44 protein-coding genes (1 of these 44 running past the window's edge) are annotated in these 57,671 nt (G+C 40.9%); 26 read left to right on the forward strand and 18 right to left on the reverse strand.

Annotated elements, in window-relative coordinates; genetic code table 11:
• Positions 1 to 405: 405 nt before the first annotated feature.
• From J8M01_RS15440 to J8M01_RS15455, 4 genes are all read left to right on the forward strand, one after another.
• On the forward strand, positions 406 to 660 hold the full coding sequence (locus J8M01_RS15440) for a helix-turn-helix transcriptional regulator (protein ID WP_211058597.1): 255 nt from the start codon (positions 406 to 408) through the stop codon (positions 658 to 660).
• Positions 660 to 893, forward strand: a complete 234-nt coding sequence (locus J8M01_RS15445) for a hypothetical protein (RefSeq protein ID WP_211058598.1) — start codon at positions 660 to 662, stop codon at positions 891 to 893. The genes J8M01_RS15440 and J8M01_RS15445 overlap by 1 nt, the downstream gene beginning before the upstream one ends.
• A gap of 5 nt (positions 894 to 898) precedes the next feature.
• A complete protein-coding gene (locus tag J8M01_RS15450) occupies positions 899 to 1,498 on the forward strand; it encodes a hypothetical protein (RefSeq protein ID WP_211058599.1) in 600 nt (199 codons plus the stop codon).
• 354 nt (positions 1,499 to 1,852) lie between these two features.
• Positions 1,853 to 2,974, forward strand: a complete 1,122-nt coding sequence (locus tag J8M01_RS15455) for a heme-binding protein (protein WP_211058600.1) — start codon at positions 1,853 to 1,855, stop codon at positions 2,972 to 2,974.
• A 506-nt stretch (positions 2,975 to 3,480) separates the two neighbouring features.
• On the opposite strand, the gene J8M01_RS15460 is transcribed toward J8M01_RS15455, so the two are convergent.
• Both J8M01_RS15460 and J8M01_RS15465 read right to left on the reverse strand, forming a co-directional pair.
• Entirely contained in the window at positions 3,481 to 3,690 is a 210-nt protein-coding gene (locus J8M01_RS15460) for a hypothetical protein (protein WP_192507921.1), read from the reverse strand.
• 3 nt (positions 3,691 to 3,693) lie between these two features.
• Positions 3,694 to 4,068, reverse strand: a complete 375-nt coding sequence (locus J8M01_RS15465; RefSeq protein WP_211058601.1) for a hypothetical protein — start codon at positions 4,066 to 4,068, stop codon at positions 3,694 to 3,696.
• A gap of 49 nt (positions 4,069 to 4,117) precedes the next feature.
• Here J8M01_RS15465 and J8M01_RS15470 point away from each other — a divergent pair, with 49 nt between their 5' ends.
• Entirely contained in the window at positions 4,118 to 6,550 is a 2,433-nt protein-coding gene (locus tag J8M01_RS15470; protein ID WP_211058602.1) for a TOMM precursor leader peptide-binding protein, read from the forward strand.
• A gap of 15 nt (positions 6,551 to 6,565) precedes the next feature.
• A complete protein-coding gene (locus J8M01_RS15475; RefSeq protein ID WP_211058603.1) occupies positions 6,566 to 7,537 on the forward strand; it encodes a Gfo/Idh/MocA family oxidoreductase in 972 nt (323 codons plus the stop codon).
• 412 nt (positions 7,538 to 7,949) lie between these two features.
• On the opposite strand, the gene J8M01_RS15480 is transcribed toward J8M01_RS15475, so the two are convergent.
• The 5 genes from J8M01_RS15480 to J8M01_RS15500 form a co-directional block, all read right to left on the reverse strand.
• Complete coding sequence (locus tag J8M01_RS15480; protein ID WP_211058604.1) at positions 7,950 to 8,243, reverse strand: hypothetical protein; 294 nt, start codon at positions 8,241 to 8,243, stop codon at positions 7,950 to 7,952.
• Positions 8,244 to 8,319: 76 nt separating this feature from the next.
• Complete coding sequence (locus tag J8M01_RS15485) at positions 8,320 to 8,511, reverse strand: hypothetical protein (RefSeq protein WP_211058605.1); 192 nt, start codon at positions 8,509 to 8,511, stop codon at positions 8,320 to 8,322.
• Positions 8,512 to 8,519: 8 nt separating this feature from the next.
• A complete protein-coding gene (locus J8M01_RS15490; protein WP_211058606.1) occupies positions 8,520 to 9,947 on the reverse strand; it encodes a hypothetical protein in 1,428 nt (475 codons plus the stop codon).
• A gap of 45 nt (positions 9,948 to 9,992) precedes the next feature.
• Positions 9,993 to 10,568 (reverse strand): hypothetical protein, encoded by a 576-nt coding sequence (locus J8M01_RS15495; protein WP_211058607.1) that lies wholly within the window; start codon positions 10,566 to 10,568, stop codon positions 9,993 to 9,995.
• A gap of 117 nt (positions 10,569 to 10,685) precedes the next feature.
• Positions 10,686 to 11,798 (reverse strand): Fic family protein, encoded by a 1,113-nt coding sequence (locus J8M01_RS15500; protein WP_211058608.1) that lies wholly within the window; start codon positions 11,796 to 11,798, stop codon positions 10,686 to 10,688.
• A 1,027-nt stretch (positions 11,799 to 12,825) separates the two neighbouring features.
• On the opposite strand from J8M01_RS15500, the gene htpG reads away from it, so the two are divergent.
• Positions 12,826 to 14,739, forward strand: a complete 1,914-nt coding sequence (gene htpG / locus J8M01_RS15505) for a molecular chaperone HtpG (RefSeq protein WP_211058609.1) — start codon at positions 12,826 to 12,828, stop codon at positions 14,737 to 14,739.
• Positions 14,740 to 14,893: 154 nt separating this feature from the next.
• Positions 14,894 to 15,538 carry an adenylate kinase gene (adk, locus tag J8M01_RS15510; protein WP_211058610.1) on the forward strand — a complete coding sequence of 215 codons (645 nt, stop codon included), beginning with the start codon at positions 14,894 to 14,896 and terminating at the stop codon, positions 15,536 to 15,538.
• Between the two features lie 50 nt (positions 15,539 to 15,588).
• Here adk and tpx read toward each other — a convergent pair whose 3' ends face one another.
• Complete coding sequence (gene tpx / locus J8M01_RS15515) at positions 15,589 to 16,170, reverse strand: thiol peroxidase (RefSeq protein ID WP_211058611.1); 582 nt, start codon at positions 16,168 to 16,170, stop codon at positions 15,589 to 15,591.
• Between the two features lie 205 nt (positions 16,171 to 16,375).
• Between tpx and J8M01_RS15520 the strand changes: the two genes are divergently transcribed.
• Both J8M01_RS15520 and J8M01_RS15525 read left to right on the forward strand, forming a co-directional pair.
• Entirely contained in the window at positions 16,376 to 17,380 is a 1,005-nt protein-coding gene (locus J8M01_RS15520; protein ID WP_192507913.1) for a response regulator, read from the forward strand.
• A gap of 4 nt (positions 17,381 to 17,384) precedes the next feature.
• Positions 17,385 to 18,356, forward strand: a complete 972-nt coding sequence (locus J8M01_RS15525; protein WP_211058612.1) for a diguanylate cyclase — start codon at positions 17,385 to 17,387, stop codon at positions 18,354 to 18,356.
• Positions 18,357 to 18,461: 105 nt separating this feature from the next.
• Here the strand turns inward: J8M01_RS15525 and J8M01_RS15530 are convergent, their stop codons facing one another.
• The 4 genes from J8M01_RS15530 to J8M01_RS15545 all read right to left on the reverse strand — a co-directional run bounded on the left by J8M01_RS15530 (position 18,462) and on the right by J8M01_RS15545 (position 24,011).
• The gene (locus J8M01_RS15530) at positions 18,462 to 19,973 is read right to left on the reverse strand and encodes a SpoVR family protein (protein ID WP_192507911.1); all 1,512 of its coding nucleotides are present in this window, start codon (positions 19,971 to 19,973) and stop codon (positions 18,462 to 18,464) included.
• Between the two features lie 20 nt (positions 19,974 to 19,993).
• Positions 19,994 to 21,277, reverse strand: coding sequence for a YeaH/YhbH family protein (locus J8M01_RS15535; RefSeq protein WP_192507910.1), 1,284 nt, complete (start codon positions 21,275 to 21,277; stop codon positions 19,994 to 19,996).
• A 26-nt stretch (positions 21,278 to 21,303) separates the two neighbouring features.
• Positions 21,304 to 23,226, reverse strand: a complete 1,923-nt coding sequence (locus tag J8M01_RS15540; protein WP_192507909.1) for a PrkA family serine protein kinase — start codon at positions 23,224 to 23,226, stop codon at positions 21,304 to 21,306.
• A 203-nt stretch (positions 23,227 to 23,429) separates the two neighbouring features.
• Entirely contained in the window at positions 23,430 to 24,011 is a 582-nt protein-coding gene (locus J8M01_RS15545; protein ID WP_192507908.1) for a Fe-Mn family superoxide dismutase, read from the reverse strand.
• A 237-nt stretch (positions 24,012 to 24,248) separates the two neighbouring features.
• Between J8M01_RS15545 and J8M01_RS15550 the strand changes: the two genes are divergently transcribed.
• From J8M01_RS15550 to J8M01_RS15560, 3 genes are all read left to right on the forward strand, one after another.
• Positions 24,249 to 24,596: a Grx4 family monothiol glutaredoxin gene (locus J8M01_RS15550; protein ID WP_192507907.1), complete on the forward strand. Its 348-nt coding sequence runs from the start codon at positions 24,249 to 24,251 to the stop codon at positions 24,594 to 24,596.
• Between the two features lie 475 nt (positions 24,597 to 25,071).
• A complete protein-coding gene (gene gltB / locus J8M01_RS15555; protein ID WP_211058613.1) occupies positions 25,072 to 29,532 on the forward strand; it encodes a glutamate synthase large subunit in 4,461 nt (1,486 codons plus the stop codon).
• An 8-nt stretch (positions 29,533 to 29,540) separates the two neighbouring features.
• The gene (locus tag J8M01_RS15560; RefSeq protein WP_192507905.1) at positions 29,541 to 30,956 is read left to right on the forward strand and encodes an FAD-dependent oxidoreductase; all 1,416 of its coding nucleotides are present in this window, start codon (positions 29,541 to 29,543) and stop codon (positions 30,954 to 30,956) included.
• A gap of 85 nt (positions 30,957 to 31,041) precedes the next feature.
• On the opposite strand, the gene recN is transcribed toward J8M01_RS15560, so the two are convergent.
• The 3 genes from recN to nadK all read right to left on the reverse strand — a co-directional run bounded on the left by recN (position 31,042) and on the right by nadK (position 34,344).
• A complete protein-coding gene (gene recN, locus J8M01_RS15565) occupies positions 31,042 to 32,718 on the reverse strand; it encodes a DNA repair protein RecN (RefSeq protein ID WP_211058614.1) in 1,677 nt (558 codons plus the stop codon).
• A 93-nt stretch (positions 32,719 to 32,811) separates the two neighbouring features.
• Positions 32,812 to 33,396 (reverse strand): hypothetical protein, encoded by a 585-nt coding sequence (locus J8M01_RS15570; RefSeq protein ID WP_211058615.1) that lies wholly within the window; start codon positions 33,394 to 33,396, stop codon positions 32,812 to 32,814.
• Between the two features lie 63 nt (positions 33,397 to 33,459).
• Positions 33,460 to 34,344, reverse strand: a complete 885-nt coding sequence (gene nadK / locus J8M01_RS15575; RefSeq protein WP_192507902.1) for an NAD(+) kinase — start codon at positions 34,342 to 34,344, stop codon at positions 33,460 to 33,462.
• A gap of 88 nt (positions 34,345 to 34,432) precedes the next feature.
• Between nadK and J8M01_RS15580 the strand changes: the two genes are divergently transcribed.
• Positions 34,433 to 35,377 carry an HrcA family transcriptional regulator gene (locus tag J8M01_RS15580; RefSeq protein ID WP_211058616.1) on the forward strand — a complete coding sequence of 315 codons (945 nt, stop codon included), beginning with the start codon at positions 34,433 to 34,435 and terminating at the stop codon, positions 35,375 to 35,377.
• 58 nt (positions 35,378 to 35,435) lie between these two features.
• Positions 35,436 to 36,035 carry a nucleotide exchange factor GrpE gene (gene grpE / locus J8M01_RS15585; protein WP_210996926.1) on the forward strand — a complete coding sequence of 200 codons (600 nt, stop codon included), beginning with the start codon at positions 35,436 to 35,438 and terminating at the stop codon, positions 36,033 to 36,035.
• A 20-nt stretch (positions 36,036 to 36,055) separates the two neighbouring features.
• On the opposite strand, the gene J8M01_RS15590 is transcribed toward grpE, so the two are convergent.
• Positions 36,056 to 37,264: a Bcr/CflA family multidrug efflux MFS transporter gene (locus tag J8M01_RS15590; RefSeq protein ID WP_211058617.1), complete on the reverse strand. Its 1,209-nt coding sequence runs from the start codon at positions 37,262 to 37,264 to the stop codon at positions 36,056 to 36,058.
• A 218-nt stretch (positions 37,265 to 37,482) separates the two neighbouring features.
• On the opposite strand from J8M01_RS15590, the gene J8M01_RS15595 reads away from it, so the two are divergent.
• A complete protein-coding gene (locus J8M01_RS15595) occupies positions 37,483 to 38,280 on the forward strand; it encodes a M48 family metallopeptidase (protein WP_211058618.1) in 798 nt (265 codons plus the stop codon).
• On the opposite strand, the gene J8M01_RS15600 is transcribed toward J8M01_RS15595, so the two are convergent.
• Positions 38,268 to 42,230 carry a response regulator gene (locus J8M01_RS15600; RefSeq protein ID WP_211058619.1) on the reverse strand — a complete coding sequence of 1,321 codons (3,963 nt, stop codon included), beginning with the start codon at positions 42,228 to 42,230 and terminating at the stop codon, positions 38,268 to 38,270. The genes J8M01_RS15595 and J8M01_RS15600 overlap by 13 nt on opposite strands.
• A gap of 143 nt (positions 42,231 to 42,373) precedes the next feature.
• Between J8M01_RS15600 and J8M01_RS15605 the strand changes: the two genes are divergently transcribed.
• The 8 genes from J8M01_RS15605 to J8M01_RS15640 all read left to right on the forward strand — a co-directional run bounded on the left by J8M01_RS15605 (position 42,374) and on the right by J8M01_RS15640 (position 51,370).
• Positions 42,374 to 43,498 carry a response regulator gene (locus J8M01_RS15605; protein WP_211058620.1) on the forward strand — a complete coding sequence of 375 codons (1,125 nt, stop codon included), beginning with the start codon at positions 42,374 to 42,376 and terminating at the stop codon, positions 43,496 to 43,498.
• A gap of 163 nt (positions 43,499 to 43,661) precedes the next feature.
• Complete coding sequence (locus tag J8M01_RS15610) at positions 43,662 to 44,504, forward strand: isopenicillin N synthase family oxygenase (protein ID WP_192507896.1); 843 nt, start codon at positions 43,662 to 43,664, stop codon at positions 44,502 to 44,504.
• 316 nt (positions 44,505 to 44,820) lie between these two features.
• Positions 44,821 to 45,732, forward strand: coding sequence for a BadF/BadG/BcrA/BcrD ATPase family protein (locus J8M01_RS15615; RefSeq protein ID WP_211058621.1), 912 nt, complete (start codon positions 44,821 to 44,823; stop codon positions 45,730 to 45,732).
• Positions 45,733 to 46,857: an N-acetylglucosamine-6-phosphate deacetylase gene (gene nagA / locus J8M01_RS15620; protein WP_210996921.1), complete on the forward strand. Its 1,125-nt coding sequence runs from the start codon at positions 45,733 to 45,735 to the stop codon at positions 46,855 to 46,857.
• A 66-nt stretch (positions 46,858 to 46,923) separates the two neighbouring features.
• On the forward strand, positions 46,924 to 48,051 hold the full coding sequence (locus tag J8M01_RS15625) for a DUF5009 domain-containing protein (RefSeq protein ID WP_210996920.1): 1,128 nt from the start codon (positions 46,924 to 46,926) through the stop codon (positions 48,049 to 48,051).
• A 239-nt stretch (positions 48,052 to 48,290) separates the two neighbouring features.
• The gene (gene nagB, locus J8M01_RS15630; RefSeq protein WP_210996919.1) at positions 48,291 to 49,085 is read left to right on the forward strand and encodes a glucosamine-6-phosphate deaminase; all 795 of its coding nucleotides are present in this window, start codon (positions 48,291 to 48,293) and stop codon (positions 49,083 to 49,085) included.
• A gap of 189 nt (positions 49,086 to 49,274) precedes the next feature.
• A complete protein-coding gene (gene nudC, locus J8M01_RS15635) occupies positions 49,275 to 50,189 on the forward strand; it encodes an NAD(+) diphosphatase (RefSeq protein ID WP_211058622.1) in 915 nt (304 codons plus the stop codon).
• A gap of 11 nt (positions 50,190 to 50,200) precedes the next feature.
• Positions 50,201 to 51,370 (forward strand): cystathionine beta-lyase, encoded by a 1,170-nt coding sequence (locus J8M01_RS15640; RefSeq protein WP_211058623.1) that lies wholly within the window; start codon positions 50,201 to 50,203, stop codon positions 51,368 to 51,370.
• 74 nt (positions 51,371 to 51,444) lie between these two features.
• Here the strand turns inward: J8M01_RS15640 and J8M01_RS15645 are convergent, their stop codons facing one another.
• Positions 51,445 to 52,770: a dicarboxylate/amino acid:cation symporter gene (locus J8M01_RS15645; protein WP_211058624.1), complete on the reverse strand. Its 1,326-nt coding sequence runs from the start codon at positions 52,768 to 52,770 to the stop codon at positions 51,445 to 51,447.
• Positions 52,771 to 52,936: 166 nt separating this feature from the next.
• On the opposite strand from J8M01_RS15645, the gene J8M01_RS15650 reads away from it, so the two are divergent.
• Both J8M01_RS15650 and topA read left to right on the forward strand, forming a co-directional pair.
• Positions 52,937 to 56,254: a hypothetical protein gene (locus tag J8M01_RS15650; RefSeq protein ID WP_211058625.1), complete on the forward strand. Its 3,318-nt coding sequence runs from the start codon at positions 52,937 to 52,939 to the stop codon at positions 56,252 to 56,254.
• 248 nt (positions 56,255 to 56,502) lie between these two features.
• Positions 56,503 to 57,671, forward strand: partial view of a type I DNA topoisomerase gene (gene topA / locus J8M01_RS15655; protein ID WP_211058626.1) — the 5' end (the start) only. The gene runs 1,474 nt beyond the window's last position; the window shows 1,169 of its 2,643 coding nt (coding positions 1–1,169); it begins with the start codon at positions 56,503 to 56,505; the stop codon falls past the right edge of the window.

Genomic DNA, 57,671 nt, shown 5'->3' on the forward strand with positions numbered 1-57,671 from the left:
ACACCATGGTTTGGCGGGTTAGGCGTGCCTTGTTGCTGGGCATGAGTTCAATTATCCCTATCTTTGAGCTTATAGCACATGTAGTTAATTCAATGTTACTAACTAGGCGATATCTCAGGTAGAACATTGCCTGCTGATTGGTTTTAATTTTTTAAGTGGGTGTCACTGTTTCTTCTTCAGCAATCGCGATTAAATATGCAAATAACTCTGTTATGTAAATAAAACGTTGACCTTTTCACTGTTTCGAAATATCTTCTATGACGCAGCTCTGCATGGCTGTAGCACTATTTTTATAACGCTAGAAAGTTTAATACACCTGGTTTTTTAACATAACCTCACCATTGTTAATATTATGTGTGTATAGATGGGGAAAAATCTCCCCATCATAATAAAAAGGGAAAGGACGTGATTAATGGTGATGATTTAAGGGCTATGAGACTAAAAGCTGGTATTTCTCAAGAAACTATGTCGAAGAAACTAGAGTGTGATCGAAAAACGATCAGCAACTACGAGTTGGGTGTCAGCGATATTCGCTCTAAAGAGCTATTCAAATGGCTTTTATACTGTAAAATTGATGCCGACTCATTACTCAACCAAATTAGAGGGCTTAACTGCGATGTTAGTTCTTCTAGTAAATCTAAATTACAGGACGATGAATAATGCTAAGAGCCTACTTTCTAAATATTTTAAATATGTGTCTAACCACTTTGAACATTACTCAAGCCAAGCCGGTGGGTAATGCAGGTTATAGGTTGGGAAATGAACGATTAAATAACCAATTAAGTCATGAACTATGCAATGTCATAGCATGTGCTGGTGCTTGGCAACCAGATGAGCCAAGTCAGGCAGCATATTCCCCACCGTTACCAAAAGATGAAACGCGAGGTGGATAAGTAATATGAAGTTTTCACAACTAATTATCCTCACGATTATCTCAATAGCTACATTTTATATTATGGTGGATAATCCAAAAATTACACTTGAGATCTATATTTCGACTATTGCTTTAACTGCTTGCTATGGTGCAATCAAAAAAGCCCCTAATGTTCTGCATATTGCACTGATACTACTTTTTGTTAACTTAGTAGACTATATAATCTTCGCTTTTGGAATTATTGATTTAAGTACGGCTGGTAAGAATAGAGTATTGCATGGTAGTTTGATCTATGGTGTTCAGCTTATTATTAGTGTCACTTCAGTCATTATATTAATTTTTAGGGTACAACTATCAAGAATTTTATCTCACTCTAAAAAAATTGAGCTTACCTATTTCGATGGACTGTTCCATTGGATATTTATATATCTATCAATGATTTATATACTAGCTATTATCGAGCTTTTTGCTCGACATACTTTTGGATTACACAGTATTACTATTATTCATTATAATTTTACATCTTTGGTGTATATTGGCTGGGCTATGTCTTGTGCCTTATTATTAACAATGATAATTAGTACGGAACAAAAAAGTAATCTGCAAGAATCAGATTCACACTAAAACAGAAGTAACAGAGTGGCTAAAGGGGTTTGTAATAATAAGATTAACTTCGACTTTGAAATGCCACTCAAAACCAATGGGTTCAAAAAACTAATGAGGCCGGAGACGTTGAAGATATTACCTAAGACGACCCTCATCTAAAATTGCTTGTTTTTCATGGCGAAGTCAAATCGTAATTACTAATAGAAGTAACATCTATCTCAGGCAGTAATAGCGATGTACATATGTGCCAGTGAAAAACGCTTATTTTTTGTGTAATGGGGTGTAATACCCTAAAAAAACCTTGCTGATATACTCAAAATTGGGTGAAAAATTAATCAATCGTTAATTTATACACAGCAAGGAAAGTAAACTATGAGCAAGCCAGATCCTATTGCGCAATTACAAGTTGAAGTCGCGCAACTTCAATCTGCATTTGAAGATCTCAATAAACAATGTTCTCCAGCAAGTGAGCACAACGCCATTTTACGTTGCGCCACCTGTATTCCACAACCGCTTAATAACTGCACCGATAAAGCCACCAATCCACAACAACCTCATTTTATCCCTGATTTTAATATACCGCTGATTGCAGCCGGTGGCGGCGATCAAAAATGTGACATTCTTGAAAAACTCGGACCATTAGCGGGTTTAATCGGTACTTGGGTCAGTACCCGATACGGGGGGTTTAATGTCATGCCTATCCCGCAAGACAACGCTCCTAATGGGTTTATCTTAAAAAATATCTCTTATTATGAAGTCATGACGTTCAGTGCCATTCAGGGAAAAGTCGCTAATCGTGCAGGTAATTATGAACAAGATGCATACACTATTTTTTACTCACAGCGGGTGTTTTTTGCCGATGGCCCTCAAAAAGATGAGCTTGTGCATGCTGAAAATGGGAGCTGGCTACATCAGGTGACGGCGCCGCAAGGACAAGGAACTCTGAATATAGCGCCATGGGTCCCAGATACCCCCGACCCATTACCTCAGCAAGAGCAGAACCGAACTATCGTAAAACAGGTTTCAGTTCCTCATGGTAATTCTATTTTGGCTATTGGTCATCACGACAGCTTTGGAGGTGCACCGAGTATTCCTGTTGCTAATGCCTTGCCAACGGCTGGCGGTAACAGCTTTAAAATCCCATATGGTGTTGATATTCCTGAAAACCCCAATGTTAACCCCAATATTGTGCTGCAAGTTGCTTTAGATAGCCTTTATCAACAAGGCATAGGTGTGGTCGAGACCACGGTGCTAGATGTTGATACAGAAACAGATGGCAATATTGCCAATACACCATTTATGAAAGCACATGCAGACGTACCTCGGTTCAAAACTACTTTGTGGTTAGAAAGACTGTCTAATGGCCTAGATATGCTGCAGTACACCCAAGATATTACTTTGGACTTCAGTTTGATTAATGGCAAAGACCCCGGCAAACGCACCCGTTATAAGTTTCCACACATTACTGCTAATACCCTATTTAAAGTGCAATAAACACGTTATTGCATTGTGCTGAATATGTCTGTTCAAGACATTTTGTTTGCCACTTGTGACATACATTCGGCAAGCAGCAAACCAAGTTGTTTTTGGTATGCGATACCAAACAAGACAATTAAATAAACTTTAAGGAAAGTAACATGAGCGAACAAGCAATTAAAGAACTCCAATTACAAGTGACAGAGCTCACTTCTAAAGTCAAAGCATTAGAAACACGCTGCAACCCTCCAGGAATTGCAGATTGTGCGGTATGTTATTACTGTACACCTTGTACTCCTTGTATCACACCAACAATTTTATGTGCACCATGTACCACTACATTGTGTGCTATATGCGCACCGGTTGGTACTAGCTATCAACCTTTAGGCCCACCAACACCTTGTGTTGCCTGCGTGCAATGCGATGCAAATTACAAGTGTGTAACATGTGAGCCTGTCGCTAAGTGTGTCACCTGTTACCCTTGTATTGTTAATTTCTGTGCTCTTTGTCAGCCAGGTCAAAACTTACAATGTCAGCAATGTGCACCAGTCACTAAATGCGACACTTGCTACCCGTGTGTTGTTACCCTCTGTCAGCAATGTGCGCCTATTACTCAGTGCGACACTTGCTACCCATGTGTCGTTAATTTCTGTCAACAATGCCAGCCGATCACTCAGTGTGACACTTGTTATCCATGTGTGGTGACGTTCTGTGTGACATGCCAGCCAGGTCAAAATTTACAATGTCAGCAGTGTGCATCCATCACTAAGTGTGAGACTTGCTATCCATGTATCGTGAATTTCTGCCAACAATGCGAGCCTGTTACTCAATGTGATACCTGCTCTCCTTGTGCTGTGAACTGCTGTGCGCAGTGTTATCAATGCGCCCCGCAGTGTGCGCAGTGTTTCCAATGCGTCTCGCAATGTGCGCAGTGTTATCAATGCGCCCCGCAATGTGCGCAGTGTTTCCAATGCGCCTCGCAATGCGCGCAGTGTTTCCAATGCGCCCCGCAGTGTGTGCAATGTTATCAATGTGCCCCGCAGTGTTTGCAATGTTTGCAGTGTGTAACTTGCACACCGTGTAGTACCGGCGGTTAGCGCAGTTATTGACATTCCCTGAGCTGAACTCAGGGAATGTCCTTAGAAATTGGATGTTCAATTTATGAAAAAACTAAGATTAACCCCAGCTGCGAGCATTATTCCCAATAGCAGCGGTGTGTTATTAAGTTCAGATTTGGGAGATTTTCAAGTTCACGGTAGAGATACTTCAGACTTTGTTGAAAAAGTCTTGCCGCTATTGGACGGGGCGCTGACTCAAGTTGAAATCTGCACGCACTTACCTGAATATGCAGATGCGAGTATTCAGGCTGTCCTACAAATGCTTAACCAATATGGTTTACTAGAAGAAGCCTCTGAGCAACGAGAGTTTAGACCACCAGGTTTAGTACAAACACGCTTTTTACGCCCTTGGCATCAAGCAGGCCAAATGCCACATAGCCAAGATCAAATCTATTCTCTCACTCCTTGTCGAGTATTAGTCGTAGGCCTTGAACCTTGGGCTGTTACATTGTTAGAGGAGCTAGGTACAGCAGGTGTAGGCCATATTCATTTATTAGATAAAGAAAATATCACCTGTGATGACTTAACGTGTCATCGCTTTCTTACGGGTGAAGATATTGGCAAACCAAGAGCACAGGTGTTTAAAGCCGTACTACAACAGCGTAATCCTTGGATGCAGATCAGCCATTCTGAGCTGAGTTGTGACAATAATAACTTAGGTTGTCCTTCAAATGACTGGGATTTAGCCATTATCACTTTAGGTAAAGATGCTAACTTTTGGTCACATAAAGTATCTGAATATGTACATCAATACACGATTAAAGCGATTTATGGTCACTTGAATGGCTTAGAAAGCTGGGTAGGTCCCGTTGTTAATTTAAGTGATACCACCTCGAGCTCATGCTGGAATTGCTTAAGACTCAGAAAACTAGGTACTGAGCAGCATGGAGAATTGGCACACGAAATAGAAAAAAGCCATAATAAAAATCGTGATGGCCGTGCCCGCAGTATGTTGACACCTATGTCTGCGATCACCGGCCAGCAACTAGCGATGGAGGCATTAAAAATCCTTTGGGGTTATACTGAAAGTGCGTTATCGTCCCATGTTATTGTACAAAACCTAGTCACACACCAATCAGAAAAACATGCCATTATTCCTATTCCTTGGTGTGAAGTGTGTGGCTTTGACCACAGCAATACCACGACTCATGCATTATCAATGCATCGTGATAAAAAATCAGCTGCCAACCCTCTTAATCAACTACAAGATGTTGAGCAATTTAAATCTTTATTTGAAGGCTGGGTAGACTCGGTAACAGGTATCGTACGTCAGCTCACAGGACATGCACCACATTTACCCGATTATCCTATTACTGCTTCAGCTGGGGTATCGTCGTTTACTGAAGGCGAGTTTGACCCAAGAGCTTCAGGTCAAGTCGGTTCTGGTAAGGGGCTAGATCATATTTCTGCACATATCAGTGCGGTAGGAGAGGCGCTGGAGCGTTACTCTGCGGCGCGATACCAATTAAGTGATTTTAAATATGCCTCAATTGGCCAGTTACACGGTGATTATGTCGATCCAGATACCTTAGTTTTATATTCTAATAAGCAATATAGTACCCCTAATTTTCCATTTCACAAATGGCATAGAAAGCAAAAAATACACTGGTGTCGTGGTAGCTGGTTAGCAACCGATAAACCTGTTTGGGTACCTGCATTAGTCAGCTATTTTAATTTTGCTTGCCCCTATAAAGAACAGTTTAGTCAGGTCTCTTCAAATGGGCTAGCAGCGGGCCAAGACAATGATGATGCCGCGCTCAGAGCTTGTTATGAATTAATTGAGCGTGATGCCATGATGCTCACTTGGTATGCACAATTACCTTGCGAACGTCTCTGCTACGAGTCGCTCAACCAAGGTAAAATGCGGGTAATGATAGATGACTTAACTCAGCTCGGCGTAGAACTTGAATGCTACTTATTGGATGTGGGGTTACATGTACCAACTGTGGTATGCCTAGCCCTTGGTGATGGTTATCGCACCCCTGCGGCATCTGTTGCGCTCGCCACCCATGGGGATATCAAGGTTGCCATGCGCAAGGCGTTATTGGAACAAGGGCATGTGATGCCTTACCTGTGCCAACTTATGCGTTCGGGGCATAACATTCCGCGTCATGTTAGTGACGTAACAAGTTTAGAAGATCACGCGGCTTATTATTTTAGCAAGCGCCAGCTCGCTTCATTTGAGTTTATGCGTCGCCCTATAAGCGAAGCAAAAACACTGGACGATTGGCCTTATGAAGCGATCACGCAAGTTACCCAACTCAAGCAGCGCCTAGATGAAGCGGGAGTAGAGGTTGCTATTGTGGATGTCACGTCTCCAGATATGGCGTTAAGTCCTTTTAGAGTTGCGCGGGCCATCGGTGTCAATATGCAGCCCATTCACTTTGGTGAGCAATTTAAACGGGTAGATAACCCAAGGCTACGCAAGCTATTACAAGGGCGGCCTGTTAATAAAGAACCACATCCCATTGCTTAGAAAAAGGATTATATTATGAAAGTACTCGTGTGTGGCACCCACTATGGTTCCACTTACATTCGCGCATTAAGTCAATTTCCGCAAGATAGTTTCTCATGTGTAGGCGTACTATCAAAAGGAAGTGAATACTCTCAGCAAATTGCCAAGCAAATTGGGGTACCATATTACACTGATGTTACCACTGTGCCGACTGACAATATTGATATTGCTTGCGTTGCTGTATCGGGCGATGCAGGAAAAGCAATTGTATTGTATTTATTAAAAAAAGGCGTCTCAGTATTATGTGAGCATCCCGTTGACCAAGCGTTTGTGCAAGAAGCGCTGGCACTTGCCAAGCAGCAGCAAGTTTATTTTCACGTCAATGGCCACTTTGCTGATTTATATGCCCCACAAGCCTTTTTACAATCCATACTTGCCGCATATCAACAGGGTTTTGGCTGTATGCATTATGCTATGGGGGCTAACTTAAGAACCTTATATTCGGCGCTGGATCTACTAGGGCGTGCACTCGGTGGGTTTGAAGGGCTAGAAATCATCAAATATAGCGGCGAACCAATGGCATTTCAGCCCGTCATGCTCAAAAATAACAATCTCACTGTCTCTGTTTTATGCCAAAACTTTTCGTCAGTTGAAGATGATGGTAGCGCCACGTTTTTAAATCATCAGTGCTCTGCGCTATTTCCTCATGGTACTTTGACGCTCAGTGAAACCACCGGCCCATTAAGCTGGTTTCCTGCCAGTCACTCCTTGCCTGTTGAGTCGTGGAAAACCTACATGCCTATTGAGCTTGCACCTATGAGTCAGCAGCAGTTAATGGGCCACAGAGATCAGTGTAATCTGGCGGCGATTGCAACATTAGCTACCACTGTCCAAGGCGAAACACAGCCGGTATACCAGCAGCCAGATTACTTATTGGGATTGAGTGGACTATGGCAAAGTGTATTGATGGCGTTGCAACCACCAGCTAAAGACAATTGTGCAGCGTAATGATGATGTGTTTTTACACCTAGCGCATTTCATTGCGCTAGGTGTAAGAAGTCTCAGCTCAAATAGAGGGGAAGCGGTATTTAAGACACCGGCATTAAACTATTTGCTACACGTTTCGCTTTATCACTTAGTATTTAGAAGCAAGTGTCTTGACCCTTTTTGTTGATTTTTCTACCCCGTGAGGATTATTTTATTTACATACAGTGGGCGTCATATATATCTTTCTAAGTCTCTCGGGGCTTGAACAGCTAACAATAACTTTAAATGGATGCCAGTACTAGGTTTGGTAAATCAGGGTTAGATTGACTGGTAAACCAACTTATTCTTGCTGAATATAAATATTTTTTCATTCTAAGTCTATGGTACTCGCTGTGGTAATCTATGCAGGAAGCGAAGAAACCAATTGGCTGTATTATTTGTTGTTGCCATCGAGTAACTTCGTGATAAATAATGCCGCTTGCTCTTCTGTGCAGCCTGTTTTTTTCACTACGTACACTTCTGGATTAGATATCAGCCCATTCTTCACTCTTTCCTTAAACTGTGTGTCGAAAAGTTGCTCATTGGGAAAGTCAATGCCAGAGCCGTTCATCAGAGTTTGCAATTGACTGCGTGTGATTTTTGATAATGCTTTGACTTCACGTCTTAGTTTTAAGATATAAAACAAAAAAACGCCTAGCATAAAACTGTTTAGTAATTCATAAAACATGAAGCCACCTATTTATTTTTTAAAGTTTATTTAGAGCGAGTGCTTAAGATGAAATTATTGCAGTATTATACTCCAGCTATGCTTCACCTTGATCAGAGAGTACTATGATAAATGAATCAATAGCTCCAAATAAAGTGATGGCTGGTGTAATAGAGTCAACGACTAAGCCTTGGTTTTGTAGCTTTTCTAATTGCTGATTTAGCAAATTTAAGTCTGGTTGAGTGGAAAACCAGCTTTTTTTCTTACTGAATATAAATACTTTTTTCATTCTGATGCCTAATAAGTTGAGCTAAATTGTTGGATTTTATCTTGATATTCCTTATACTGCGGCGAGTTCAATGCTTCAAGTGATTTTTGATTTATTTTCATATCTGGTTTTTCTTTCAATAAGAACTCAACTATTTCTAGGTTGCACCTACTTTTTATGCAGTAATCAATAGCACTCAGGCCATCCTCACTGATGTACCCGAAGTCAAATGAAGGAGCGTGTTTTTCTAATATACCTAGTTGATTTTGCATAGCTAGTAAAAAAACATCAGAGTTTTCTGGTTGTATGCCCATGTCGTATAACGATTGAATGACATGTTCTGGAGCACCACCTTGTAGCGATTGAATGTAAAAAATAGTAAGTAGGTCCTGTTCTTGCTGTGAATAAAAAGCAGCTTTTTTGATATACTCTTCCCATTGTTCATGCTTTAGAAGTCTGGCTATATCTTGTATTAGTTCTTGTGATTCGAATAATGCAAATGTTCTCTTATAAGAGAAATTCATATCAGCGATTTCTTCATTACTTATTGACAACGCTTGTTTTTCACAATGTGTGTTTACTAATCGAAAGAAATTTTCACGACTTACTAATAAAGATTCAACTTTCGCTTTTGCTTGATCGTATTCATAACCGAAAAAAATTAGTGTTTCAATGGCTCTTTCTGGATCATACTCAAAGGACGAAATTAATAGCGAAGCAATCGAGGTTTCTAAATTCTTTTTGTTTGAAAAGTCATAACGCACGGGTGCTTCTATAAGTAAAGTCAAGTCATTTAAGTAGGCTAAAGTGTTGGGACTTGAAGTGCTTAATAAATGACTTTTTAATACATCTATGATTTCAGATTTTAATGTAGGTTTTAGCGGGCTACTCACGACTCTTGTTAAGTCACTAACTAATGGCAGATAGCCACGCTCCATTAATAAGTATAGAAAATCAGAAGTAGTATATGATTCGAGAAAGAAGCTAAAAATGCTATCGTTTCCAAGTCTGACTTTGTTAACTTCTGTGTTTTTTATTAGTTTTTGATAGTTTTTTAAGTCTAAGGTAACTATTGCTTTTTTTAACTCAAGCGCAAATTCGAATTCTATATTTCTCCTATTTTTCACAGAGAAATAGGGATAGTTCAACACTTTTGAATTGTGAAGGCTTATATATAACGCTACCTCTTCAGGATCGTTGTACGCGGAATCACTCAATAATAAGTTGAACTGCTCAACGTTACTGCAGTACAGAGTTTTATGGGTAAAGTTTTTATTACCACTTCTCCATTTGTAAGTTGTTCCTTCATCGCCTTTCACTTTCTCTTGATTATTACTTTTCTGATGTGGTACTAGAAGAAGCATATCATTGTTGACGTTACTTCTCTCGTTGTCTTCGAAAGTGAATATTAAAATTGAAGTTAAAGCAATCAAGCTAAGAAAAATATATTTTTTCATTTTCATGGGCCTTAATATGAGAGGACAATGCCTCTCAATAACATACTACTTACACTGTCTAATTGCTTTTTGATAGTTCTCGTCGCAATCGCCTGTTGCATTTACTTTTGCAACAACTGCAATACCTTCACACGCTGCAACTACACCAAAGTGACGAAACTTCAAACACATCGCAGCTGCTGATACAAATAGGGTTTCAGCTGTTGTAAGACAATTGTTTTTAGCAACTAGCTTTTCAGTTTTACACTCTTCGATTCTTTTATTATTTGTGTTCTTACTATTGCTACTACCGCCACCGCCATTATTGTCGCGGTGACGGTCATCGTAATCAGTAGTATCTCGTGAGTCAGGTGAAAGCCTGTCTAGCCACCACTGTACATCATGTGTATCAGGGGGTTGATGCGTGGTACCATAACATTCATCCATAGACGTGCAGTTTGGATCACCTTTTGCATGTGCACTGCTTATTCCCCAGCCCCAACCTGAGGTTAGAGCTGTAGCAACCTCGTTGAAGCTGGCGTCATCTTCATAAAAAACGTCCATTGATGGAGTGCTTATATTTCCCATCAGTAATGTTATGGCAATAACTGATTGTAGGCCCGCTTTTTTCATATTTGTCAAAATAAATCTCCGTATATTTATATATTTGGTCCATTTTTCAGGGACGGTGCGGATTTTATGATTTTTTTGACGTTAAAATCAATTAAATATTGCATAAATATATATAAAATTGGTCTTTTAGATTTTTTGCTCGAAAATTATTCTATCTAAGTTGTTTAGAGCTTCAATAATAATAGGGCAGTCATAGACAATGGTATTTTCTGGATACTTTAGTCTTCTTGGTATGATTAGCTGCAAATCAGCAAGCTCTTTAATTGTTTGATGTGACTCTAAAAAGTTCCACTTGAAATAGTGCATTAGGTCCACTTCACAAACAATGGGCTGACTCCAAAGAAAGTCGATTAGAGATTTGGCATTTTTAGAAATACCAAAAAATATTAATCGCGATTGAATCTCTTTTGTAGCGGACATTAGTAATGCCTGCATTGCATTTTTTAGCCCGTCACAATACGTTAGGCTTTCATACCAGTATTTATGTGGTGGGCTGTCGAAAGCGCTTTCAGACAGGGTATCGTGAATCGCTTCTATATATGTATCGAACTTTTTATGAAGCCGATATAATGAGGGATGTAACATTTCTCCGTACTTCTTTTCTAAAATGGTGTGTAATACCAACCTAGAGGTTCTACCATTACCATCTGAAAATGGGTGAATATTGAGTAATTGATTGTGGCCGATGATTGCCCTAATTTCAGGTGTTTGTTCTTGGTCATTAACAAATAAGAGCCAATCATTGAGCAGATCAGGAACCATTTCAGGAGGTGGGCCCACATAATAAGCATTGATCGGGGTTTCACCGCCAACCCAATTCGCTTTGGTCCTTATTTTACCAGAGTTACGGTGTTCTGATTCAACAAGTTTATGTACTTCCAATAGTAAATCGAGAGTGATTTTTGATTCACTTCTCATAAGCTCTTTTGCTTTGTTATAACGACGCATTTGCTCTATAAGTTCTTGCGCCTCTGGGTCAATGTAGCCAATTTTACTAGACACCAAAGCCAGTCGTTTTCTTGATACACTTCTTGATTCTTTTAAACTTTTGCTCCCTGCAACTAAGCGACTTAAAAAAAAGTTGAGGTCAAAGTTTTGTGGCGCCTCTAGATTATTGGTGTTTAGTTCGTATTGAATATCCCAAGAGATTTTTCTTTTGTGTAATGTGGGAGGTACTGTGCATGGCACCGTTTTGTTAATAAATGGAAAGTAATAGTCAACAGTCTTTATTTCATTCATAGGTGTTTGGCTTAATTAATTCTTATTGTCAGAGTATCTAGTTTGATCTCCCTTTAATTAACAGGGTATAGATTAATAGGAAGGTTGCATTTAGATACTTAATTAAAAAATATTTTCAAATATCATATTGTACCTTTTTAGTGTAAATAGTCTAGAGTCGGGCGAGTGAAACAGTTATGGAATGAACTCAATAGCAACGACAACAGAACAGGCACATAATTGATGCTAACAATAGAAGTAGTAAAAAATAGGGGCTGGTTTCTTACTTCATAACATTTTTAGTAAGAGCTTAGCGGCGATGGTGTTTATTCTGATCTCGAGTTGAAGTTAAATAATACAATAAATAAATCGATTTGGTATTTTGCCATTATAACCCTTTTCTAAAGAATATTTGCCGCTCCCTGTATTAACGTGGTTGTAAATTGAACTGAGGTATTTGCGAGTAGGCACAATTCTGATCGAGTCTTTTGTACGACATCAACAGACAGACGAAATATTCCTCGTTTCAATGATGTTGGTAGTCAAAAATCAGCGAACGATTTTTTCATAGTAACGATTCATAATAACTAAAAGTGGCAAAGTAAAAGATGTTAAGGAAGCAGAGGCCTTGGGGCATGGTCATACGCATTAAACGATAAAACTGTGTTGTAACGGTAACAGTCATTGCTTGCTTTTACCGTTATGCATAAATTGAAGCCTGAAATTATTGACAGCCGAAGGCGCAGTCAAGTGACAACAATGGTTTTTTAGCTGATTCAACATTCAGTATGGTAAGTCATGTTTTAAATTATGCATGAGACGTTAATCGGTTGATACGGCTTAGTTTAAGCGTCGAGAGGCTAGTTGGAGGTTCTATGCGCAGCGAAGATTCATACAAATGGTTCGGTGTTTTGCGTAATCGGTGGCTACAATGGCTTTTCAACTTTGATTTATTATAAAAATATAATTTTCCCCTTGAACTTGAAAAACTCTCCCCCATATCCTTTTGCATAATATTTAGTATCAATTTGGTTAGACGGAGAGAACGATGACCACAGCTCAAAAAGAAACATTAGGCTTTCAAACAGAAGTAAAACAATTATTAAACCTAATGATCCATTCTTTGTACTCGAATAAAGAAATCTTCTTACGTGAACTTGTATCTAACGCATCAGATGCAGCGGATAAACTGCGCTTTTTAGCACTGTCTGATGGTAGCCTTTATGATGGTGATGCAGATTTACGTGTACGTGTAAGTGTTGATAAAGAAGCGAATACTGTGACCATTTCTGATAATGGTATTGGTATGACACGCGAAGAAGTGATCAGCTCGTTAGGGACGATTGCTAAGTCAGGTACGGCTGAGTTCTTTAGTAACTTAACGGGTGATCAAGCACAAGATTCACAGTTAATTGGTCAATTTGGTGTTGGTTTTTACTCTGCATTCATCGTTGCAGATGCTGTAACTGTAACTACGCGTAAAGCGGGTGAAAGCACAGGTGTTGAATGGCATTCACAAGGTGAAGGCGATTACACGCTTGCTGAAGTTGAAAAAGAAGGTCGTGGTACTGAAATCGTGTTGCATTTACGTGAAGAAGAAGGTGAGTTCTTAGACGACTTCAGACTACGCGGTATTGTGACTAAATACTCTGACCATATTTCTATTCCTGTTGAAATGTTCAAAGCACCAGTGCCAGAGTCAGAAGGCCCTGAGGGTGAAAAAATTGAAGCAGTTCCGGGTGAGTGGGAAGCAATTAACCGTGCCACAGCGCTTTGGTCTCGTGATAAATCAGAGATTAGTGAAGAAGAGTACAAAGAGTTTTACAAGCACGTTGGTCATGACTGGGAAGAGCCACTAACATGGGCACACAACAAGGTTGAAGGTAAAACAGAATACACAAGCTTATTGTATATTCCGAAGAAAGCGCCATTCGATATGTTCAACCGTGACCGTCAAACAGGCTTAAAGCTTTATGTACAACGCGTTTTCATTATGGATGACGCTGAGCAGTTCATGCCGAGCTACTTACGTTTTGTAAAAGGTTTACTTGATTCAAACGATTTGCCTCTGAATATTTCTCGTGAAATCTTACAAGATAACAAGATCACGCAAGCAATTCGTAAAGGCTGTACATCTCGCGTACTTAAAATGCTTGACCGTATGGGCAAAAACAAGCCTGAAGAGTATCAAACATTCTGGAATGAATTTGGTCAAGTGATCAAAGAAGGTCCTGCAGAAGATTCAGCCAACAAAGAAGCCATTGCTAAGCTATTACGCTTTAGCTCTACACATACAGATGAAGCGACACAGAATGTGTCGTTAGAGCAGTATGTTGAGCGTATGAAAGAAGGCCAAGACAAGATTTATTATGTTGTTGCTGATAGTTTTGAAGCAGCTAAGAGCTCTCCACACCTAGAAATCTTCCGCAAGAAAGGCATTGAGGTATTATTGCTGTCTGACCGTGTTGATGAGTGGATGATGAGCCACCTAACTGAGCTTGATGAGAAGCAACTACAATCAATCACACGTGGTGATTTAGATTTAGGCGAGTTAGATGACGAAGAAGCGAAGAAAGCACAAGAAGAGAGCGAAAAAGAAGTTGAAGGCTTAGTTGAGCGCATTAAAGAAGTGCTTGGTGATAAAGTGAAAGAAGTACGCTTTACGCATCGTCTGACTGATTCTCCGGCGTGTGTTGTTGCTGATGAGCACGACATGAGTTCTCAAATGCAAAAGCTAATGGAGTCTGTGGGTCAAGCAGCACCAGAATCAAAGCCAGTATTTGAACTGAACCCTGAACACCAGCTTGTTAAACACCTAAATGTTGAGCAAGATGAAGACAAGTTTGTACAGTGGTCAGAAGTATTATTTGACCAAGCGTTACTTGCAGAGCGCGGTAGCTTAAAAGACCCAGCAGGGTTTGTTGCTCGTTTGAACAAACTAATGCTTGATTTAAGCAAATAAGCATTTAAATTGAGTTAGAAAAGGGGGCTTTATGCCCCTTTTTTTTATCTATAACGAATTAACCTTAGCAATTAGTATAAGTTGCTTGAGAAACACCGGCGCTTATGAAAAAATTCAACCAAATTTAAATAAACTCCGATACGAGGAACATATTATGCGCATTATCCTTTTGGGCGCACCGGGTGCAGGTAAAGGCACTCAAGCACAATTCTTAATGGAAAAGCACGGCATTCCACAGATCTCTACTGGTGACATGCTGCGCGCTGCTATCAAAGAAAGCACGCCTTTAGGCCTTGAAGCGAAAAAAGTGATGGATGCAGGTCAGCTAGTATCTGATGAAATCATCATTGGCCTTGTAAAAGAGCGTATTGCTAAAGCCGATTGTGCAAAAGGATTCTTACTGGATGGTTTCCCTCGTACAATTCCACAAGCTGATGCAATGAAAGACAATGGCATTAGCATTGACCACGTTATTGAGTTCGATGTAGCTGATGACATCATTGTTGAGCGCATGGGCGGACGTCGTGTACACCCTGGTTCTGGTCGTGTTTATCATGTTGTTTATAACCCTGCAAAGGTTGAAGGCAAAGATGACGTGACAGGCGAAGACTTAATCATTCGTCCTGATGATGTTGAAGAAACAGTTAAAAAGCGCCTTGGTATTTACCATGAGCAAACTAAGCCATTGGTAAGCTATTACCAAGCGGAAGCTGATTCTGGTAACACGCAATACCATAAATTAGATGGTACTCAGGCTGTTGAAGCTGTCAGCGCTCAACTTGCAGAGCTTTTAGGTTAATTGCTTGATTGATGCTTAAATTAAGAAAAAACCGCCTGTTGGCGGTTTTTTTATAGTGCTTTTAATTGTTCAATGACTTGTGTGTAATCAGGTTCAGAGGCAAGGTTTTTGACTAATTGCTTATAAACAATTTTATGATTTTTATCTAGAATTAAAACCGCTCGGCTGAGTAATCCCATATCTTTTATGTATAAACCGTAGTTCTCACCAAAATTACGCCACACTGAGTCTGATAGTGTCGTGACTTTATCTATATTTTCTTGCTTACAAAAACGTTTTTGTGCAAAGGGTAAATCAGCACTAATTGTTAACATTTTTACGTCTTTATAGGTATTTGCAACTTGTTCATTAAAGTGTTTCGTTTGTAGGCTACAAATACCAGTATCTAAACTTGGTACAACGCTTATTAATACCGCTTGCCCGTTAAAATCAGATAGGCTCACAGGTACAAATGCATCATCAACTACTTTAAAGTTAGGAGCTTGTTGACCTTCAGCAACCCCTTTACCTAAAAGGGTTACAGGTTTGTCTTGTGCATGGACTTTGCCTGAGTCAATCGTATTCTCTGGTAAATCGTAAGCAAAGGCGCTCATGGCGATGAGGCTTGTAGCAATAATGGAGACTTTCAGCATAAAGTATTCCTTTTCGAGTTATCTTAATTGGCGTCAGTGTATTATACTGTAAAACGCTAACAAAGTATTACCGGATAAGCACGTTGTAAATCGTTAGGTATTTTATTAACATTAGCCGTAAAATTGAGCCACTAAAAACAGTATAATAACCACTATTGTCTCAATTGAGTGACTATTGAGATCAACTCGAGCAAAGAGAGCTTTTATGTCAACATTAGTTTTAATATGTGATGACTCTAAATTAGCGCGCCGACAATTGGCCCGTTCGTTGCCTGAGGATTGGGATATTAAGGTTGAATTTGCTGAACACGGATTAGATTGTATTGAAAAAATCAAACAGTGTTCACCAGAGATTTTATTCTTAGATTTAAATATGCCACACATGGATGGGTATGGTGTATTACAAGAAATTCAAAGCCAAGATTTAAACGTTTTAACGGTTGTTGTATCGGGTGATATTCAGCCAAATGCACATCAGCGCGTTATTGAGTTGGGTGCGATCGACTTTATTCGTAAACCCTGTGATGCAGCAAAGCTTGCTGAAATAATAGAGCATCACGGGATCAGAGATCGCGCAATACGTGAGAGCTTGGTTCATAAGCTCGGTGAACAACTCGACCCAGAAATTAGAGACATTTACCAAGAATTGACCAATGTTGCAATGGGGCAGGCCGGTGACTTATTAGCTCGATTGCTTAATGTGTTTGTTGAGTTACCCATACCCAATGTCAATGTGCTTGAAGTGAGTGAATTACACATGGCTTTGCAAGCAATTGATGCTAGCGCAAGTACCTCGGGTGTGTGCCAAGGGTTTATAGGCGGCGGGGTATCGGGCGAAGCATTGTTATTATTGAATGATTCTAGCTTCAAAGAAGTAGCCTCACTCATGAATTATCACGGGGAACTTAACGAGAAAGTTGAGCTTGAACTGTTGATGGACATTAGTAACATCTTAATAGGGTCTATTCTAACTGGGTTGTCACGACAACTCGACATGCCATTTAGCCAAGGACACCCAGTTGTGCTGGGGCAGCACTGCGATGTGTCTGAACTGGTAAAAGCCAATAAATCTAGATGGCAGCGCACGCTTGCTATAGAAATTAGCTATGGAATAGAAAACCACAACATCAATTGTGACTTAATGCTGTTATTTACCGAGGACTCATTGAAGACCTTAAAGTATAAAGTCGAATACTTATTAGAAGATTAAAACTATGCCTGCTGCTGATTTTGACATGAATGAAATCCATTGGTTAATGGATATGTTTAATACGGTTGATGTTGGTTTAGTCGTATTAGACAGAGACTACAAAGTGTGTATTTGGAATGGGTTTATGGAAAACCATTCTGGGTTGTTGCCAAGCGCTGTAAAAGACAAAGATATCTTTGATTTGTTTCCGAGTATTGATGAGCAGTGGTTTAGAAGTAAAACAGAGTCGGTATTTGTATTAAAAAATCGCTCTTTTACTATTTGGGAACAACAGCCGTATATATTTAAATTTAAAAATTACCGCCCGATCACAGGAAAAGCTGATCATATGTATCAAAGCTCAACAATTATTCCTTTGAGTACGATCACGGGCGAGGTAGGCCATATTTGTATCATTATTTATGATGTTACCGATGAAGCAATGAACAAGCTAGAACTGGAACAAGCAAATCATAAGCTTGAACAAATGAGTCGCACTGATAGCTTGACCACACTGGCAAATCGCGGGTATTGGGAATCAACATTACGGAAAGAGTTTAAGCGGTTGCAACGTAGCCAAGGCACTTGTAGCTTGTTGATGTTTGATATCGATTACTTTAAGCGCGTAAATGATGCCTATGGTCATAGTGGTGGAGATGAAGCCATACGACATATTTCTGATCTATTGAAAAAAACCTTAAGAGAAACTGACACGGCAGGACGTTATGGTGGTGAGGAGTTTGTGGTCACTTTAGTGGATACAGATGTTGAAGGTGCGCAAATATTTGCGGAGCGCTTAAGAAGTTTAATAGAAAAGTCATCTATTTTTTATGATAACAAACAAATACAAATTACCGTGAGTGTCGGGTTTGCAACCTATACCAGTGACTTTAAAAAACATGAAGAGTGGATTGAAGCGGCAGATACCGCTTTATACCATTCAAAAGAAACAGGTAGAAATAAGGTGACTGGATACAGCATTGAGATGAAAAAGTAACCATCGTTTTTTTGACAATATATTGAGACCAATAAAAAAGCCCTATCAAGAGGGCTTTTTTATTGGTGTTTAACGCATACAAGGACTGAGCAGCTACTTTAATGTTTAAGCCGATGCTTCTTTATTTTCAATCGGGCATTGACCAATAACCGTTTTTGTTCCGTCAGCATCTAGTTGCTCTAGCTTCACTGAAAACCCCCACAGCCGATACAAATGCTTCAGAACCTCTTTTTTTGACTCTGCTAGAGGTATGTCATTTTGTGGTACATATCGCAATGTTAGAGATCTATCGCCTCTAACATCTACATCGTAAACCTGTATGTTGGGTTCGTGATTACTTAAATTATATTGAGCAGATAATGAAGAGCGCACATACTGATAGCCTTCATCATTATGAATGGCGCCAACTTCTAAATGCGGTGACTTTTGCTGGTCAACAATTGTAAATAGTTTAAAATCACGAATGAGCTTGGGAGATAAAAACTGGCTGACAAAACTTTCGTCTTTGAAGTTTTCCATGGCAAAGTGCAGTGTGTCTAACCAATCTTTTCCCGCGAATTCAGGAAACCATTGTTTGTCTTCATCTGTTGGGTTTTCACAAATACGACGAATATCCACCATCATGTTAAACCCTAGCGCGTATGGATTAATGCCTGAATAGAACTTGCTATTATAGGGAGGCTGATAAACAACATTCGTATGACTTTGCAAAAACTCGAGCATAAATGCATCACTGACTTTTCCTTCATCATACAAGTGGTTAAGAATGGTGTAATGCCAAAAAGTAGCCCACCCCTCATTCATGACTTGAGTTTGACGTTGCGGGTAAAAGTACTGAGACACTTTGCGAACAATTCGAATGACTTCTCGTTGCCATGACTCAAGTAGAGGTGCATTTTTCTCAATAAAATACAGTATGTTTTCTTGAGGCTCACTAGGAAAGCGGATCCGCTTTACTTTTTCTTCATGTGCGTTAACCGGAATGGTGCGCCAAAGTTCATTGACTTGCGATTGTAGATAATCTTCCCGTTCTTTTTGTCTTTTTTGCTCTTCGTACAGAGAGATTTGTTGCGGTCTTTTATATCGATCTACCCCATAATTCATCAATGCGTGACATGAGTCGAGTAAGTTTTCAACCTCGTCAATGCCATATTTTTGTTCGCATTCTGCAATGTAATTTTTGGCAAATAATAAGTAGTCGATGATAGAAGGCGCATCAGTCCAGGTTTTGAATAGATAGTTTCCTTTGAAAAACGAGTTGTGCCCATAACAAGCATGTGCCATAACCAGTGCTTGCATTGGTAAGGTATTCTCTTCCATAAGATAGGCAATACACGGGTCTGAATTAATCACTATTTCATACGCCAAGCCCATTTGGCCGCGTTTATAATTTTGCTCAGTTTGAATAAATTTTTTGCCATACGACCAATGGCTATAGCCAATGGGCATACCAACGCTTGAATACGCATCCATCATCTGTTCAGCAGTGATCACCTCAATTTGGTTAGGGTATGTGTCCAATCGATAGTGTTCTGCAACTCGCGCTATTTCGGCCTGATACTCCGCTAACATCTCGAATGTCCAATCAGGTCCGTCATTCATAGGGTTATAACTCATATAGTTCCCTCCTATAAAGGCTAAGCAGCGCCTTGTTGTTGACGATTCTTTTTAAATAGTTCTCTGAATATGGGGTAAATATCTTCAACGCTTTTAATATGTTGCATTGCAAAATTATCAAAAGAATTTTCAATTGCTTGATACTCTCGCCATAAACTTTGGTGTGCTCGGGTGGTAATTTCTATATAGGCATAATAGCGCACCGTTTTAAGCAAGTGATTGGTCATAATATCGGTGCAGTGGGGTGAGTCATCAGCCCAATTGTCACCATCGGATGCTTGTGCCGCATATATATTCCAATCACCTTGCGAATAGCGATCTTTTACGATTTCGTCCATCAACTTGAGTGCACTAGATACAATGGTTCCACCCGTTTCCTGAGAGTAAAAGAACTCTTGCTCGTCGACTTCTTTTGCTTGTGTATGATGGCGAATATAGACAACTTCGATATCTTTATATGTACGGGTTAAAAATTGATACAACAAAATATAAAAACGTTTTGCCATATCTTTAGTACCTTGATCCATAGAACCAGATACATCCATTAAACAAAACATCACGGCTTTACTTGTTGGATGCGGTTTTTTCTCATAATTTCTAAAACGCAAATCATAATTATCGATAAAAGGTACTGCGGCGATTTTGCGTTTTAAATCGTCAATTTCTAATTCTAATTTGGATATTTGATGTTGTGGCGGCACTGGCTCATTCAGCAAATCTGCCAATTCAGTTTCAGCCTCTTTGAGCCTGCGGCGTTTACCTGCCGACATAGCCACTCGTCTTGCGAGTGAGCCTTGTAAAGAACGCACAATATCTAAATTGCTTGGCATGCCGTCATTACAAAACCCAGCACGATGGGTTTTCATTTGTACAAGCTTGTCTAACTGACTTTGCTGTAAATTAGGAAGCTCTAAGTCTTCAAATAATAAATCAAGGTATTCATCTTTCGATATCGAGAATACGAAGTCGTCTTGACCTTCGCCTTGATCACTTGCTTCTCCTTCACCAGCACCTCCACCTTGACCCGACGGGGGACGTTGTATTTTGTCGCCCGTTGTAAATTGGTCATTACCAGGGTGGATCATTTCTCGATCCCCCCCTTTACCTTGGTGAAAAGCGGGTTCACTCATGTCTTTTTGCGGAATTGAAATACTTTCACCGCTACTCACATCGGTCACGCTTCTCTTATTAATTGCATCTGAAACAGCTTCTTTTATCTGTTTCTTATAACGCCTAATAAAGCGTTGCCGGTTAAGCGTGCTTTTATTTTTCCCGTTCAGGCGACGGTCTATAAAATGCGCCATAAATCACCCTCTCAGTCGAATTAATCTTATTGTGACTTTCTCACTCTTAGATACCATTCAGAGAGTAGTCTAACTTGCTTTTGGGTATACCCTTTTTCTACCATGCGATTGACGAAATCTTCGTGTTTCTTTTGATCTTCAGCAGAGGTTTTTGCATTAAATGAAATAACGGGTAACAAATCTTCAGTATTGGAAAACATTTTCTTTTCGATTACGGTGCGCAGTTTTTCATAACTGGTCCAAACTGGATTACTGCCATTATGATGTGCTCGTGCTCTTAAGACGAAATTAACAATTTCATTTCGGAAATCTTTCGGATTTGAAATACCCGCTGGCTTTTCTATTTTTTCCAGCTCAGCGTTTAATGCCGAGCGGTCGAACAGCTGGCCTGTATCTGGGTCTCTATACTCTTGATCTTGAATCCAAAAATCGGCATAAGTGACATAGCGGTCGAAAATATTCTGGCCGTACTCAGAATATGACTCTAAATAGGCAGTTTGTAGTTCTTTACCAATAAATTCAACATACTGTGGTATTAGATAACCTTTTAAGTGACTTAAATAACGTTCTTGAATTTCGGCGTTAAATTGTTCACGTTCAATTTGTTGTTCAAGTACATAAAATAGGTGAACTGGATTTGCAGCAACTTCAGCATGATCAAAGTTAAATACACGAGATAATATTTTAAATGCGAAGCGAGTCGATAGCCCATTCATGCCTTCATCGACACCTGCATAGTCTCTATATTCTTGATAAGACTTTGCTTTAGGATCAGTATCTTTGAGGCTTTCACCGTCGTACACTCGCATCTTCGAATAGATACTTGAGTTTTCCGGCTCTTTTACACGTGATAAAGAAACAAATTTTGCTAATGTTTCGAGTGTACCTGGCGCGCATGGCGCAGAGGCAAGTTCACTGTTTTCAATGAGCTTATCGTAGATCTTCACTTCTTCCGATACCCGTAAGCAGTAAGGCACTTTGACAATGTAAACACGATCTAAGAATGCTTCATTGTTTTTATTATTCTTAAATGTTTGCCATTCAGACTCATTGGAATGCGCTAAAATCATGCCATTGAATGGTAAAGCAGAAATACCTTCCGTGCCGTTGTAGTTGCCTTCTTGAGTGGCGGTAAGAAGTGGGTGTAGCACCTTAATGGGCGCTTTAAACATTTCTACGAATTCCATCAAACCTTGGTTTGCCAAGCATAGGGAGCCAGAATAGGCATATGCATCAGGATCATTTTGTGCAAAGTGCTCTAATTTACGGATATCCACTTTACCTACGAGAGCTGAAATGTCTTGGTTGTTTTCATCACCAGGTTCTGTTTTAGCAATAGCAACCTGATCGAGTATGGACGGATAGCGTTTCACTACTTTGAATTGGCTAATATCCCCGTTGAATTCATGCAAACGTTTAGTTGCCCAAGGAGACATAACGGTCTTTAAATACCGAGGTTTGATGCCGTATTCTTTCGCGAGGAGCTCAGCATCCTCAACTGGGTTAAAGAGTGATAGCGGGTGGTCGTTAACCGGTGAGCCTTTGATAGCGTAAATTGGCACCTGTTGCATTAAATACTTTAACTTTTCAGCTATCGAAGATTTACCGCCGCCAACAGGGCCAAGCAAGTATAGAACTTGTTTACATTCTTCAAGGCCTTGAGCCGCATGCTTTAGGTACGCAACAATTTGCTCGATGGCATCTTCCATGCCATAAAACTCATTGAATGCTGGATAGCGAGCGATGACTCGATTAGAGAAAAGTCGACTGAGTCTAGCATCGTTTGAGGTGTCAATCATTTCAGGTTCACCAATGGCCATTAATAGGCGTTCTGGGGCACTGGCATAGGCTGATTTGTCGTTCTTACAGATCTCTAGGAATTCAGCGATACTGTATTCTTCTTCTTGAGCTGCTTCATATCTGGATTGGTAGTGTTCAAATATCGTCATAACGACCTCCAATAACCTGCTTAAATAAGGAAAGCTATTTAATCTTCAATGGGAAAGGTTACTTTTAAGTCTAGACGTGAAAATTAGAATTTGCCTAAAAATTCCAAACATTTAATGGAATAACATAATGGTATTCGCAAATGAAAAAAGGCGCTTACACGCCTCTTTATTGCAAAAAAATAAACAGATTTTATTGCAAAGAATTATGCGAGGTTTGCGTTTGCAAATTCCCAGTTTACGAGTGCCCAAAAACCTTTAAGGTAATCAGGGCGTACGTTACGGAAGTCGATGTAGTAAGCGTGTTCCCAAAGGTCCACGGTTAAAATTGGTGTAACACCTGCTTCAGTTAACGGTGTAGCAGCGTTTGATGTGTTAACAATATCAAGTGAACCATCAGCTAATTGCACTAACCAAGTCCAGCTTGAGCCGAAGTTGTTAACAGCTTTATCATTAAACGCAGCCTGAAAATCTGCAAATGAGCCCCATTTTGCATTGATTAACTCAGCTACATTACCTGAAGGTTCGCCACCTGCATTTGGTGCAAGGCTGTTCCAATAGAACGTGTGGTTCCAGATCTGTGCTGCGTTATTAAATACGCCGCCTTCTGAATTGCATACAACTTCTTCTAATGATTTAGTTGCCAGTTCAGTGCCTTCAACAAGACCATTTAGTTTAACGACATAGGTGTTGTGGTGTTTGCCATGGTGAAACTCTAGTGTTTCTTTTGAAATGTGTGGCTCAAGTGCATCAATTGCATAAGGTAGTGACGGTAGTTCAAATGCCATTTTAATCTCCAATTGTTATTAAATGCCAAAATCGATACGAAACATAGCGCAGTTGAGTGCACTTTTCTATACGAGTTGGCTTTATAGTGATACTATAATTCCTGAGTATTTTACTCAAGTTTTGGCAAACAGCAATGGCGTTGCCTTATACTTATTTAGGAATCTAGCCCAGTCGATGTATTTTTATACAATTGCGCATCGGTAGGGTTTAAGCTATCGTCATTTTTGAGGTTAAAGATGGAAACCATTGATAAAATTAAAGAGCAAATTTCAGAAAACCCAATCCTTCTATATATGAAGGGATCACCGAAGTTACCAAATTGTGGTTTTTCATCACAAGCTTCACAAGCACTTATGGGATGCGGTGAGCAATTTGCTTATGTTGATATTCTTCTTAACCCAGACATTCGTGCTGAGTTACCGCACTATGCAAATTGGCCGACTTTCCCGCAGTTATGGGTCGAAGGTGAGCTAATTGGTGGTTGTGACATTATTATTGAAATGTTCCAGCGTGGGGAGTTGCAACCTCTTATCCAAGAAACAGCGGCAAAATATAAAACACCAGAAGCAGACACTGCTGAATAACCAATAGTGTTTGTACAGAAAAAACCGAGCCATGAGCTCGGTTTTTTTATTTTTAACATTGGCACGAATGAAGCGTGTTTATTGAGTGCTGTATGTTATACCAAGTATTCACATATTCTTATCTGCATAATATTCATATTTTCTATTAATTATCTATCACAGTTATGATTTGGTGAATATATATTCACAATTTTGTATGTTTACGTTTACGTAAACTGTGTTGTTTTGTATTTTTAATTTACTTTTTTGTCATAATGACACTGGTGTCATGTTGGTTTTTTATTCTTTAAAGTCGATTTTAAAGGCTTTTTTACATTTTGGTTAACTTGTCTTACCAATGAGAAATATTCATGTTTATGAATATATATTCATAAATATGTTGACTCAGTTTTAAATCCCCGCTAATTTTGAATATCGGCCAGTAATAACCGTCAGCAGTTTAATCCACTGGCAGGGGTAGCAAGGGGAGGAGTCCATGTTATATGACTCAGCACTAGAAAAAGACAATTGCGGCTTTGGTTTGATAGCGCACACAAGCGGTCAAGCAAGCCATAAACTCATTAGAACAGCGATCACAGGGTTGGATCGAATGCAGCATAGAGGGGGGATAGCCTCTGATGGAAAAACCGGTGACGGTTGTGGTTTATTACTACAAAAGCCAGATAGCTTTTTCCGTGCCATAGCTGCAGAAAATGATTGGCGCTTGGGTAAAAACTATGCTGTAGGCATGGTGTTTTTAAACCCAGATAAAACTTTAGCAACGCGCGCTAAAGATGTTATTAATGAAGAGCTAGAAAAAGAAACATTAACCTTAGTTGGTTGGCGAATAGTGCCAACAGATCCTTCTATGTTGGGTCCGATTGCTCAACAACAGTTACCAATATTTGAACAAGTTTTTGTGAGCGCACCTGAAGGGTGGCGTCCAAAAGATCTTGAACGACGTTTATATATTGCGCGGCGTCGCATTGAAAAACGATTAGAAGCAGATAAGCAATTTTATATTTCAAGCTTGTCGGGCTTAGTGACGGTTTACAAAGGCTTGATGATGCCGGTCGATTTACCAAATTTCTACTTAGATTTGGCTGATATGCGCATGACCAGCGCGATTTGTGTTTTTCATCAACGTTTTTCAACAAATACACAACCACGTTGGCCGCTTGCGCAACCATTTCGTTATTTGGCGCACAATGGTGAGATCAATACTATTACAGGTAATCGGCAGTGGGCGCGCGCGCGCGCATATAAATTCTCATCTCCTTTATTGCCAGACCTCCAAAATGCGGCTCCTTTTGTCAATGAAGTGGGTTCCGATTCATCCAGTTTAGACAATATGCTTGAGCTATTTTTAGCCGGTGGAATGGACTTATTTAGAGCGATGAGGATGTTGGTACCTCCTGCATGGCAGAAAAATAGGGCAATGGATGAAGATTTGCGCGCCTTTTATGACTTTAACTCGATGCATATGGAGCCTTGGGATGGACCAGCAGGTATTGTGATGTCGGATGGTCGTTTTGCAGCCTGTAATTTAGATCGAAATGGTTTACGCCCAGCGCGTTATGTTATTACACAAGATGGTTTTATTACGCTCGCTTCAGAAGTCGGTATTTGGGATTATGCTGCAGACGAAGTCGTTGAGAAAGGGCGGGTCGGGCCGGGTGAATTGTTGGTTATTGATACACTACATGGCAAAATTTGGCAGTCGGATGAAATCGATCAAGACCTTAAAGCGCGCCATCCTTATAAAGCGTGGTTAGAGCAAAATGTAAAACGTTTGACCCCGTTTGAACAGCTTGACGAGCAGCAGGATACGGGTCAGCGCAGTTTTGATAAGGTGACGTTACAAACGTATCAGAAATTGTTTGGTTATAGTAATGAAGAGCTAGATCAGGTTTTGCGCGTGATGGGTGATAATGGTCAAGAAGCAACCGGTTCTATGGGAGATGATACCCCATTTGCGGTTCTTTCCGAAGGAACTCGTGCGTTATATGACTATTTCAGACAAAAGTTTGCCCAAGTTACAAACCCACCGATAGACCCATTACGTGAAAATCACGTTATGTCGTTGGCCACCTGTATTGGTCGAGAACAAAATGTATTTAACGAGACAACAGGTCATGCCAAACGTCTCCAATTTGACTCACCGATATTAACATATTCAGATATGCAGCAGCTTAAAGAAGCTGATGATGCACATTATAGCGCTTGCTGTATTGATTTAAACTATGCGCCTGAAGAAGGCTTGAAAAACGCAGTTAAGCGGATCTGTGATGAGGCACAAAAAAGTGCTAAGTCAGGGTGTGTGATGGTTATTTTGAGTGATAGGAACACAACGAAAGATACCTTGCCAGTACCTGCGGCAATGGCTGTGGGCGCAGTACAGCAAAGGTTGGTCAATACTAATTTGCGATGTGATGCCAACGTCATTGTGGAAACGGGCAGTGCGCGAGATCCACACCATTTTGCGGTGTTACTTGGTTTTGGCGCTACAGCAGTTTACCCTTATTTAGCTTATGAATCTTTAGTTGCAATGTGTGACGATAAAGTCATTAAGAAAAGTTATCGGGAAGTCACGATATCGTATCGTACAGCGATAAATAAAGGGTTATACAAGATAATGTCAAAAATGGGCATTAGTACCATCGCTTCATATCGTTGTTCTATGTTATTTGAAGCGGTTGGATTGTCTAATGAACTCGTTGAACTGTGTTTCAAAGGGGTTGCGAGCCGAATTCAAGGTGCGTGCTTCGATGAATTTGAATCAGACCAAACAAAGCTGCACAAATTGGCATACAGTAAACGTAAGTTATTGAGTCATGGTGGCTTATTAAAGTTTGTTCATGGTGAAGAGTACCATGCCTATAACCCAGATGTCGTGAGTACGTTACAAGTTGCAGTACGCTCGGGGAGTTATGCTGACTATCAAGTGTATGCGAATTTAGTAAATAATCGACCAGTTACCAATCTACGAGATATGTTAGCGCTTAATATGGCACAACAGTCAGTCTCAATTGAGGATGTAGAACCTGCCACAGAACTTTATAAACGATTTGATTCTGCGGCAATGAGCATTGGTGCACTTTCTCCTGAAGCTCATGAAGCTTTGGCAATTGCAATGAACCGTTTGGGTGGATGTTCGAACTCAGGTGAAGGTGGGGAAGACAAATTACGTTTTGGCACTGAAAAGAACTCGCGTATCAAGCAAGTTGCGTCTGGACGCTTTGGTGTAACACCTCACTATTTACAAAGCGCTGATGTGATTCAAATAAAGGTTGCGCAAGGGGCAAAACCTGGTGAAGGTGGACAGCTCCCAGGAGAAAAAGTTACCCCCTATATCGCTAAGTTAAGATACTCGGTACCTGGGGTGACGTTGATTTCTCCACCACCGCATCATGATATCTATTCAATTGAAGATTTAGCCCAACTGATTTTTGATTTAAAACAAGTTAACCCTAATGCGATGATTTCAGTGAAATTGGTATCGGAACCAGGTGTTGGCACAATTGCAACAGGTGTGGCAAAGGCTTATGCCGATTTAATCACGATTGCGGGCTATGATGGCGGGACAGGCGCTAGCCCACTCACTTCTGTCAAATATGCAGGCAGTCCTTGGGAGCTTGGGTTAGCAGAGACACAGCAGGCATTGGTCGAAAATGGCTTACGTCATCGTATTCGGTTACAAACAGATGGTGGTCTAAAGACGGGCCTCGATATTATAAAAGCAGCAATTTTGGGTGCAGAAAGCTTTGGCTTTGGCACCGGTCCGATGGTTGCGCTTGGGTGTAAGTACTTGAGAATTTGCCATTTGAATAATTGTGCGACAGGTGTAGCAACACAAGACGATACATTACGACAAAAGCACTATCATGGTTTACCTGAAATGGCGATGAACTACTTTAAATTTATCGCGCAAGAAGCGAGGGAGATCATGGCTCAGCTGGGAGTTACCAGACTGGTTGATCTGATAGGCCGAACAGATTTATTGGATATGATCGAAGGCAAAACAGCGAAGCAGAGTAAGCTGGACTTATCTGACTTGTTAGCGAAACCTAATAATCCAACAAATGAAACACTGTATTGTTCAGCCCCGAATATTTCACATTATCAGGGTAAGTTGAATGAACTGTTGTTAGACAAAGCAAAGCAAGCAATTATTAATAAAAGCGGTATTTCGCTAGTGAATCGGATTGCCAATACTGACCGTTCTGTCGGTGCGATGTTGTCTGGCTATATTGCCAGTATTCACGGAAACCAAGGCATGGCAGCTGATCCAGTTGCAGTTGAGCTTCATGGCACTGCGGGTCAGTCATTTGGGGTTTGGAATGCGGGTGGCCTTGAGTTAACTCTTGTTGGCGACGCAAATGATTATGTTGGCAAAGGAATGGCTGGTGGGAAATTAGTTGTGCGCCCACCTATGGGGTCAAGCTTCGCAAGTCATCAAGCCACAATAATAGGTAATACCTGCTTGTACGGTGCAACGGGAGGGAAATTATATGCTGCCGGCAGAGCTGGCGAGCGCTTTGCAGTCAGAAACTCGGGTGTCCATGCCGTTGTAGAAGGATTAGGAGATAACGGGTGTGAATATATGACTGGCGGTGTGGTATGTGTTCTGGGGCAAGTCGGCGTTAATTTTGGCGCGGGTATGACCGGAGGTTTTGCATATATTTTAGATGAAAGTGATGACTTTACTAAGCGTATCAACTCTGAATTGGTGGAAGTTGTTAGTTTACAAAACTTAGTCTCTCATCAAGAGCATTTGCGCGGCATGATTGCTGAACACTTAGACTTAACGTGCTCTTCAAGAGCTGAGCAAATCTTAGCTAACTTTGAATTGTACTTACCAATGTTTAAGTTGATTAAGCCTAAATCTAGTGATGTTAATAGCTTACTTGGTCATCGAGCACGCAGCAGTGCTGAACTTCGTGTTCAGGCTCAATAGGGGGAAGTATGAGCGAAAATGTGTATCAGTTTATTGACGTACAACGAGTAGACCCGAGAAAAAAACCAATTTCTACTCGAAAGCAATCATTTGTTGAAATTTATGAACCATTCTCAACAAATCAAGTTAACTCTCAATCGGACCGTTGCTTAGATTGTGGTAATCCGTATTGCGAGTGGAAGTGCCCAGTACACAATTATATTCCACAATGGCTAAAGTTAATTCGTACCGGCAGGATAATTGAAGCGGCGGAATTGTCTCATAGAACAAATAGTTTACCGGAAGTATGTGGCCGAGTGTGTCCGCAAGATCGCTTGTGTGAGGGCGCATGCACACTCAATGAAGAATTTGGTGCTGTGACTATCGGTAATATTGAGAAATACATTACAGACACGGCATTTGCACAAGGCTGGAAACCAGACATGTCGTATGTTGTGTGGACAGACAAAAAAGTTGCTGTTATTGGCGCTGGTCCTGCTGGGTTAGGCTGTGCAGATATACTCGTGCGTAATGGTGTTAAACCGGTGGTGTTTGATAGAAATCCTGAAATAGGGGGATTGCTAACTTTTGGGATACCATCTTTTAAGCTTGAAAAGTCAGTCATGGAGAAACGCCGAGAAATTTTCACTGAAATGGGCGTTGAGTTTAGATTAAATACCGAGATTGGCACTGATATTACCATGGATGATCTCCTTAGTGAGTACGATGCGGTATTTGTAGGCGTTGGGACATATCAGAGTATGCGCGGAGGTCTAGAGAATGAAGATGCGATGGGTGTTCATGATGCTTTGCCATTTTTAATAGGCAATACCAATCGTGTTATGAGCTATGACGAGTCTAAGCAACCTTATATTGATATGGCTGGCAAAAAAGTAGTGGTTTTAGGAGGGGGAGATACAGCGATGGATTGTGTACGAACCTCGGTACGTCATGGGGCTACAAAAGTCACCTGTGCCTATCGTCGCGATGAAGAGAACATGCCTGGCTCTCGACGTGAAGTAAAAAATGCCAAAGAAGAAGGTATCGAGTTTCAATTTAATGTTCAGCCAAAAGGGATAGTATTAGACAGTAACGGCAATGTGGCTGGTGTGAAAATGATTAAAACGCAGCTAGGTGATGCGGATGAAAATGGTCGTCGTCGGGCTCAGGAAGTGGAAGGCTCTGAACATGTTTTAGATGCTGATGCTGTGTTGGTTGCATTTGGATTTAAACCACATAGCTTAGACTGGTTATCACAGTATGATGTGCAAATTAATAGCTGGGGGGGCATAGAAGCACCGGAACAAGGCGCTTATACCCACCAAACTAGCAACCCAAAAATATTTGCAGGAGGGGACGCCGTGAGAGGCTCAGACCTCGTTGTGACTGCTATTTTTGAAGGGCGCAACGCAGCGGAAGGTATTTTAGATTATTTAGAAGTTTAGTTTGTACTACCCTGGAGACAATAAGGCCCTTAATTGGGCCTTATTTTTTGTATTCACAAACTGGTTTGGCTGGTACTGTTTGGTGCTATGCGCTTTGTACTAGGAGTAACTCTTCAGCACTGGCTTTTGTTGTATCACTTATTTTATTTCCCCCGATAAGCCGCGCGATTTCAGCAATGCGCTTAGAGTGTTCAAGGGCTTCCATAGAAGTAAACGTTTGCCCATTTTTCACTGTTTTTGCGACAAACTGTTGTTGATGTCCACTACAGGCGACTTGCGGTAAATGTGTTACACAGATCACCTGGGTAGAGTCTCCGAGTTGTCGTAGTAGTTTACCAACTTGTGAAGCTGTGGGCCCAGAGATCCCTACATCCACTTCATCAAAAATAAGTGTCGGTGTTGTCACTCGTTGTGCAATAATAACTTGGATTGCCAAGCTGATCCGAGAAAGCTCGCCACCAGACGCCACTTTGCCAAGTGGCTGTAAAGGTTGCCCTGGGTTTGTTGAGACTAAAAACTCAATGTTATCAAAGCCTGAGCTATTAGGTTTTTGTTGTGGCACTTGTTGTAGTTCAATTGAAAAACGACCATTGTCCATTGATAGCGAATGCATGCTTTGAGAAATTAAAGCATTGAGTTTGGCTGCTGCTTTACAGCGACTGTCGCTTAATGAGCGTGCAGCGACTTGATATGCATGTAATGAATCCGCAATCTCTATTTCTAAGTCATCAATGCGTGCAGAATCTGAGCTGATACTTTGTAATTCATCGCACAACTGCTGATGAAACTCATACAGTTCCTGAGGTTTTATATGATGTTTTCGAGATAAATCCATAGCTTGAGAAAGCCGAGACTCGACATCTTGCAGGCGCATGGGGTCTTGTTCGATATTTTCGCTATAGCTACGTAGCTCTCTACATGCCTCTTCAACTTGCACAGCTGCTTCATCAAGCATTTGTGCTATAGGTTCTAAAGCTTGGTCGTAACCAGTTAAATCAACAAATTGTTGCACACTTTGCTGTAACTGGCTTAATACTGTTTGTTCATCTCGTTCATATAAGTGTTGTAACTCTCGTTGACACGTCTCAATAATTGTTTGGCTATTACTGAGTTTACTATGTTCGACTTCGATAGCTTCATACTCATCCTGTGCGATTGCAAACTCGTTCAACTCGGCCACTTGATATTCAAGCAATTGCTGACGTGCGGCCTGTGCATGTTGTTGCTTTAGCAGCTCGCTATGCTCACGTTGTAATTTATTGAAGTGAATGTACTGAGTTCTAACTGCATTAATGAGTGGCGTGTGGCCAGCATAAGAATCCAATAGATGCAGTTGGTGTTCTGGTTTAAGTAGTAACTGATGGGCATGTTGGCCGTGAATTGAAATGAGGTACTGACCAAGTTCTCTAAGTTGGCTGGCAGTGACAGAAATGCCATTAATATAGCTTTTACTGCGGCCAGTTTTACTAATGACTCGACGTAAAATACAATCTTCATCGTCGTTGTTAAGCATATGCTCAGATAAAAACTGTTGTGCAATAGGAAGCTGGCTAATATCAAAATGAGCGCTTATTTGTGCTTTATCGGCACTTGGACGAACCGCGGCAGGATCAGCACGTTCACCGAGACATAACGATAAGGCATCTATTGCAATTGACTTACCAGCACCGGTTTCACCAGTGATGGCAGTCATACCAGCGTGCCACTCGATATTGAGGGCACTTACGATAGCGAAGTCATTGACTTCCAAATTGGTTAACATACTGTGTATCCAAACAGTTATTTACTGTTAATTTATACAGTGTTTATAATAAATGCAACCTGAAAATAGATTTTATTAAGTCGTTAACCTAAATTATTGAGCTATAGCCGCAGCCTTTTGTGTGGTGTCTTTCTCTGTCTCTTGTTCACTCTCTAATTGCACAGCATCTTGGCCGTCAGTAGGCTCTTCACTTTGCGGTGTACTAGGGCCTTGGTCTGGGGTTTTTATCATGACAATCAATGCAGGTAGAATCTCATGATAGAATTCTTTATTAAAGGCAATCCCCGAGCTAGGGAGTTCAGCAACAAAATACTGTAACTGATCGGCGAGCAAGTCAATATTGCCCGTTTCACGGCATTTGTTTAATTCAAAAACCACAGACATAACAAACTGCTCGGCAACACGCTCAAGTTGATCAAGATTTTCTTCAGTATGAGGCTGAACAACGAAAAAATTACCGACAATAGCGTTAATTTTAGGAGAGTATTTTGGACGCAGTGCTTTTGCGTCAACAAACTCTGCAGTTCTAGATTTAAATTGAGATGTGATATTTTTTAATCGGTCATTGAATATTTTTTTCTCAGCGTCTCTGGCCTTTTTACGATTATTTTCAATAACCACATAGACACCTAATAAGGTAATAAGTAATACCAAGGTAGAAAAAACAATGTAGCTCATAATTCTTATAATTTCCTAATTTAGAAAAATGCTAATTTGCTATTGTGCGCCATGTCTATAGCATTAGTAAAGCCTACTACCCCAATTTAATTTTTGTCTAAGAACATTGTAGTAGGAATATGATTTCGGGTGGATTAAGCGTAATTTTTTATCCGCTTTTTTTATCACTACTTCATCACCGGGCAATACAGCCAGCACTACGTGACTGTCACAACTCACTTGTAAACTGTCAGTATTTGATAAACTTAGTTTGAGCCTGACTTGCTTATCTGCATCAACGACTAAAGGTCTGCTTGAGAGTGTATGTGGAAACATAGGCACCAATGCCATTGCATTGAGCTCAGGTGTTAAAATTGGCCCACCGCCTGATAATGAATAAGCTGTAGATCCTGTTGGTGTTGATACTATCAGTCCATCAGAACGTTGAGAAAACACAAATTCATCGTCAATGAACGCTTCAAACTCAATCATATGCGCGACTTTATCGGCATGTAAAACCGCTTCATTAACTGCAGAATTAGCACTTTTTAATTCCGCATGGCGGTAAACTTCAACTTCGAGCAGAAATCGAGACTCGGCAATAAACTCGCCTCGCAATACGGCTTCAAGGCTTGCTTCAAACCCATCAGGGCTCAAATCGGTGAGAAAGCCTAAGTTTCCGCGGTTTACGCCAATAACAGCAACATCAAAGCGTGCTAATACCCTTGCAGCGCCTAGCATATTACCATCGCCACCTACGACAATTGCTAAATCACATAAACGACCTAATTCGACAAGTTCTGTTAATGAATTGTTGTTTATGGCGTCAATTTGGGCACCGACGCGAGATTCTACTAAAACCTCGTAACCTAATGCTTGCAAAAAGGTATATAAGCGTTGTAATGTCAACGCGGCGCCTTCATGGCTTGGTTTGCCGATTAAACCTATGGTTTTAAAAGGTGATGTCATCTTTATATAGCCCTTGTTCTTTATAGCGCAAGACTAACTGAAATCTTTGCTACTTGAAACTGACAATTAACGTCACCATTAAAATAATATGAAAATTACAGCACGTGACCAACAAATCTTTACAGCCGTTATGAGTCTTTACTGCGATAGCGAAGGTAGTCCCGTTGCATCGAGTAAAATAGCCAAGCAAAAGGGCATGGTTGTATGTTCTGCAACGGTTCGAAATGTGATGGCAAGGCTTGAGCGAGAAGGGCTATTATATTCACCTCACACGTCAGCTGGCCGAGTGCCCACTGAGGCGGGTTTTCGATATTGGTTTGAGGAATTTTTTGAACTAACAAAAGTAGGGGCTTATTGGCAGCCACAACAAACGCAGCTGGTTGAGTTTGCCCATGGTTTGAGTCAAAAGTATCAAGTGTGTTGTTGCGTAGGCTTGCCGCAAGCGAGTTCTCGATTGGTCTTTAGGGTTGAAGTTTTAGGCTTTGATAGTATGACTTGGCTGGTGTTATTGATTGATAAGGCTGGGCAGTCTCATAATATTTGTATTAGAAAGCCAGACAATGATACCGATGCACTGCGTTACCAATTTGCCGCGTGGATGAATACGGTATTTAGTCAACAAACGTTGATCGAAGGTCTTTATCGAATGAAGGCAATGGCAAATTGTGCTCCGCCACAGTGTCATGATCAACTGGCGCAATGGACTCGAGAGCTGAATCAACAGTTGGGTACAGACAATAGTATTGTCGTTGGAGAGCGATATTTATATCAAGGTCTTGAGCTCGAGGGAGAACTCAATATTGGGGTGCCATTTTTACATGAAGTGGAAGACCGGCTGGCATTCAAAAATGGCATATCAGTTCTCTATGCCAACGAACTTAACACTCTAAATATTGAAGACTCCTTAATCTTGAGTTTGCCTTACTTTACTGAGGGTGAGTATCAGAGTCGCTTTTGTATAATTTGTCCAGTATATGCGCCCATAGAAGCAATCATTGGAGAATTTTCTAAAATTGAGAGTTTTGGGACTTGAATCTAAGAATTCAATCCCCATAATTAGCCACAATTGTAAAGAATCGGAGAAGTTTTACATGTCTGAGCAAAATAATGCCACTGAACATGAGCAAGAAATTGTAGAGCCAGTTGAGCAAGTCGTCGACTCAGTTGAAGAAGTTGAAGTAAACGAAGTTGAAGCTGAACTAAGCCCTGAAGAAGAAATAGCGGGTCTATACGCTGAGCTTGAAGCAACGAAGCAGCAAGTGATTGATCAAAAAGATAGTGTTGTCCGTGCTGCGGCTGATATTGAGAATATGCGTCGTCGCGCAGCTCAGGATGTTGAGAAGGCACACAAATTTGCTTTAGAAAAGTTTGCAAATGAGCTATTACCTGTCATTGACAATTTAGAGCGTGCGATTGAGTTTTCAGATAAAGAAAATGAAACGCTGAAGCCCGTTCTTGAAGGCATCGATATGACATTAAAAAGCTTTGCAGATGCAGTCGCTAAGTTTGGTGTTGAGACGGTTAACCCTCAAGGTGAAACGTTCAACCCTGAATTTCATCAAGCGATGTCTATTCAGCCAAGTAATGATGTTTCACCTAATACAGTACTTGCTGTTATGCAAAAAGGCTACACCTTAAACGGACGCTTATTACGCCCGGCAATGGTTATGGTGTCTAAAGAAGCTGAATAAGTATTGAAAAAGATATATAACTAGGCCGGTTCTCCGGCCTTTTTTGTATTTGGCAAAAAACGCCGGTGTTGAATTTGACATAGCCCAGCGAGTATTACAGCTGAAAACATCAGTGCAGCGAATGGAATGGTATTTTGTGGCTGTATGAGCGCGAGAAGAGGACCTACTAATGTGCCACTGCCAAACCGTAGTGTGCCGATCACAGCGGTTGCCGTTCCCGTATGTTTTTCAAATGCAATTAAGATGAGTGCATCAGCATTACTTGCTGTGATCCCTAAGCTCATCATAAGCGGTGCAATCGCACTGGCAAGTACCCACACAGATACACCGTAAATACTAAGCACTAATACAGATATCCCTGAAACTAAACCAATTAATAGGCCAATATAGAGCATTTTTCTGGATCCGATCTTGGGAACGAGTCTGGTATTGAGAAAGTTACCAAACATCAAGGCAATTATATTCAGCGCGAAGAGCATTCCAAATAATTGCTCAGATACTTGATAGTAGTCTAGATAAATAAATGGGACAGATGTTAAAAAACAAAAAAAAGCAAATGATACGAGCATTGACGTTAATATATCGTGGCGAGATGATCTATTAGAAAAAACAGTCAGATAGTTGCGAGTAAAAAAATGAAGTGTCATTTTATCGTTTGTAAACCGAGGGACATCAATACTGACAGTGAGTGTAATGATAAGTATGGTAATAGCATACCCTGTTAATACAAAGAATATGGCACTCCAATGCCAGACAAGCATCAACACAGCACCGAGTGAGGGGGCAACCAGTGGGGCCACCATCATGATCATAGACACATATGACATGCCCTTGGCAGTGTTTTCTTTGTAATAATGTCTAATTACGCCAGGGACAACGACAGAGGCTGCGGCGCCAAAAAAAGCTTGGAGGACTCTTAATATACAAAAAACTTGAATGTCCTGTGTGATTGCAAGTGCTGCAGAGGTCATTGCAAAACCGAGTAACCCAATTTGAGTAAGACGAGTTCGTGAAAACCTATCGGCAAGTGGGCCAAAAACCATCATCCCAAGCGCATACCCACCTAAGTAACTGCTTAAAGAAACCTGAACGTTTTCCAGGTCGGTGTTAAGATCAGATGCAATCACCAACATGGCTGGTAAATATAAATCAATCGCCAGAGGTGTGAGTGCCACAATACTTGCGAGCAAAGGTAATAAGAATCGGCCGAGGGGGTGGTCTAGAGTCATTGGTTATGCTTTATTTTCACACGGTTTTCAATAGTAACAAATTCTCCCTAAATTAGGTTGATATGAGGTGAATGGTTTTAAGGTTTTAACTTTTGGGCAATTAAAGATAAATTGGCGATTCAGGTGTCTGAATGCATAAAAAAGTATGAGCTTACCGCTTGAGTCAAATCATAGATGTTTTAAACTAGAGCAATAAATGACATAACTTGGATAATAATATGAAACAAATACTGTTGATCGTCGGAATTGTTTTAGCGATTGCTGGATGCAAAACTTCCCCGACAGGCCGGACTCAAATAGCACTTTATTCAGATCAAAAAATGAATGAAATGGGATCGGCGAGTTTTGAACAAATGAAAAAAGAGCAAACAATAGAAGATGATCCTGTAACAAATGCGTATGTGAAGTGTATAGCTAATCATCTTATTGCTGAATTACCCAGTAATTATGCAAACCAGCAATGGGAAGTGGTCGTATTCAAGGAACCAAGTGCAAATGCGTTTGCTTTACCGGGAGGTAAAATTGGGGTGCACACTGGCTTACTTAAGGTGGCAAAAAATCAGCATCAATTAGCTGCAGTCATGGGGCATGAAGTTGGTCATGTAATCGCTGAGCATTCAAATGAGCGAGTATCTCAGAATAGCTTGTTGCAATTTGGTCTTCAAGCGAGTAGTACTGCGCTGCAAATGGGGAATGTTGAGTACCGAAATGCAATTATGCAGGGGTTAGGACTGGGTGCACAATACGGTGTGGCTCTACCATTTGGACGAACCCACGAAAGCGAAGCGGACGTAATAGGACTTGAACTCATGGCAAAGGCGGGCTTTGAACCTGAAGGGTCGGTAGCATTATGGGAAAATATGGAAGCCGCATCATCGGGGAACCGTCCACCAGAGTTTATGTCAACGCACCCAGCTCCACAGAGTCGCATTGATAACTTAAGCTCGAAAATGGGAGGAGCGTCACAATTAAAAAGAGCAGCATGGCAATTGGGTAAAAAACCTCAGTGTATGTAGGTTGAACTACCTTTAGAAATTTTACTTTGTACTTTTGTCAGCGCAACCTGTGCTTGTGTAAACTCAAATCGAGCAATGAGTGTTTTAAGTTCATCGAGTTCTTCGGAACTTAAATACTCATTGCAGGTTAATTGCAAAACAATATCAGAGGCATTGGTATCAAACTCTTGTAATGCTTGAGCAAGCTTTTCTAAAATTTGTATTGAGTCAGGTTCATGCTCTGTGCCCGTATTATCATGCAGCTGCTGAGCAATTATTCGAGGGCATAGTACCAGAGCTCTGCGAACAAACTCTATCATCGCGTCAATGTCATCTATGTTAACAGTCATCGTTTTTAACTGACTTTCTAGCGATTTTGCTTTGTCTGTAATGAAGTATATTGACAAGTTTGCCGCTGCGCCTTTAATCGCATGAAGGATGTTTGCGGCGAGATCATAATTTGCAATGGCGACAGCTTGCTTGAGGTTTATAAGTTCCTCCACTTGTTGCGATAAAAAGGTGGTGAGGATATTGAAATATATTTGTTGATTTCCAGCAGCTCGTTCTATGCCTTCTTCAATGTTAATCCCATTTATAAGTTGCTCAGAGGACGCCTCGTCGAGGGTATCAAATGTAGCTTCATCTGATGATGATATTTGTGTTTGAGCTGTATTGTCAGGCTTTAGAGGAGAGGCATATTGTTGAATTTTACTTATCATTGTGGGCACATCGATGGGTTTAGCGATATGGTCGTTCATACCGGCGTCAAGGCATAGGGAAATATCTTCTTGCATTGCATTGGCTGTCATCGCGATAATCGGAAGATCACGTTCGTTTTTAAATTTGCGAATTTCTTGTGAAGCTTGAATACCGCCCATATTGGGCATTTGCATATCCATTAAAACAATATGGAAGATATCTTCTTCGAGTTGTTTTAAAGCCTCAATACCATCGTTTGCCACTTTAACGTTCGCACCATAGCTTGATAAAATTTCGACTGCTATCTCTTGATTCACAGGCTGATCTTCCGCTAATAGTATAGTAATACCTGCTAAGCAATGAGGGTGGTTGGCTATTTTGTTGTGCTGCGTGCTCTCGTGTGTATAAGTCCCTAAACAACCGGCGAGTATATCGAATAAATGAGAAGCGCTCACAGGCTTTAATATCACCCCATCAATTATTGACTTTTCGTGTTCTTTTAGCTCGAGTTCTCGACCATAGGCGGTTGTTAATAACACCTTAGTTTGATTGAGCAGTTGTCGTTTATTTAGTATTTCAATGGCTGTAAGACCATCTAACTCCGGCATCTGCCAATCTATAATCATGGCATCATAAGGATGCTTAGCTTTGATGATCATATTAATCGCATCGGTGGCATTGGACGCACAAGATACAGACGCATTCATGTTACTGAGCATGCCGAACAGAACTTCTTTAGCGTGTTCGTTATCGTCAACAATTAAGATCTTTCTAGGCCCATTGAGGCGGGGCGCATCTTTGTTCGTGAATGTTTCATTGAGAGGAAGCTCTAGCGTGAAATAGAAAGTTGAGCCCTGACCATTAGAACTCTCGACATAGATCTCGCCTCCCATAAGTTTGACCAGTTGCTGTGAGATGGTTAAACCCAAACCTGTGCCGCCATATTTTCTGGTTATTGATGAGTCGGCTTGAGAAAATGACTTAAAGAGTTTTTTCTGTTGTTGGGGGTTCATGCCAATGCCGGTATCGATAACAGAAAAAGTGAGTTTTGAAATTTTTTCCGTTGTTTCAAGTTGGCGAATTTGGATGGTGACTGTACCTTGGTCTGTAAACTTAACAGCGTTCCCAGCTAGGTTGATTAAAACTTGACTTAGCCTTAAAGCGTCACCTGTTAGGTCATTAGGAATGTGTTGTGGTACATCAAAAATTAATTCGAGCCCTTTTTCCTGTGCTTTGATGGCAATGATGGCTGTCACGTTATTTAAAAGTTTGTCTAGTTCAAATGGGGTGCTTTCAATTTCAATTTTACCCGCATCAATTTTTGAGAAGTCTAAAATGTCGTTTATTAACCTGAGTAGCTGTTTTGCAGCTACGTCAATTTTACTGACGTAATTATGTTGCTTAGGGTTTAGATCTGTATTTAACGCCAAATGTGCCATCCCTATTATTGCATTCATAGGGGTGCGGATCTCATGGCTCATATTCGCTAAAAACTCCCCTTTGACTTGTGCGGAATGGTCTGCCACTTCTTTAGATGCAAGCAGCTCCCTTTCTAGTTCATTTCTTTGTGTTACATCAAGAAACATACCCACAATGCCAGCAACCTGGCCCTGGCTATCAAAGAAAGGGGCTTCATAAACGATGAGTTCAACAGCATTGTCGTGTCCATCTAGTGTTATAAGTTCATAAACAACATTTATTTGATTTTGGAATATGGTTTGGGCTTGATCATAAAATAAGCTTGCGGTTCCAGAATCAAACACATCGTTAAGTGATGATCCGATAACATCGACTTCGAATTGATTGAGAAACTGTAAAAACGCTCTATTAATGCCCATGAATGTCCCATTTTCATCTCGGTAGTATGTGGGATTCGGAATTGCATTAACGATATGATGGGTAAGTTCTAGCTGTTGTGAGAGTGCAGTTTTAATTTCTTGTTGCTTTAAATTATGGCTGCTAATCTCCATCGAGACAGCAAGCTCACGACTAATTTGATCTAGTCCATCAAGTTGCTCATCACTTAATTTGAACACACAGCCAATGTATAAAATGCCTATACAGCGATCACTAACTAGCAGAGGTAATAAATGAATTTCAGCTAACTGTAGCGGCTGCTCTTCGAGCATAATGATAAAGTTCTGGTCAGTTGAGGATAAGTGTTGGCGTTGACTTGTTTTTACGGTTGCTTTGATATATGGAGATGCTTCGTCAAAACAAGGTTTTGCCCCTGTAAAGTCGAACAATTGAAAGCGGTCTTCTTCAATGGTGAAAATACCACAACTTGGCGCTTGATATTCTAATGCAACAAATTGAAGTGACTCTTTAACCACATCATTAAATAGATTCTTTCCCCGTAATGACGTGCTGTATTTTTCGATGCTGCTTGCAGCATGAATTTTACGGTTTAACTGGTTAAGTGTACTATTAAATTCGCGGGCTAACGTACCTAATTCACCGGGTAAATTAGGGGGCAGTTGTAAGGCATAGTTTTTTTTGTTACCAGACTCAGCGATGGCTTTATGTATTTGCCTCAACGGCAGGAAATAGCGAACTCTGAGCATGATATAAGATATTAAAAACATTAAGAATATGAGTGTAAAACAGGCAATTAAAAGCATTTTATTGAGGTTGGTTTGTTGAGTTAACGCGTCTCTGTGAAGGCTTTTTCTTATGCCTATTACATTACTAGCATGGGCTATTGCATTCATGATTTTTGCTTTTTCTTTTAAATATGGTTGGCCAAACACAATATTTTGCGCTGCAATTTTCCCGCTGTGAGTGTCAGACGAAATAAGGGCAAATGCTTGCTCTTCGAGTTTCACTAATTGTTCTGATGTTTCAAGTGCAATGGTGAGGTTATATATTTCTTCTTGTTGAATACCTGTGTTGGCCATACGCTCAATAATGGAAGGGTGACTTTTCTCATCTAAAGAATTACTGAGGTGTCTAACAGAGCTTCTAGCTAAGTTATCCCAGTAATTAATAGGATCTTTTGGGGGGGCAAAGTAACCATTTCGCACCGCCAAAACATGATTAAATAAAATAAGCCATTGAGGTTCACCTGTTACTGAATAACTACGCGCATAGCTTGTCAGTAAATCAGAACTTAACTTCAGTTCACTGGTTAAATTTTGTAATGTATTGATTGCGCTGAGGGTACGAATTTCTTGTTTTGATATATGAAAAGAGTACAGCATCGTGCTGAGCAGCAGTATCAACAAAAAGCCCATTGAATAAAACAATAAGTTAACTAATAACTTCGCTCTCATTTAATAACTTTTACTTTTTAAATGCCCTGACCTAAACCATAGTCCGCAATACATTTTTCACAAGAAAACGATAAAGATAGCATGTACTGAGCAATCAGAATGTATTTGGCTATACTTCTATTCATTAGACTTAGGGAAATAGTATGTTTGATATATTAATAGTGGATGATATTGCAGAAAACCTGCAGGTGTTGCAGCTTATTCTTAAATGTCCACGTTTTAGAATTAGAGCGGCGACAAGCGGACATACGGCGTTGCAATTAATTGACAATCAAACCCCCGATTTAATTATCACAGATATTAAAATGCCGAAAATGAGTGGGGTAGATTTATGTCGAATATTGAAGTCAAATAAGGCCACATCACATATCCCAATTGTATTTGTCAGTGCATATACAGATACCGAAAATATTGTTGAGGCATTAGAAGTTGGCGGTGTCGACTATATAAGTAAGCCTTTTCGACCAGCTGAAATTAATGCCCGGGTAAATACTCAAATAAAACTGCTTGAAGTAAATGCGTTGCAGGTTAAACGCCAGCTGTCGGATGCACTGAACAAAATGGTCATAGGCGTCGCCCATGAAATCAATACACCTTTAGGGACGGGGATCACTGCGGTTTCCCATTTATTGGCTCTGACACGTGAATTAATAGATGCATTCGAACAACAAACATTATCACAAAACATGCTTTGTGACTCACTGATTCAGTCATGTGAGAGCATTAAGTTGTGTGAGAGAAGCTTAGGCCGAGTTGCTGAGTTTGTTAATTTACTAAAAACGATATCAAAAGCTGAGTCGCCAGCACAGCCAGGCCGGTGTGATTTTGTGGAAGTGATGGATCAATTGGTTTCACAGTATTGTATTGATGATACGGGCGTTGAGTTTAAATTGACTCCTCAAAGCAAAAGTATGCCTATGTCTTTGGATGCCAATTTGGTGCAGTTAGTGATGAGCAACATTATAGAAGACTCAATCTGTCATGGCCTTGTGGATAAAAAAGGACCCATAGAGATTAAGTTTGCCGTGGATCATGAATTGTTAGAGATTCAATACTGCGATAATGGTGTTGGGCTTATTGACGTAACTGTGGATGAGTTACTCAAGCCTTTTGTTACATCTCGCCGTGGCAATTTAGGTCATGTAGGATTGAGTGCGCCTGTGGCAGCTAATATTATCAGTGGCGCATTAGAAGGTGAATATAGCGTAGCCAGTACGGAGCGTGGTCTGCAATGGGTTATTCGGTTACCCATTGTAAATTTGAGCTAAATCAAACTACTTGTATTACCTGAGCGCAAAGAGGACAAAAGTCCTTATCTGATTTGGCTTATTTATCTATCCTCGCGAGCAATGTTAGATTATTTAAATTGATCGCTTAAATGTATTATCAAGAGTGACCGGTTTATTACGCAACAATCTGGGTGGAACCATTATGCAACAACTACCAACAGTCGATTATCGTGCTCCTGATGCAGCATCTCAATTTGTCGAATCTCTCCGCAATACAGGGTTTGGTGTATTAAAAAACCACCCAATTCCGCAGTCATTAGTTGAGTCGATTTATGAAAACTGGCAGGTGTTTTTCAATTCTGAAGAAAAACACGATTATTTATTTAATAAAGCAACCCAAGATGGCTATTTCCCACCGGATGTATCGGAAGTTGCTAAAGGTTTTACAGTAAAGGATATCAAAGAGTATTTTCATGTTTACCCTAAGGGCCGTGTACCTGCACAACTAGATGCAGAAATTCGCGAGTACTATAGGTTAGCGAATGAGTTTGCTGCTGAGTTGTTGAGTTGGGTACAAGCGCAAGCCCCAGAAGATGTTCGAGCAAAGTTTTCAATTGATCTTAAAGACATGATTGCGCAATCTGAGCAAACATTACTTAGAATCTTGCACTATCCACCAATGACAGGTGACGAAGAGCCCGGTGCAATTCGTGCCGCGGCGCATGGTGACATTAATTTACTGACAGTGTTACCAGCGTCTAATGAACCGGGTTTGCAGGTTCAGACCAAAGAAGGTGGCTGGTTAGATGTGCCTTGTGATTTTGGTTCATTAATTATTAATATTGGAGATATGTTGCAAGAAGCATCGGGTGGGTATTTTCCATCGACGATTCATCGTGTGATAAATCCAACAGGTAAAGGGTCATCAAAGTCACGTATTTCTTTACCGTTGTTTTTACACCCTCATCCTCAAGTGAAATTGTCAGAACGTTATACAGCCGACAGCTATTTACAAGAGCGCTTAAGAGAATTAGGCGTGAAGTAATTTTATCTAAGCTTAGAAACCCAATCAATTTGATTGGGTTTTTTTATAGTTATTTTGGTTTAAAACATTGAGACTACTTGTCGACTCCGAGTTAGTTAAAATGGCATTTCTTTGGCTTATTTCAATAAATTAGGTAAATTTTCCCTGACAATAATGTCATTCTGTGCAATATTAGAATTTTTCAATGTGACGCATTTTTAAAAAAAATATAATGACAACGCTGTCATTTTATGTGTAACATTAATTCAACATGACTGAACGCTCAGTAAATAAATAAATAAAATTGAGCAAAAACCCATTTTATAGAGGTCGCAACATGATGGCTAAACAGGTGCAACAAGACCAATTATATATAGGTATAGATGGCGGAGGAACAAAATGCCGCGCTACTATCTATTCTTTAGAGCATGGTGTGTTAGGCACTGGGCTAGGAGGTCCCGCAAACCCGTTGCACGGTCTTGAACGTACTCTAGAGTCAATTATGGTCTCTACCCAGCTTGCACTGCAAGATGCGGGCTTACATGTAGAGCAGGTTCACTCGTTAAATGCAGGTTTAGGTCTGGCTGGTGTAAATTTACCCGCTTTGTATGACAAAATAATGCAATGGGATCATCCATTCCAGCAAATGTTTTTAACAACAGACCTGCATACAGCTTGTATAGGTGCTCATGAGGGAGATGATGGCGCTGTAATAATAACAGGGACAGGGTCTTGTGGTTTTTCACTTGTCAATGGTCAAACAGTGAACTTTGGTGGTCATGGCTTTGCACAAGGTGATATGGGCAGTGGCGCGTGGATGGGATTAGAGGCTGTCAAAGCAGCATTACTTGATTTAGACAAATTAGGTGAAACAACGTTATTATCCTCAATGTTAACTCAGCATTTTAATACGACAACGGCTATGGGCATTGCTGAACAAATGGCTGGTCAACCTTCGAGTAGTTATGCGAAGTTAGCACGGTTTGTATTTACAGCTGCAGAACAAGATGATGTTGTTGCACTCGCAATTGTAAAGCAAGGTGCAGATTACGTTAGTAACCTAGCGCGGCGCTTGCTTGAAAATAATCCCCCCCGATTATCGATGATAGGGGGACTTGCTGAGCCACTGAATAAATGGCTAGCACCAGAGATCGCTAATAGAGTTGAATTACCGAAACAGCCACCAGAGATGGGGGCAATATATTTTGCTATACACTCGGTCGAGCAGCAATTAAGTGAGGTAAAATAAATGGGTAGACAATTGTACCGTGCTAACAAGCTCTTTGACGGTGAAGGTTTTCTTAAAGATGTCGTTTTTGCAGTGGAGCATAATAAAGTAAGCTACCAGGTTGATGAATCGAGTCAGGATGTTATTGAACTAGATGGTTTGGTTGTACCTGGCTTCATCGATGTCCAAGTGAATGGTGGTGGTGGTGCATTTTTTAATGCCGCACAAACGACGGCGTGTTTAGGTAGAATGGTTGCTGCTCATGGTAAGTTCGGTTCCACGGCATTAATGCCCACTTTAATTACGGATAAAGTCGAAGTGATGGACAAGGCTGCTCAAGCAATAGCAGAAGCAATTGAGAATGGTCAGGCTGGAGTTTTAGGTATTCACTTTGAAGGCCCTCATTTATCTCATCCGAAAAAGGGAACGCATAGTGAGCAGTTTATTAGGCCTATTTCTGAGTTAGAGTTTGAGATTTATGCTCGTCAAGATTTAGGTGTGAAAATGGTCACACTGGCACCTGAAACGGTACCATTGGCAGATATAGAGCGATTAATTAGCTTAGGTGTGAAGGTGTGCGTTGGGCACTCAAATGCAGATTTTCAGACGACGATGAATGCATTGCAAGTTGGTGTTGATGGGTTTACGCATTTATTTAATGCGATGTCACCTTTTACGTCTAGAGAACCAGGAGTCGTCGGAGCGGCCTTGTGGGATGATAATTCATGGTGTGGGCTTATTGTTGATGGGCATCATGTTCATAGCACATCAGCAAAATTGGCTCTTCGTACCAAACAAAGAGGCAAGATACTTCTAGTCACAGATGCAATGCCACCTGTTGGTACCGATGATATGGAGTTTGACTTCTTTGATGGCAGAAAAGTAATTCGTACCGGAGATAGGCTAAACTCTACGACTGGAGAACTCGCTGGTAGTGTATTAGATATGGCAAGTGCAGTACGTAATACGGTTGATTCTTTAGACGTGTCGCTTCCAGAAGCGCTAAGGATGGCTTCATTGTATCCTGCGCAGTATTTAAACCTAAAAAGTAAAGGACATTTACGTGAAGGTGCAGATGCTGATTTTGTTGTACTAGATGAACAGTTATTTGCGAAAGCAACATTTATTGCAGGAAGCCAGATTTAACACTCCCTGAGAAAAACCCCGCTGAAGTAATAGCGGGGCTTTTTTGTTTGTAAGGTATATAAAAATATGACAATAAAAACCGAAAAAAAGCGGTTGGCTTCGTTGGATGCGCTGCGCGGCATGGATATGTTCTGGATTTTAGGTGGACAATCAATATTTGCAGCGTTATTTGTACTAACGGGTTGGCAAGGATGGAAAGTATTTGAAGCGCAGACGCTTCATAGTGCTTGGCATGGGTTTACATTTTATGATCTGATTTTCCCTCTGTTTATATTTCTCTCAGGGGTAGCGATGGGATTGTCTCCTAAACGTATTGACCATTTACCTTTTTCTGAACGCAGAGGTTACTACAACAAAGCGTTAAAGCGGCTATTTTTATTGTCTGCACTGGGGATATTATATAACCATGGATGGGGTACAGGTATGCCCGTCGCATTAGATGAAATACGGTATGCCAGTGTATTGGGCCGAATTGCAATCGCATGGTTTTTCTGCATGTTACTTGTTTGGCATACAAGTCTTCGCATGTTGGGTTGTATCGGGGGAGGAATATTGATTGGTTATTGGTTACTGTTATGTTTTATCCCTGTTCCCGGCGGTGTTGCGGGTGACTTATCGGCAGTAGGAAGTTGGAATGCATGGTTTGATAAGCACTTGCTACCCGGGATTAGCTATCAAGATCGTGCTGTAGACCCTGAAGGTGTATTGTCGAGTCTGCCAGCTATCGTTAACGCGATTGCAGGGGTATTTGCCGGACGGCTAATTGCGCAAGCTCATACCGTAGGTCAATGGCATAGTGTTATCCGTTTACTCGGGTTTGGTTTAGTCGCCTTATTACTTGGCTGGGGTTGGAACATTTATTTCCCGGTTAATAAAGAGTTGTGGACCAGCTCTTTTGTGCTCGTAACAGTTGGCTGGAGCGCAATATTACTCGCAGGGTTTTATGTCCTAGTCGATGTATTTGATGGGCAACGCTTTGCGTATCCGTTTGTGATTATCGGTGCGAACTCGATTATTATTTATTTGGCATCTTCGCTTGTTGATTGGGCGTTCATCGCGCGCAGTGTTTTTGGTGGCGTAGTAACGGGAGCGTCAGAGGCATGGCAACCTTTACTAACGGTTTTGGCATTGCTTGCCGTGCAGTTATTGGTATTACATTGGATGTATCGTCGAAAAATCTTCGTTAGCGTTTAAATCAAGGCTCTGTGAAGGTCTTATAATGTCAGGCCTTCACAAGATTGAATAAGTAATTACAAAACTTTTTTCACTTTTACTTTACAAACGGTTATTTTCTGATAATAATGACAGCGTTGTCATAATGGTAATAGCCTAATAGTATGTATCCCAATTAGGTTTGATCTGACCTTTCTTTGATTGCACGCGAAGTAAGGTTCAGATCCCATTTTTCCTAATTCTCAAATCGAGCTCAAACTATGCAAATTGTTATTCTAAATGATGCGACTGAAGTTGCAGCCTATGGCGCAGATATTTTTACCGCTCAACTAAATAAAAATGCAAATTCCATATTGGGGTTAGCAACAGGCTCTACACCTGTCGCTTTGTACCAGGCACTAATTGAGCGAAATAAAGCAGGTGAAATGAGTTTTAAAGGTGTGACCTCATTCAATTTAGATGAGTATTTGGGCCTTGATGGTAGTCATTTACAGAGTTATCGTCACTTTATGAATAGCCAGCTTTTTGATCATATCGATATCGATAATGCGAACACCTTTGTGCCTCCTGGAGATGCAAAAAATCCCGTTTCGGCATGTCATGAATACGAAGAAAGAATAGCGCAGAAAGGCGGCATCGATATTCAATTATTGGGTATTGGCCGTAACGGACATATTGGTTTTAATGAGCCTTCATCAGGTTTGACCTCAAGAACACGAGTAAAAACGCTTACGAAAGCAACAATTGATGATAATGCGCGTTTTTTTGGCGTAGATGAGTACCAGCCACATCTATCGATTACGATGGGTATAGGGACTATTTTAGATGCCAAAAAAGTGGTGCTATTAGCAACAGGTGAGAACAAAGCGGATGCGATTCAAGCCATGATTGAAGGGCCACTTACAGCAGCATGTCCAGCTTCAGCTCTACAAATGCATAGAGATGCAGTGATTGTGATTGATACAGCTGCGGCAAGCAAACTCAAAGACATTGAGTTTTATCAGCACATAGAAGCCGAAAATCAAAAACTGCAAGCATACCTTGCCTCGTTATAGCACAATGAAATACATGAGAACTTAAGCCCGAAAGGGCTTTTTTTTTGCTTGAATTTTCGACTTTACACAAGAAACTCTTAATTATTAAATTATTTATAGAGGGGTGATTAAAAGTTAGTGGGTTGAAATGGTTTTGCTTTATCTTTGCTTATGTTAGTTTTGAGCAAAATAATATACAGGGAACAGATTGTGCTACATTACACACAAATGCATTTGAATCGCGCTTCCAGTGAGCGTAAAAGTAACGACTGGATAATTGCGCAAATGCGTAGTGATAGCCGCTGGTTGTTAATAGATGAGGATAAAAACCTAGTGGATCCTCATGCATGTGAATTGCTGACATTGTCGTTTGAGCAAATTAGGGCATTAAACCTAGATAATGCTATTTTTCTGGGTGTAAGTGATGAGAAAAGTTATTTTGCATTGGATATAACTCATGAGAAAAACAGACATGCAATTGAATTACCGGATAACGGTGAGTTTGTGGATATGCGCCAAATTGGTCCTAAGCTCACAGCAAAGATGGGTTCAGTAGGAGTACTCGCGAAAGGGCTGTGCTACTGGCACAATACCCATAAATTCTGTGGTAGATGCGGAACAGAAAATCGCAGTGTTGAAGCTGGCCATGCGCGTAAATGTCGCAATTTAGATTGTAAGCACATGACTTTTCCAAGAACAGATCCTGCGGTGATCATGCTGGTTACGCATACCTTCAATGATGGTATCGAGCGGTGCCTACTCGGGCGGCAATCACAATGGCCAGATGGCGTGTATTCAACGCTTGCGGGTTTTGTTGATCCTGCTGAAACATTAGAACAAGCAGTGATTCGTGAAGTGAAAGAAGAGGCTAACATTGATGTTAATGATGTCAAATACTTAGCATCTCAGCCATGGCCATTTCCAAGCTCATTAATGCTGGGTTTTATTGCTCAAGCAACGACGATAGACATTGCGGTTGAGCAAGACGAATTAGAACATGCCCAATGGTTTTCCCGCACTGAACTTGATGCATTTACAGAGTGGGGAGATGACGGGCCCGGATTTAAGTTAACGCGTAAAGACTCTATATCTCGCTACCTTATCGATTATTGGCGAGCATCTTAAAGGTTTAATATATGAAGAAAAATACCAAACTGATTAGTTCTGGTCGCAAGAGCCAGTATACACAAGGGGTTGTCAATCCGGTTGTACAACGTGCATCTACCGTGGTGTTTGATACTGTGGAGCAGCTACAGGATGCGGTTAAAGGCCGAGGAAATCGAACGCTGTTTTATGGTCGACGGGGTACGAATACACATTATGCGTTGCAAGATGCGGTTATGGAGTTGGAAAATGCGGCAGGGTGTGCGCTTTATCCGTCAGGTGCAGCAGCGATTAGTCAGTCGTTGCTGTCATTTTTGAAGTCAGGCGATCACCTATTGATGGTTGATACTGCATATGAGCCGACCCGGGATTTATGTGACAAAATTCTATTAGGATTAGGCATTACAACGACTTACTATGATCCTATGATTGGTGCGAAAATTGAAACATTAATACAGCCTAATACGCGCGTGTTATTTTTAGAGTCGCCAGGTTCAATTACAATGGAGGTTCAAGATGTACCAAGTTTAGTCAGTGTCGCTAAGCAACATAATTTAATTACGATGCTAGATAATACTTATGGTAACGGTTGGCATTATAAGCCACTAGACCATGGAGTAGACATTAGCATTCAAGCTGCAACTAAATACATCGTGGGTCATTCTGATGTCATGATGGGCGTGGCTGTTGCCAATGAAGCACACTGGCCGACTTTAAGGGAGCACTCCTATTTACTTGGTCAATGTACATCGGCAGATGATGCGTATTTGGCTTTGAGGGGCTTGCGCACTATGCCAGTTAGGTTGGCGCAACATGAAAAGGCTGCACTGCAAGTGGCTAATTGGCTAGTTGCACATCCTTTGGTAGATCATGTTCGTCACCCTGCACTAGAGAGCTGTCCAGGCCATGAGTTCTTTAAACGAGACTTTTCAGGTAGCAATGGATTGTTCTCATTTGTAATGAAAAAAGGCTCGCAAAAAGCCATTAATGCGCTTTTAGACTGCTTACATCACTTTAAAATGGGTTTCTCGTGGGGGGGATTTGAAAGTTTAGTAACGGCCAATAAATCCATGGCGGCATTACGTTCGACCACAGGTTGGCAAGAGGGTCCCATCATTCGTTTGCATATTGGTTTAGAAGATGTTGAGGACTTAATTGCAGATCTTGAGAAGGCATTAACCGTTTACGACGCGAACTGTTAAATATATTTCTAAACAAAAAAGCCGCTAAATGAGCGGCTTTTTTTGTTTCAATGTTTCGTTGATATTGAGCTAGCTTAAAGAGACTTATGGTCTTCCAAGGCTTTGGCTGCATTAGGGTCGTTAAATATCTCTACTTCGAATTCTTTCTCCGACTTCGCAACCACACAGGTCACCATGCAGTCACCGGTAACATTCACGGCTGTTCTTGTCATATCGAGTAAGCGGTCAACCCCCATAATGATCGCAATTCCCTCTACAGGCAAGCCAACTTGATTGAGCACCATTGCGAGCATTATCAGGCCGACACCAGGAACACCGGCAGTACCGACTGATGCCAATGTCGCGGTCAGTATAACCATTAGATAATCGCTTAGAGTTAAATCGACAGCAAAAACTTGCGCAATAAATACTGTTGCGACCCCTTGCATAATTGCAGTACCGTCCATGTTAATTGTGGCACCTAGTGGAACGGTGAAGGATGCGACAGAATTATGAGCACCGAGCTTTTTGGTTGCTGTTTCAAGCGTGATAGGCATGGTTGCAGATGAGCTTGATGTACTAAATGCAAATAGGCAAGCATCTTTCATTTTGCGCAAAAACGTAATTGGGTTTAGCCCAGTTAAGACTTTTAGAATGATTGAGTAGTTGATAAACCCATGTATGAGTAATGCAGCAACAACCACAAAGAAGTACTTAGCCAAAGCATAAATTAAGTCTATGTCTATGGTTGTGAAAAGTTTAGCCATTAAGCAGAAAATACCGTAGGGCGCTAAGTTCATTAATAATGTCACAAGTTTTAGAATCACAGTGTTGAGATCATCAAATACCGCACTAACACGTTTGCCCGCCTCGCCACTTAAAGCCATGGAAATACCAAATAGCAATGCAAACACAATGACTTGTAACATGTTACCTTCAGCCATTGCATTAATTGGGTTGGTCGGAAACATGTTAATGATGACTTCGACCAAAGTAGGCGCTTGCTTTGCGTCAAAGCTAGCATTGGTAGGAATAGCATGACCAACGCCAGGGCTCACCAATAGCGCTAAGCTAATCGCAACCGTGATCGCGACTGCGGTGGTAATTAAATATAGCCCGATTGACTTGCCTCCAAGTCGACCTAGCTTTTTAGGGTCGCTTAAACTGCATGTGCCACAAACCAAAGAAATAAAGACGAGGGGAACCACGAGCATTTTTAAGCTGGCGATGAAGATTTGTCCACCAATATGGAAAAAGCCGTCAACAAACACACTTTTTATGGGGAAATCAAATAGACCGAGGGGAATAAAAAGTTCCTTCTGGTCGCCTAATAAGGCCTGAAGCAGTAAACCAACAGCCACACCTGCGATCATACCAATCATGATCCGTGTGGTTAAGCTCATTTTATTATTTATTTGCATAACTTAGGTTACTAAAGTAATCGAAAATCAGCATAGCCTAACAGGCTGACCGCGCAAGGCCAAAATAAATCGACAATTTATTGATAAAAAACTGTGATTTTTTGAACCTTTCTAAGGTAGTATGATAAAAAATTACAACTTTAAACTTAGCTAGGGAGAGGGTTTAATGCCTTTAATGCGCGTATTTAGCATTATGATGCTTAGTTTGTGGCTTACTGCTTGCGGTGGTGGTGGCTCAATTGAAAAGAATGATAATAGTGGTGATGGCGACACATCTGAATATCTATTTACACTTAGCGGGAAGAGCAGTAAAACCAAGGAGGAGAGTAACTGGGTGTCTGTAGATGCGCCATTAGACGTGACTGCAGTGTTAACCAAAGAAGGTATTATTCAAACCGATGTAAGGGTCACCTTTACCACAGACCAGTTTGCGACCATGACCCCCTCCTCAGGGACTGTACTGACCGATCATAATGGTGCGGCCGTTATTACTTTGGCGCCTACGGCAATCGAAGGTGCAGGGCGAGTGACTGTATCGTTTGTTGCAGCAGATGAAACGGTCACGGGTTTTTTTGATTTTAACTCAAGCGGCGGAGGCGGAACGGATTCTGGTGTGTCAGGAGATGTGACGTTAACGGTTTCAGTGGTGGATAAAGCGAATCTCCCTTTCACTGAAAGCAATCCTGTAACTCAAGACAATCCTGGGTTTATTAGAGCGACGTTGCAAAAAGACGGCAATGCTTTGGCGAGACAAATTGTATCATTTTCAACAGAGTTCACAGGTGAAATTAAAAATGGCACGGAGCGAGCGATTACAGATGAGCAGGGTCTGGCAGTACTTGAACTCGGCAGTGGTCAGTCAAAAGGAGCTGGTCGAGTAACGGTCACTTATCAAGATACCAGTACCAATGAAAGTATCAGTAAGTCGGATGTGTTTTTCTCATCTGGAGACACTAATCTTGAAGATGATACGAAATTTTTACTCGATGTTAAATTATTAACGGGGTGTAATGCTAATTGGGATGCTAACCGTGATGAGGTTTTGATTGACCCGTTAAATACAGCATCGGGTTGTCAAGTTGTAAACTCTATTTCATCTAATGATTTGGCAGATATATATATACGTTTAACTAGCGCGCCAACAGGCGACGGTGTCGCGGTCGGTTTGGTAAATGTAGAAACAGGGTTAGGAACAACCTTACCTTCGTCAGGCAATGCGTTAACAGACAATTTTGGCGTGGCTTTGTTAAAGCTACAACCAGGCAATGAAGGCGGTGCAGGCACTCTAAAAGTGACGTCAGCGCAAGCTGACAATGTCGAAAGTACCATTAATTTCTCTGTGGGCATCGCTGATCTGGAATTATCTATCAACAATGGCTTGCCGATAGAAAATGGCAATGTGGTTTCGTTAAATGCAGGCGGCAGCACTGTTATAAGCGTCACACTCAGAGATGAGTCGGGCAGCCTTTACAATATTCCCACCGATGTGGAGTTTTCATCGACGTGTGCAACAGCAGGCCAAGCCACATTAGATGCCATGGTTAAATCTGCTAACGGTATTGCAAGTTCTACTTATCGCGCAGTTGGGTGCCAAGGTAATGATGATGTCACGGTTAACGTACAAACTGGCGGTAAAAATTTCAACATACGTACGGTTATTCCTGTGCTATCAGCGCCAGTGCAAGCCATTAAATTTGAAAGTGTCACGGAGCAATTTATAGCCCTTCCACCAGGTGAAGGGGGGATCCCAACTCAGTCTATAGTAAAGTTTACATTACTTGATGAAGACTCGTTAGCTGTACCTAGAGCGCGAGTTGATTTTAAATTATCGGATAATCAAGGTTTGGCAACGCTCACGCAAAGAACCAGTAATACCAACACAGAAGGCTCAGTGCAGACCACCGTTAAGTCTGGTATTGTGCCTGGGCCTTTGGTCGTACGTGCCTGTTATATTCAACAAGCTGATCTAGATATATTGGCAGTTTCGGCCCCAACTGACGATTATTCTTGTTGGGCAGAAGATGTTGAACTTTGTAAAAACACGCCAGCTGATGCGATTTGTCCAACTGGAACATTGCATTTATATCCATTGTCTAAGCAAGTTTACAGTGTCTCTTCCCAAATAATATTAAGCTCTGGTGTGACAGATCAGAATACATTCGATGCAAGTGCGGATATTCTTAATAGTAACTCGTTAAATCACAATAATGTTATTTCAAATATCACGGTATTCTTTGGTGATCAGTTCAATCAATTTAATGCTGATGGTGTGACAGCCACTGTATTAGCTGAACAAGGAGCAATAGGCAGTATTGATGGGACAAATACCTTTCAATGTATCACTGACAATGCGTCGTGTACGGTGCAATGGCGAAGCCAAGGAGATAGGCCATTTACTGATGCTAAATGGGGAAATCGCATCGGTGCGACTAACCCAAAAACGGGTGAAATAAACTGTGATCTCTATTTTGGTACTGCAGCCCCATGTTGGACTCGCATTCTTAGAGCCAAAAACGACCCAAATGGTGTGGTGATGGGAGGGCGTGTTAGCATACTTGCGGTTGCTAAAGGACAAGAGAATTTTCGTGACGAAGAGTCAGATGATCCGTTGGAAGTAGACGACCCCGTGGTTCGTAGAAATGGTTTATTTGACATTGGTGAGTACCGCCAAGAATTTGATTTAAGCGAAGCTTTCTTAGATACCAACGAGAACTCTGTGTTTGATAAAGAAAACTGTAGCCGTAATGGTACAGGCCTTTGCACGCCTACAACGACGGTCAATGGGGGGCATGATGACGACTGGCGAGATTTGAACAACAATGGCGTCTTTGATTTTGCCGATGATAAATATAATGGTTTGTTATGCTCGGAAGCTGCACAAGCAGCAAATGAGTGTACACGTGATTTGATTGAAGTACGAGATAATCTTGAGCTGGTTATGTCAGGAGACGTACCATATGTTCGTTTTTCTATTCCTAAAACGGCTTCTGGTGTTGAACCATACTTAATTCATGTTCCTGCAAATTGCCAATCTGTGCCATTTGACCCAACATCAACGAGAAGCGGCTTAGTGAAAGCGACTATAGAAAACTCTGACAACTCAGGGTTCTGCGATGTTAATACGATTGATTTATCGACATCGACAATTGATGATCCAAATAGCGCAGACCCAGATGTAACAGTCGATGAAGGTGTAACGGGATTTGTTGTTTACATTCACTATTCTGATGTGTTTGGTAACCCTTTACCCGCAGGTACAGAAGTGACGATTACGGCAACGAATGGTGAGTTAAGCTTGAATTCACATCAGGAAACAATCCCAAATACAAACTCTGACCGTACTATGTTTTCAGTTGTCACCCTCACCCGAGAATTAGAAGGGAACAAAAAGTTTGATGGGGCATTATCCATTGAGTTTTTGATAAAAAATGGTGATACAGAAACAAAAATTACCAGAGGGATTAGTATAACGGATGATCGATAACGGTCGTTTTGAAAAAATGCCAACCTGTCAGGTTGGCATTTTTGTATCTATTCCTTTATATTGCGCAGCTTAATTTAGGGTTTATAGTTTTTGAGTGAAATTGCAACAAAAGTTGTGTAATTAATCAGTGATCAGCTAAAAGATTGTATTTAAAGCTTGTAACAATAGGTGTTTGTAGATATACCTATAAATATTAGTCGTCCGTGATGGGCAAAAACGTAGACAAGAACGGTCAAAAATAGGCAGCTATGGGCAAATCGTTAGTAATTGTAGAGTCTCCCGCAAAGGCTAAAACAATTAATAAATATTTAGGTAAAGACTTTATTGTTAAGTCGAGTGTCGGTCACGTACGGGACCTGCCGACGTCAGGTGCAGGTAAAACCAAAGGAGTTGCCACCAAAAGCCCTGCGGAAGTGCGCAAAATGGCGCCAGAAGAAAAGGCCATTTACAAAAAAAACAAAGATTATGCGAATCTTGTTGCACGCATGGGAATTGATCCAGAAAAAGGCTGGGAACCTCATTACGAGGTACTACCGGGTAAAGAAAAGGTAGTCCAAGAATTACAAAAACTCGCTGAAGACGCTGACCATATCTATCTCGCAACCGATTTGGATAGAGAAGGGGAAGCCATTGCATGGCACCTCGAACAAATTATCGGTGGTGAACCTGAAAAATATAAACGCGTGGTGTTTAATGAAATTACCAAGAATGCGATTCAGCAAGCGTTTGAGGCACCTGGTCAGTTAAATACCGATATGGTTTATGCACAGCAAGCACGTCGTTTTCTAGACCGTGTTGTTGGCTTTATGGTCTCACCACTATTGTGGCAAAAAGTGGCGCGCGGGTTATCGGCAGGACGAGTGCAATCTGTGGCTGTGAGGTTGTTGGTAGAGCGTGAACGCGAGATCAAAGCGTTTATTCCTGAAGAGTTTTGGGATATTCATGCAGATGTAACTGCCAGTACACAACCAATTCGATTGGAAGTGACCAAGTTTCAAGGTAGTGCATTCAAACCAGTGAATGAACAGCAAACGACTGCTGCGGTCACTGTGCTTGAGAAGAGTGATTATAAAGTTGTTAAAGTTGAAGAAAAGCCCAGTAAAAGTAAGCCAAGTGCGCCTTTTATTACTTCAACAATGCAGCAAGCAGCCAGTACGCGTTTAGGGTATGGTGTAAAGAAAACCATGATGCTGGCACAGCGTTTGTATGAAGCCGGTTATATTACGTATATGCGTACTGACTCAACAAACTTGTCGAATGATGCTGTGTCTATGTGTCGCGAGTATATTACGGAACAGTTTGGAGATAAGTATTTACCAGCTAACCCGATTAAATATAGCGCGAAAGACAACGCACAAGAAGCACACGAAGCGATTCGTCCATCTAGCGTGACGGTATTGTCAGGCCATGTTGAAGG

The sequence above is a fragment of the Pseudoalteromonas sp. MMG005 genome, assembly GCF_018101015.1.
GTDB classification, from domain to species: Bacteria; Pseudomonadota; Gammaproteobacteria; order Enterobacterales; family Alteromonadaceae; genus Pseudoalteromonas; species Pseudoalteromonas aurantia.

Excerpts from the sequence above, each read along its gene's own strand:
- J8M01_RS15445 (WP_211058598.1), top strand. The coding sequence starts at position 660 with ATGCTAAGAGCCTACTTTCTAAATATTTTAAATATGTGTCTAACCACT.
- J8M01_RS15450 (WP_211058599.1), top strand. The coding sequence starts at position 899 with ATGAAGTTTTCACAACTAATTATCCTCACGATTATCTCAATAGCTACA.
- J8M01_RS15455 (WP_211058600.1), top strand. The coding sequence starts at position 1,853 with ATGAGCAAGCCAGATCCTATTGCGCAATTACAAGTTGAAGTCGCGCAA.
- J8M01_RS15465 (WP_211058601.1), bottom strand. The coding sequence starts at position 4,068 with ATGTCAATAACTGCGCTAACCGCCGGTACTACACGGTGTGCAAGTTAC.
- J8M01_RS15470 (WP_211058602.1), top strand. The coding sequence starts at position 4,118 with ATGAAAAAACTAAGATTAACCCCAGCTGCGAGCATTATTCCCAATAGC.
- J8M01_RS15475 (WP_211058603.1), top strand. The coding sequence starts at position 6,566 with ATGAAAGTACTCGTGTGTGGCACCCACTATGGTTCCACTTACATTCGC.
- J8M01_RS15480 (WP_211058604.1), bottom strand. The coding sequence starts at position 8,243 with ATGTTTTATGAATTACTAAACAGTTTTATGCTAGGCGTTTTTTTGTTT.
- J8M01_RS15485 (WP_211058605.1), bottom strand. The coding sequence starts at position 8,511 with ATGAAAAAAGTATTTATATTCAGTAAGAAAAAAAGCTGGTTTTCCACT.
- J8M01_RS15490 (WP_211058606.1), bottom strand. The coding sequence starts at position 9,947 with ATGAAAAAATATATTTTTCTTAGCTTGATTGCTTTAACTTCAATTTTA.
- J8M01_RS15500 (WP_211058608.1), bottom strand. The coding sequence starts at position 11,798 with ATGAATGAAATAAAGACTGTTGACTATTACTTTCCATTTATTAACAAA.
- htpG (WP_211058609.1), top strand. The coding sequence starts at position 12,826 with ATGACCACAGCTCAAAAAGAAACATTAGGCTTTCAAACAGAAGTAAAA.
- adk (WP_211058610.1), top strand. The coding sequence starts at position 14,894 with ATGCGCATTATCCTTTTGGGCGCACCGGGTGCAGGTAAAGGCACTCAA.
- tpx (WP_211058611.1), bottom strand. The coding sequence starts at position 16,170 with ATGCTGAAAGTCTCCATTATTGCTACAAGCCTCATCGCCATGAGCGCC.
- J8M01_RS15520 (WP_192507913.1), top strand. The coding sequence starts at position 16,376 with ATGTCAACATTAGTTTTAATATGTGATGACTCTAAATTAGCGCGCCGA.
- J8M01_RS15525 (WP_211058612.1), top strand. The coding sequence starts at position 17,385 with ATGCCTGCTGCTGATTTTGACATGAATGAAATCCATTGGTTAATGGAT.
- J8M01_RS15530 (WP_192507911.1), bottom strand. The coding sequence starts at position 19,973 with ATGAGTTATAACCCTATGAATGACGGACCTGATTGGACATTCGAGATG.
- J8M01_RS15535 (WP_192507910.1), bottom strand. The coding sequence starts at position 21,277 with ATGGCGCATTTTATAGACCGTCGCCTGAACGGGAAAAATAAAAGCACG.
- J8M01_RS15540 (WP_192507909.1), bottom strand. The coding sequence starts at position 23,226 with ATGACGATATTTGAACACTACCAATCCAGATATGAAGCAGCTCAAGAA.
- J8M01_RS15545 (WP_192507908.1), bottom strand. The coding sequence starts at position 24,011 with ATGGCATTTGAACTACCGTCACTACCTTATGCAATTGATGCACTTGAG.
- J8M01_RS15550 (WP_192507907.1), top strand. The coding sequence starts at position 24,249 with ATGGAAACCATTGATAAAATTAAAGAGCAAATTTCAGAAAACCCAATC.
- gltB (WP_211058613.1), top strand. The coding sequence starts at position 25,072 with ATGTTATATGACTCAGCACTAGAAAAAGACAATTGCGGCTTTGGTTTG.
- J8M01_RS15560 (WP_192507905.1), top strand. The coding sequence starts at position 29,541 with ATGAGCGAAAATGTGTATCAGTTTATTGACGTACAACGAGTAGACCCG.
- recN (WP_211058614.1), bottom strand. The coding sequence starts at position 32,718 with ATGTTAACCAATTTGGAAGTCAATGACTTCGCTATCGTAAGTGCCCTC.
- J8M01_RS15570 (WP_211058615.1), bottom strand. The coding sequence starts at position 33,396 with ATGAGCTACATTGTTTTTTCTACCTTGGTATTACTTATTACCTTATTA.
- nadK (WP_192507902.1), bottom strand. The coding sequence starts at position 34,344 with ATGACATCACCTTTTAAAACCATAGGTTTAATCGGCAAACCAAGCCAT.
- J8M01_RS15580 (WP_211058616.1), top strand. The coding sequence starts at position 34,433 with ATGAAAATTACAGCACGTGACCAACAAATCTTTACAGCCGTTATGAGT.
- grpE (WP_210996926.1), top strand. The coding sequence starts at position 35,436 with ATGTCTGAGCAAAATAATGCCACTGAACATGAGCAAGAAATTGTAGAG.
- J8M01_RS15590 (WP_211058617.1), bottom strand. The coding sequence starts at position 37,264 with ATGACTCTAGACCACCCCCTCGGCCGATTCTTATTACCTTTGCTCGCA.
- J8M01_RS15595 (WP_211058618.1), top strand. The coding sequence starts at position 37,483 with ATGAAACAAATACTGTTGATCGTCGGAATTGTTTTAGCGATTGCTGGA.
- J8M01_RS15600 (WP_211058619.1), bottom strand. The coding sequence starts at position 42,230 with ATGAGAGCGAAGTTATTAGTTAACTTATTGTTTTATTCAATGGGCTTT.
- J8M01_RS15605 (WP_211058620.1), top strand. The coding sequence starts at position 42,374 with ATGTTTGATATATTAATAGTGGATGATATTGCAGAAAACCTGCAGGTG.
- J8M01_RS15610 (WP_192507896.1), top strand. The coding sequence starts at position 43,662 with ATGCAACAACTACCAACAGTCGATTATCGTGCTCCTGATGCAGCATCT.
- J8M01_RS15615 (WP_211058621.1), top strand. The coding sequence starts at position 44,821 with ATGATGGCTAAACAGGTGCAACAAGACCAATTATATATAGGTATAGAT.
- nagA (WP_210996921.1), top strand. The coding sequence starts at position 45,733 with ATGGGTAGACAATTGTACCGTGCTAACAAGCTCTTTGACGGTGAAGGT.
- J8M01_RS15625 (WP_210996920.1), top strand. The coding sequence starts at position 46,924 with ATGACAATAAAAACCGAAAAAAAGCGGTTGGCTTCGTTGGATGCGCTG.
- nagB (WP_210996919.1), top strand. The coding sequence starts at position 48,291 with ATGCAAATTGTTATTCTAAATGATGCGACTGAAGTTGCAGCCTATGGC.
- J8M01_RS15640 (WP_211058623.1), top strand. The coding sequence starts at position 50,201 with ATGAAGAAAAATACCAAACTGATTAGTTCTGGTCGCAAGAGCCAGTAT.
- J8M01_RS15645 (WP_211058624.1), bottom strand. The coding sequence starts at position 52,770 with ATGCAAATAAATAATAAAATGAGCTTAACCACACGGATCATGATTGGT.
- J8M01_RS15650 (WP_211058625.1), top strand. The coding sequence starts at position 52,937 with ATGCCTTTAATGCGCGTATTTAGCATTATGATGCTTAGTTTGTGGCTT.